48 protein-coding genes and 1 pseudogene (1 of these 49 running past the window's edge) are annotated in these 56612 nt (G+C 59.6%); 23 read left to right on the top strand and 26 right to left on the bottom strand.

All coding sequences use genetic code 11. From position 1 onward, the window contains the following. A protein-coding gene (locus tag ACVWZ1_RS08215; RefSeq protein ID WP_457503088.1) for an isochorismate synthase crosses the window boundary here: on the bottom strand, positions 1-1470 show its 5' portion. 177 nt of this gene lie to the left of the window's left edge; the window shows 1470 of its 1647 coding nt (coding positions 1-1470); its start codon is at positions 1468-1470; the stop codon falls past the left edge of the window. Positions 1471-1741: 271 nt separating this feature from the next. On the opposite strand from ACVWZ1_RS08215, the gene menA reads away from it, so the two are divergent. The 4 genes from menA to ACVWZ1_RS08195 all read left to right on the top strand — a co-directional run bounded on the left by menA (position 1742) and on the right by ACVWZ1_RS08195 (position 9382). Next, positions 1742-2683, top strand: coding sequence for a 2-carboxy-1,4-naphthoquinone phytyltransferase (gene menA / locus ACVWZ1_RS08210; RefSeq protein WP_457466845.1), 942 nt, complete (start codon positions 1742-1744; stop codon positions 2681-2683). Between the two features lie 154 nt (positions 2684-2837). Continuing rightward, positions 2838-4691 (top strand): LptA/OstA family protein, encoded by a 1854-nt coding sequence (locus ACVWZ1_RS08205; RefSeq protein ID WP_457503086.1) that lies wholly within the window; start codon positions 2838-2840, stop codon positions 4689-4691. 63 nt (positions 4692-4754) lie between these two features. Continuing rightward, the gene (locus ACVWZ1_RS08200; protein WP_457466847.1) at positions 4755-5933 is read left to right on the top strand and encodes an LptF/LptG family permease; all 1179 of its coding nucleotides are present in this window, start codon (positions 4755-4757) and stop codon (positions 5931-5933) included. After that, a complete protein-coding gene (locus ACVWZ1_RS08195; RefSeq protein WP_457503085.1) occupies positions 5915-9382 on the top strand; it encodes a hypothetical protein in 3468 nt (1155 codons plus the stop codon). The genes ACVWZ1_RS08200 and ACVWZ1_RS08195 overlap by 19 nt, the downstream gene beginning before the upstream one ends. A 44-nt stretch (positions 9383-9426) precedes the next feature. On the opposite strand, the gene ACVWZ1_RS08190 is transcribed toward ACVWZ1_RS08195, so the two are convergent. The 3 genes from ACVWZ1_RS08190 to ACVWZ1_RS08180 all read right to left on the bottom strand — a co-directional run bounded on the left by ACVWZ1_RS08190 (position 9427) and on the right by ACVWZ1_RS08180 (position 13536). Then, the gene (locus tag ACVWZ1_RS08190; protein WP_457466849.1) at positions 9427-11058 is read right to left on the bottom strand and encodes an alpha-D-glucose phosphate-specific phosphoglucomutase; all 1632 of its coding nucleotides are present in this window, start codon (positions 11056-11058) and stop codon (positions 9427-9429) included. A 155-nt stretch (positions 11059-11213) separates the two neighbouring features. Further along, positions 11214-12500, bottom strand: coding sequence for an organoarsenical effux MFS transporter ArsJ (arsJ, locus tag ACVWZ1_RS08185; RefSeq protein WP_457403268.1), 1287 nt, complete (start codon positions 12498-12500; stop codon positions 11214-11216). Between the two features lie 25 nt (positions 12501-12525). Continuing rightward, positions 12526-13536, bottom strand: a complete 1011-nt coding sequence (locus tag ACVWZ1_RS08180) for an ArsJ-associated glyceraldehyde-3-phosphate dehydrogenase (RefSeq protein WP_414355479.1) — start codon at positions 13534-13536, stop codon at positions 12526-12528. A gap of 563 nt (positions 13537-14099) precedes the next feature. Between ACVWZ1_RS08180 and ACVWZ1_RS08175 the strand changes: the two genes are divergently transcribed. Next, a complete protein-coding gene (locus ACVWZ1_RS08175) occupies positions 14100-14783 on the top strand; it encodes a DUF2232 domain-containing protein (protein ID WP_011433876.1) in 684 nt (227 codons plus the stop codon). A gap of 237 nt (positions 14784-15020) precedes the next feature. Next, the gene (locus ACVWZ1_RS08170) at positions 15021-15260 is read left to right on the top strand and encodes a DNA-directed RNA polymerase subunit omega (RefSeq protein WP_011433877.1); all 240 of its coding nucleotides are present in this window, start codon (positions 15021-15023) and stop codon (positions 15258-15260) included. A 96-nt stretch (positions 15261-15356) separates the two neighbouring features. On the opposite strand, the gene ACVWZ1_RS08165 is transcribed toward ACVWZ1_RS08170, so the two are convergent. The 4 genes from ACVWZ1_RS08165 to coaBC all read right to left on the bottom strand — a co-directional run bounded on the left by ACVWZ1_RS08165 (position 15357) and on the right by coaBC (position 20644). Further along, on the bottom strand, positions 15357-17207 hold the full coding sequence (locus tag ACVWZ1_RS08165; RefSeq protein WP_457503083.1) for a mechanosensitive ion channel family protein: 1851 nt from the start codon (positions 17205-17207) through the stop codon (positions 15357-15359). 39 nt (positions 17208-17246) lie between these two features. Continuing rightward, positions 17247-18365, bottom strand: a complete 1119-nt coding sequence (gene cax / locus ACVWZ1_RS08160; protein WP_414343365.1) for a calcium/proton exchanger — start codon at positions 18363-18365, stop codon at positions 17247-17249. A gap of 210 nt (positions 18366-18575) precedes the next feature. Next, positions 18576-19346, bottom strand: a complete 771-nt coding sequence (locus tag ACVWZ1_RS08155; protein ID WP_457466851.1) for a hypothetical protein — start codon at positions 19344-19346, stop codon at positions 18576-18578. A gap of 68 nt (positions 19347-19414) precedes the next feature. Then, the gene (coaBC, locus tag ACVWZ1_RS08150; RefSeq protein WP_457466865.1) at positions 19415-20644 is read right to left on the bottom strand and encodes a bifunctional phosphopantothenoylcysteine decarboxylase/phosphopantothenate--cysteine ligase CoaBC; all 1230 of its coding nucleotides are present in this window, start codon (positions 20642-20644) and stop codon (positions 19415-19417) included. Between the two features lie 328 nt (positions 20645-20972). Here coaBC and ACVWZ1_RS08145 point away from each other — a divergent pair, with 328 nt between their 5' ends. From ACVWZ1_RS08145 to ACVWZ1_RS08135, 3 genes are all read left to right on the top strand, one after another. Beyond that, the gene (locus ACVWZ1_RS08145) at positions 20973-21341 is read left to right on the top strand and encodes an AbrB family transcriptional regulator (RefSeq protein ID WP_011432615.1); all 369 of its coding nucleotides are present in this window, start codon (positions 20973-20975) and stop codon (positions 21339-21341) included. A gap of 256 nt (positions 21342-21597) precedes the next feature. After that, positions 21598-22401: an Ig-like domain-containing protein gene (locus ACVWZ1_RS08140; RefSeq protein WP_457466852.1), complete on the top strand. Its 804-nt coding sequence runs from the start codon at positions 21598-21600 to the stop codon at positions 22399-22401. A gap of 31 nt (positions 22402-22432) precedes the next feature. Then, complete coding sequence (locus ACVWZ1_RS08135) at positions 22433-24160, top strand: helicase HerA domain-containing protein (RefSeq protein ID WP_457503082.1); 1728 nt, start codon at positions 22433-22435, stop codon at positions 24158-24160. On the opposite strand, the gene ACVWZ1_RS08130 is transcribed toward ACVWZ1_RS08135, so the two are convergent. From ACVWZ1_RS08130 to ACVWZ1_RS08120, 3 genes are all read right to left on the bottom strand, one after another. Then, a complete protein-coding gene (locus tag ACVWZ1_RS08130) occupies positions 24130-25374 on the bottom strand; it encodes an FAD-dependent hydroxylase (RefSeq protein WP_457466853.1) in 1245 nt (414 codons plus the stop codon). The two genes, ACVWZ1_RS08135 and ACVWZ1_RS08130, sit on opposite strands and share 31 nt — an antisense overlap. 13 nt (positions 25375-25387) lie before the next feature. Then, positions 25388-26374 carry a methyltransferase domain-containing protein gene (locus ACVWZ1_RS08125; RefSeq protein WP_457395811.1) on the bottom strand — a complete coding sequence of 329 codons (987 nt, stop codon included), beginning with the start codon at positions 26372-26374 and terminating at the stop codon, positions 25388-25390. Positions 26375-26636: 262 nt separating this feature from the next. Beyond that, positions 26637-27680 carry a glucokinase gene (locus ACVWZ1_RS08120; protein ID WP_414344654.1) on the bottom strand — a complete coding sequence of 348 codons (1044 nt, stop codon included), beginning with the start codon at positions 27678-27680 and terminating at the stop codon, positions 26637-26639. Between the two features lie 152 nt (positions 27681-27832). On the opposite strand from ACVWZ1_RS08120, the gene ACVWZ1_RS08115 reads away from it, so the two are divergent. Then, on the top strand, positions 27833-28579 hold the full coding sequence (locus tag ACVWZ1_RS08115; protein WP_414329009.1) for a DUF3120 domain-containing protein: 747 nt from the start codon (positions 27833-27835) through the stop codon (positions 28577-28579). A gap of 25 nt (positions 28580-28604) precedes the next feature. On the opposite strand, the gene ACVWZ1_RS08110 is transcribed toward ACVWZ1_RS08115, so the two are convergent. The 5 genes from ACVWZ1_RS08110 to ACVWZ1_RS08090 all read right to left on the bottom strand — a co-directional run bounded on the left by ACVWZ1_RS08110 (position 28605) and on the right by ACVWZ1_RS08090 (position 34427). Continuing rightward, a complete protein-coding gene (locus tag ACVWZ1_RS08110) occupies positions 28605-29243 on the bottom strand; it encodes a hypothetical protein (protein WP_457503081.1) in 639 nt (212 codons plus the stop codon). A 17-nt stretch (positions 29244-29260) separates the two neighbouring features. Then, positions 29261-29785 carry an acetolactate synthase small subunit gene (gene ilvN / locus ACVWZ1_RS08105; RefSeq protein ID WP_414374441.1) on the bottom strand — a complete coding sequence of 175 codons (525 nt, stop codon included), beginning with the start codon at positions 29783-29785 and terminating at the stop codon, positions 29261-29263. A 164-nt stretch (positions 29786-29949) separates the two neighbouring features. Next, positions 29950-32448, bottom strand: coding sequence for a DUF3656 domain-containing U32 family peptidase (locus ACVWZ1_RS08100; protein ID WP_457503080.1), 2499 nt, complete (start codon positions 32446-32448; stop codon positions 29950-29952). A gap of 236 nt (positions 32449-32684) precedes the next feature. Further along, complete coding sequence (locus ACVWZ1_RS08095) at positions 32685-33818, bottom strand: histidine kinase (RefSeq protein WP_457503079.1); 1134 nt, start codon at positions 33816-33818, stop codon at positions 32685-32687. Between the two features lie 426 nt (positions 33819-34244). Beyond that, complete coding sequence (locus ACVWZ1_RS08090) at positions 34245-34427, bottom strand: DUF3285 domain-containing protein (protein WP_457466856.1); 183 nt, start codon at positions 34425-34427, stop codon at positions 34245-34247. 168 nt (positions 34428-34595) lie between these two features. Here ACVWZ1_RS08090 and ACVWZ1_RS08085 point away from each other — a divergent pair, with 168 nt between their 5' ends. Further along, positions 34596-35246, top strand: coding sequence for an ABC transporter ATP-binding protein (locus tag ACVWZ1_RS08085; protein ID WP_414374439.1), 651 nt, complete (start codon positions 34596-34598; stop codon positions 35244-35246). Here the strand turns inward: ACVWZ1_RS08085 and ACVWZ1_RS08080 are convergent. Beyond that, a complete protein-coding gene (locus tag ACVWZ1_RS08080; protein ID WP_457503078.1) occupies positions 35237-36415 on the bottom strand; it encodes a murein hydrolase activator EnvC family protein in 1179 nt (392 codons plus the stop codon). The two genes, ACVWZ1_RS08085 and ACVWZ1_RS08080, sit on opposite strands and share 10 nt — an antisense overlap. A 408-nt stretch (positions 36416-36823) precedes the next feature. On the opposite strand from ACVWZ1_RS08080, the gene eda reads away from it, so the two are divergent. From eda to ACVWZ1_RS08065, 3 genes are read left to right on the top strand one after another with little or no spacing between them, the layout of a single operon-like run. Further along, complete coding sequence (gene eda, locus ACVWZ1_RS08075) at positions 36824-37537, top strand: bifunctional 4-hydroxy-2-oxoglutarate aldolase/2-dehydro-3-deoxy-phosphogluconate aldolase (RefSeq protein ID WP_414409478.1); 714 nt, start codon at positions 36824-36826, stop codon at positions 37535-37537. A 25-nt stretch (positions 37538-37562) separates the two neighbouring features. Then, on the top strand, positions 37563-38054 hold the full coding sequence (gene ybeY / locus ACVWZ1_RS08070; RefSeq protein ID WP_414352127.1) for an rRNA maturation RNase YbeY: 492 nt from the start codon (positions 37563-37565) through the stop codon (positions 38052-38054). Further along, complete coding sequence (locus ACVWZ1_RS08065) at positions 38038-38595, top strand: diacylglycerol kinase family protein (protein ID WP_457503076.1); 558 nt, start codon at positions 38038-38040, stop codon at positions 38593-38595. The genes ybeY and ACVWZ1_RS08065 overlap by 17 nt, the downstream gene beginning before the upstream one ends. Before the next feature lie 24 nt (positions 38596-38619). On the opposite strand, the gene thrB is transcribed toward ACVWZ1_RS08065, so the two are convergent. Next, on the bottom strand, positions 38620-39546 hold the full coding sequence (gene thrB / locus ACVWZ1_RS08060; protein WP_011433497.1) for a homoserine kinase: 927 nt from the start codon (positions 39544-39546) through the stop codon (positions 38620-38622). A 315-nt stretch (positions 39547-39861) separates the two neighbouring features. On the opposite strand from thrB, the gene ACVWZ1_RS08055 reads away from it, so the two are divergent. Both ACVWZ1_RS08055 and ACVWZ1_RS08050 read left to right on the top strand, forming a co-directional pair. Beyond that, a complete protein-coding gene (locus tag ACVWZ1_RS08055) occupies positions 39862-41097 on the top strand; it encodes an anion transporter (protein WP_457503075.1) in 1236 nt (411 codons plus the stop codon). Positions 41098-41181: 84 nt separating this feature from the next. Beyond that, a complete protein-coding gene (locus ACVWZ1_RS08050; protein ID WP_457503074.1) occupies positions 41182-41910 on the top strand; it encodes an SDR family oxidoreductase in 729 nt (242 codons plus the stop codon). A gap of 295 nt (positions 41911-42205) precedes the next feature. Here ACVWZ1_RS08050 and pheT read toward each other — a convergent pair whose 3' ends face one another. Beyond that, positions 42206-44683 carry a phenylalanine--tRNA ligase subunit beta gene (gene pheT / locus ACVWZ1_RS08045; RefSeq protein ID WP_457503091.1) on the bottom strand — a complete coding sequence of 826 codons (2478 nt, stop codon included), beginning with the start codon at positions 44681-44683 and terminating at the stop codon, positions 42206-42208. Positions 44684-44874: 191 nt separating this feature from the next. On the opposite strand from pheT, the gene ACVWZ1_RS08040 reads away from it, so the two are divergent. From ACVWZ1_RS08040 to ACVWZ1_RS08030, 3 genes are all read left to right on the top strand, one after another. Continuing rightward, positions 44875-45411: a thioredoxin domain-containing protein gene (locus ACVWZ1_RS08040; protein ID WP_457503073.1), complete on the top strand. Its 537-nt coding sequence runs from the start codon at positions 44875-44877 to the stop codon at positions 45409-45411. A gap of 105 nt (positions 45412-45516) precedes the next feature. Beyond that, positions 45517-46443: a fatty acid desaturase family protein gene (locus ACVWZ1_RS08035; protein ID WP_414399867.1), complete on the top strand. Its 927-nt coding sequence runs from the start codon at positions 45517-45519 to the stop codon at positions 46441-46443. After that, entirely contained in the window at positions 46440-47450 is a 1011-nt protein-coding gene (locus ACVWZ1_RS08030) for an alpha/beta fold hydrolase (protein ID WP_457503072.1), read from the top strand. The genes ACVWZ1_RS08035 and ACVWZ1_RS08030 overlap by 4 nt, the downstream gene beginning before the upstream one ends. A 17-nt stretch (positions 47451-47467) precedes the next feature. Here the strand turns inward: ACVWZ1_RS08030 and aroQ are convergent, their stop codons facing one another. From aroQ to ACVWZ1_RS08010, 4 genes are all read right to left on the bottom strand, one after another. Next, the gene (gene aroQ / locus ACVWZ1_RS08025) at positions 47468-47965 is read right to left on the bottom strand and encodes a type II 3-dehydroquinate dehydratase (protein ID WP_414344089.1); all 498 of its coding nucleotides are present in this window, start codon (positions 47963-47965) and stop codon (positions 47468-47470) included. Beyond that, complete coding sequence (locus ACVWZ1_RS08020; protein ID WP_011434447.1) at positions 47943-48074, bottom strand: hypothetical protein; 132 nt, start codon at positions 48072-48074, stop codon at positions 47943-47945. Before ACVWZ1_RS08020 ends, aroQ begins: the two co-directional genes overlap by 23 nt. 169 nt (positions 48075-48243) lie before the next feature. Further along, complete coding sequence (locus tag ACVWZ1_RS08015; RefSeq protein WP_457503071.1) at positions 48244-50193, bottom strand: acetate--CoA ligase family protein; 1950 nt, start codon at positions 50191-50193, stop codon at positions 48244-48246. Positions 50194-50569: 376 nt separating this feature from the next. Further along, on the bottom strand, positions 50570-50719 hold the full coding sequence (locus ACVWZ1_RS08010; protein ID WP_011429585.1) for a hypothetical protein: 150 nt from the start codon (positions 50717-50719) through the stop codon (positions 50570-50572). Between the two features lie 135 nt (positions 50720-50854). On the opposite strand from ACVWZ1_RS08010, the gene ACVWZ1_RS08005 reads away from it, so the two are divergent. After that, positions 50855-52078 carry an Era-like GTP-binding protein gene (locus ACVWZ1_RS08005; RefSeq protein WP_457466862.1) on the top strand — a complete coding sequence of 408 codons (1224 nt, stop codon included), beginning with the start codon at positions 50855-50857 and terminating at the stop codon, positions 52076-52078. On the opposite strand, the gene lipA is transcribed toward ACVWZ1_RS08005, so the two are convergent. From lipA to ACVWZ1_RS07990, 3 genes are all read right to left on the bottom strand, one after another. Beyond that, positions 52075-52929, bottom strand: a complete 855-nt coding sequence (gene lipA / locus ACVWZ1_RS08000; protein ID WP_414355503.1) for a lipoyl synthase — start codon at positions 52927-52929, stop codon at positions 52075-52077. The genes ACVWZ1_RS08005 and lipA overlap by 4 nt on opposite strands. A 207-nt stretch (positions 52930-53136) precedes the next feature. Beyond that, positions 53137-53634: a DUF4079 domain-containing protein gene (locus ACVWZ1_RS07995; protein ID WP_414355504.1), complete on the bottom strand. Its 498-nt coding sequence runs from the start codon at positions 53632-53634 to the stop codon at positions 53137-53139. A 46-nt stretch (positions 53635-53680) separates the two neighbouring features. Then, positions 53681-54694 (bottom strand): phosphotransferase enzyme family protein, encoded by a 1014-nt coding sequence (locus ACVWZ1_RS07990; RefSeq protein WP_457503070.1) that lies wholly within the window; start codon positions 54692-54694, stop codon positions 53681-53683. 360 nt (positions 54695-55054) lie between these two features. On the opposite strand from ACVWZ1_RS07990, the gene remA reads away from it, so the two are divergent. The 3 genes and pseudogenes from remA to ACVWZ1_RS07975 form a co-directional block, all read left to right on the top strand. After that, positions 55055-55324 carry an extracellular matrix/biofilm regulator RemA gene (remA, locus tag ACVWZ1_RS07985; protein ID WP_414342982.1) on the top strand — a complete coding sequence of 90 codons (270 nt, stop codon included), beginning with the start codon at positions 55055-55057 and terminating at the stop codon, positions 55322-55324. Between the two features lie 100 nt (positions 55325-55424). Then, positions 55425-56072, top strand: a complete 648-nt coding sequence (gene gmk / locus ACVWZ1_RS07980) for a guanylate kinase (protein WP_457384671.1) — start codon at positions 55425-55427, stop codon at positions 56070-56072. Between the two features lie 209 nt (positions 56073-56281). Then, positions 56282-56612, top strand: a pseudogene (locus tag ACVWZ1_RS07975) (RNA-guided endonuclease TnpB family protein); the annotation flags it as partial.

The following is a 56612-nucleotide window of genomic DNA, read 5'->3' as shown; positions in this document are numbered from 1 at the left end:
AAACTCGCCATTGCCCTGTAAATCTACCCAGCCCAAAGGAGCAGCATAGCTAGAGCGATCAAAGGGTTCCAACCGCTCCAGCCACTGCAGCGCCGCCTGCTGGGGATACCCTCCCACTGCCGCCGTCGGGTGGAGCTGGGCCAGCAGGTCGAACAGATGCACATCGGCGGGGAGCTCGGCCTCGATCAAAGTTTGCAGATGCTGGATGTTGGCCAAACGGAGCAGCCGAGGCTGAGGGGAAATGCAGGGATCCATCCCCAACCGACCCAGAGCCTCCTGGATCGAGCGCACCACCCACTCATGTTCTCGGCGGTCTTTGGCGCTGCAAAGCAACCTCTCGGCCAGCACCTGATCCTGGTGGCTGGTGGCTCCACGGGCTGCAGAGCCGGCTAAGGCATCGATCTGCGCCCGACCTTGCCACACAGAGAGCAGGCGCTCCGGAGTGGCCCCCAAGAAAACCTGGGGAGAGATCCCCTCTTGGGTCAGAGGGAGAGGACTGGCCGGCGAACTCCCCCGCCTGTCTGCCCCCAGGGACTCCGTCCGAGTAGCGCGAGCGGCGAAGGCAAAGATGCTGCAATCGGGATGATGCTTTTCCAGATAAGCCAGCAGAGGCGGGATCGATGGCGAGGCAGGCAAGTGCAGATCCACAGCCTCTGCCAGCACCACCTTTTCTAAGAATCCCGCCCGAATCGCCTGCAGGGCTTTTTGGATGCGCCCCAAGAGGGCAGCTTCCTCCACCTCCACCGGCACGGGAGCTTGCAATTCCCACAAGGGCAAGGGGGATCGAGAAAGGCGCTCCATTTGGGCAAAAAAGGCGGTGATCTGCCCGGCCAAAGCTGCTAGGTCACTTTCGGGAGCAATTTCCAGATTGAGCCGCGCTACCGTCAGGGATCCCCAGGAGTCTGGCACCTGCAACAGTTGCCAACGTGGCAGCACCAGCGCTGCCCCCCCTTTGCTCCTGGGGCTGAAACTGAGGCGACAGAAACACAGAGGGCGTTCCTGCCGGCTGTCTGGGAATCTTCCCACTTCCGAGGGCTCCGTTCTGCCAATGCAAGCGGCATGGACATGGGGCTGCAGCTCTTCCACAAAAATCCGCGCCGCCTGCAAGCCCCCTTCTCCCGAGAGATCGACCCGCCGCAGGGATCCCCACCCCAGCACCCGCACCCTTTCCCCGCGGGCCTTGTGGGAGAAATAACAGTAGCTCGGGAATCGGTTCGTGGGGAGAGAACCCAGCTTCTGGGCCAGCACCGCCAGCGGATCCAGCTCTGGGATGGGCTGGGACAAGCTGAGGATTTGGGGCACGCCCCGCGCCCGCGCCATCTGTTGGCAGGCGGTTAGGAAGGGATCCCAGTGGCGCCGATCCCTCGCCTCGTCCGTCCAGGTAGAAGTGCGAGTCGGCGGCCATGCTCTCGGCCACTCCAGGCACTCAAGCGTACCGTGGGCATTCCAAGGGGAAAGAGAAGAGGTCATGCGCAAGAAAAAGAAGACGATCCCACCTTGGCCGAAAACAGGACACCCGTCGATGGAGACCGGCAGAAGATGACTTTAGGATAAGAGATTAGGAGAAGGGCCGGCAGCCTGAGCTTCTGGGGGCCAGATCTGAGGAGCTTCTTCACGGACTGCAAAGTTTCTTAGCATCCTGGGGGATGCTTTCTCAGGCGCTCTACCCTACAGAGCAGATGGTTGTAGACAGATCCAGAGACAGGCCCCAGAGCAGGCTTGCTTCCCAAGGAGAACTCCCATGAATCCAGATGTCGGCCAAGTGCAGCCACCAGCAGAGGTCGCATGGAGTGACCCCTCCCGCCGGCAATTGTGGATGGCTGCCCTCAAGCCCCCCATGTACAGTGTGGCGATCATGCCCATCTGGGTGGGATCCGCCATTGCCTATGCCCAGTCAGGGGTGCTGGACTTGGGGGTTTTGGGGGTGTTTTTGGGAGCCGCCATCTGCATCTTGGCCTGGGTCAACATCAGCAACGACGTGTTCGATGCCCAGACAGGGGTGGACAAAAACAAACTCCACTCGCTGGTCAACCTGACGGGCAAGCCGGGGCAGGTGTTTTGGGTGGGGAATGCCTTTTTGGCCCTGGGTCTGCTGGGGATCCTGTGGCTGAGCTGGCGGCAATGGGATCCGACGGTGCTGCTGTTGGTGCTGGTGGCCTGTGGGCTGGGCTATGCCTACCAAGGGCCGCCCCTGCGCCTGGGCTACCAGGGCCTGGGGGAGATCCTCTGCTTTTTCAGCTTTGGGCCGCTGGCGGTCTCGGCTGCCCACTACAGCCAAAGCCAGACTTGGTCGCTGCCGGGGTTAGCGGCCTCACTGGTGGTGGGAATGGCGACCAGCTTGATTTTGTTTTGTTCCCATTTCCATCAAGTGCAGGATGACTTAGCCTGTGGCAAGCGCTCGCCGGTGGCCCGCCTGGGAACCTTGCGCTCGGCCCGCCTCATCCCCTGGCTCTGCAGCAGCCTTTTTGCCTTGATGCTGCTGTTTGTGGGGCTGGGGATCTTTCCGGCTTGGACACTGCTGAGTTTGGCGGGGATCCCTTTTGCAGTGCGGCTTTCCCGCCTGCTGGGTACCTATCACGATCAGCCGCAGCGGATTAGCCACTCCAAGTTCATCGCCGTCAGTCTCCATTTTTGGCTGGGGCTGTTTCTGGGGCTAGGGTTCATCCTCAGCCGCTATGGCTGAAGGCTGAAAAGTCGGCTTAAGGCTAGGTGTGCGCGGGATCCCCCCGGTGCAGCCGGCAAAATGGGATAAGCTACAGCCTAGAGTGCTAGCTCAGAGCGTTGGCTCCAAGGGGAGTGGTCAGTTCGGGTCGAGGTGAGGCGGCAGCAAGAATAGGATGGGGCGATTCTTCAATTCCAACCTGGGGGTGGCGCTGTTGGGGAGCAGCATCTTGGCTGCTTTGGTGGGCTGGGCCTTGTCGATCGACATCGAAGAAGTGAAGGTGGAGTCTCCTTCCCCCGATCAGCCCCTCTCGGTCAGCCGCAGGGTAGATATCTTGGGTCGTCGGGGAGGCCATCAGCGGTGGCGACTGATCGCCGAGCAGGTGGATCTGGCAGCCGGGCAACAGGTATTTGAGCAGGGGGCGCACGGCTACTTCTACGGAGAAAGCGCCGACCGACAGGAAGGGGTGCCGGATCCCTTTTTTGATAGCAGCGAGCAGATGACTTGGCGGGCCAAGCGAGCCCGCTACAATGCCACCGCCGACGAGCTGTATTTGGATGGCGAGGTAGAGGTGAGGAGCGACGATGGCAGCTTGCTCTTGACCAGCGCCCTGAGAGTCACCCCCGAAGAACGCATCGAGGTGCCCGCGGAGTTCATCCTCAAAGGCCGGGAAATGGTGTTGCAGGGCCGCTCTGGCTCGTTTAACTTTCAATTTGCCCTTCTCAGCGCTCAGCAGGGCAAGCTGGTGGTGCTGCGCACCGACAGCCCGGCAGCCGCCCCCCCGACCGATCCCGCCAGCGCTTCCCAGTGGGTGGCCAGTGCTGCAGCGGATCCCGCTTCCATCACCATCACCGCCGACCAGATCACCTACGACCGCACCCAACAAGTGGCTCAGGGGAAAGGGAACCTGCGCATTCGCGAACGTGGCATCGAAATTCGCGCTCCCCAGGGCACCTACCTGCGGCAACAGGCCCAAAGCATTCTCTCCGGCGGCGTGGTGTTACAGGAGGTGGCCGGCGACAGCAGCCGGGATCCCTTGTTGGCGGATCTGCGCTTGGCCCAGGCTTCCCCCGGCCCGGAGGCAACCCCCAACCGACAGGATCAAGAAGTCACTATCATCGCCGACCGCCTCACCTACGACCGCAACACGCAAATTGCCCAAGGGGAAGGCAACCTGGAGATCCAGCAGGGGGAAACCATCATCCGGTCGGCCCAGGGCACCTACCGCCGCCGCGAATCCCAAAGTTTGTTGACCGGAGGGGTCACCCTGGAAGAGCCCGGACGGGTGCTCACCTCAGCCCGCCTAGAGGGCAACCACCGCGACAAGATCTTCTTCTTTGAAGAGAACGTCCTTTACCGGCAGATGGCTGCCTCTATCCCCACGCCCGGCGGGGGATCCCTGACGGAAGAACTGCGCCAAGCCGAAACCGAAGTTCGGGCTGCCCGCCTGGTTTACAACTCCCGCACCGGTACTTCCGAGTTTAGCGATGCCGTCGAGTTTATCCAGCGGGGACGTAGGGCCAAGGCCAACCAAGCCACCATCACCCCTGAAAAGGTGGAGCTGCGGGGAGAGGTGGTGATCGAGCAGATCGAAGGGGACTGGCTGGCGCGGCGGCTACAAAACCCGGAGACCCAGGCGGATGTGGATCAGCCGACGGTGATCTACGCCGACCGGGTGGAGATCGACCAAGCCAGCGGCGATGCCCGCTTCTTCGGCAATGTGGTTATTGTGCAGGCCAACCGCGCCATCGAAGGGGATCGCGCCGATTACTTCGACCGAGAACAAATTTTCAAAATCAGCGCCGAACAGGCTCCTGTGGTGCTCTGCGATCGGGGAGAGGTCAACCGCCTTCCCGGGGAGAGCACCCAAGCTCTGCCGGGCCGCAACGCGCTGGATCAGATGTGCCGGGGCGCCAATCGCCTCAGCGGCAAGCTGGTCACCCTGAACATGAAACGGGATGAATACACCGTCGAAGGAGACGAGCAGCAGCAGGGCATGTTTCAGTTTCGCATCACCGACGCCCTCTGATGGGCTCCATCTGGGGTTTTTTATCGTCTAGGTTTGGCTGAGAGTGTGATCCGAGGTGATGTAATGACTGCCCCACTCGCCGAGGGTAAACTGCGCAGAGCTCCTGCTCAAACGGGCAGCTTTTGGGGATCCCTGAAATTGGGGGCTGCCTTTTTGGAGTTTTATCTCTTCAAAGAGATGATTCGCCCCTTCTTTCTGGGAGTGGCCGGGGGGACGGTGCTGATGCTGGGCAACCAGCTCTTTATCTACGCCGATCTGCTGGTGAAAAAGGGCGCTCCTCCGCTAACCATTTTGCACATTCTCATCCTCAATTTGCCCGCCATTTTGGTGGTCACCTTTCCCATTGCCGGCCTCTTTGCCACCTTGCTCACCCTGGGCAAAATGGGAGCCGATAGCGAGATCATCGCCCTGCGTGCTGCTGGGATCCCTTACCGCAAGGTGTTTATTCCCGTGCTCTGTATTGGCCTGCTGATCAGCGGCTTGGCACTGTTGACCAATGAAGTCATTGTGCCGGAAACCAACCAAAAGGTGAAAACCCTGAACAAGAACCTCATCTTGGCTCAGGATGCCCTTTTGTTTAATCCAGAAGAGATCGTGCGGGTGGATGATGAGCTCTGGTTTCATGTGGGATCCCTCGACCCAGAGACCGGCTTGATGCGGGATTTGCTGATCCTGGATCGCAAAGCTGAGACCGGCCACCTGCGCTATCCGCAGGTGATCTCCGCCCAAACCGCGCAGCAGGTGGGCCAATCGTGGCAACTGCGAGATGTGGTGATCCGCCGTTATGACGAGCAGGGGCGCACCTACTACGAAGGCCAGGTAGAAGAAATGGAGTTAAACATCGTCAACAAACTGGTGGGCCTGGTGTACGCGGAAAAAGTGCCCCAAGAGCAACGGGCGGGGGAGCTGTGGGAGCAGTGCCAGCGATATCGAGCGGAGCAACGCCCTTCTGCCGATGTGGCCCGCTGCCTGACAGAATACCACCTCAAGTTCGCCATTCCTTTGGCCAGCTTCTTCGCCATCTTGGTGGCTGCCCCCTTGGGCCTGCAAACGGTGCGGCAAACTGGGCGCTACGGCGGCGTGGCGCTAGCGATCGTTCTGGTGTTTATTTACTATGTACTGATGAGCCTGGGACGAGCAATGGGTCGAGTTGAGCACATCGATCCCTGGCTGGCTGCCTGGTTGCCGAATATGATTTTCGGTGGGGTAGGCCTTTCTTTACTGTGGCGGTTTTTACGGTGAAATCCTGCAACTTCCCCCCTGACTTCAGCCCTTGGGCAAAGTGGTTGGCTCTTTGCTGGGGCGGCTCCCTGTGGTTGGGGACGGGGGAGGCCGTCTTCGCCCAGTTGGACCCCCTGCCCACTGTTGGCGTCGGCGGGACGGAGTTCTCTCTGGAGGGCTACCAGCGCTTTCGGTCAGCGCAAACACCCGCTCAGCGCCTGCAACTGGCCCGCCGGGCTTCCAGCCCAGAACCGATGGCTGCCGCCGATGAGGAGCCCATCACCTTGGCCGAGGCGCAATCTTCTCTGCCTGCTACAGCCTTGACTGCGGCAACCCCACCCCCTACGGCCCCGGTTTCAGACTTTGGATCCCCTCCCCTTGCCAACTCTCCTGAAAAGGCCCTCACGCCAGAAGAACTGAACCGACAGCGGCTACAACGGCTGTTGGCCGAAGGGGCAGCAGCCCATGCTCGGCGACAGGCGCAGCAGGCCCAGGCAACACCTTCTCCCCAACCCCCTTCACCGGCGACGCCCACCGCGGCAGTTCCCAGCCTGAACTCCCTTCGGCTTTCCCAGCCCATGACTTCTCAGGCTGAGGCCCTGCAGGTGGAAGAGCAACCCTGGCTGCGCCCCACCAACACTGTGCAGTTGCCTGCTCCCACCTCGGCACCCAATGCCGAGAACCCGGCTACGGCTCAACTGCAAGGTGAAGCTGGTTCAGAGGCAAGGTTAAATCGGATCCCAGCTTCGACGGTTCCTCCCTTGATCTCCCAAGCCGGTGGGAGCTTGGATTTGGGCGGTGTCCTGTTGGCAGAGGCCACCCCTGGGTCGGGGCTGACGGGATCCCCTCCAAGGGGAACGGAAGCCTTTATCCCCACCGCTGGCTCACCCCTGGCTCCTCAACTGCTGGAGCGGTTCCCGCTCCTACAGGATCTGGGCACTGGTGCAGATGCCGTTTCAGCGGCAGAAAATCTTGGCACCGGCAGCCAGGGATCCCAGATTCGCCAGCAACTCTCGGCCACCGCGCAGCGGCAAATCCCCCTCGACCCGGATCAAATCAACGTGAGTGGGGATGTCCTCAGCTACATCGCCGAACAGGATCTGGGCATTGCCGAGGGGAACGCCTTGATCCAACTGGCCGACGGCACCCGCATCACCGGCGACCGGCTGCTGTTTTATCGGCGGGAGCGACGCCTGCGCAGCGAGGGCCCTTTTCGCATGGAGCAGCCCCCTGGCCCCCAAGGGCGGGGGATCCGGCAAATCGAAGGGCGAAATTTGGATCTGGATATCCCCGGTCGCACCGCCCAATTTGAGAGCTCGCTGGTCATTCTGCCGGGGGAGGAGCCGGGCACCAAGGTTTTTGTGCGCAGCCAAGAGACCACCGCCATTTTGGGGGATCAGATCTTTTTCGAGAAAGCCACCGTCACCACCTCGCCAGAGCCACCCATCACCCACTACGTGCAAGGGGATCGGGTGGAGGTGTTTCCCGATGACCGGGTGATCGTCTACGACGCCCGCGTGTTTGCCGGCGGCGAGCTGACAGAAGCAGGGGATCTGCGGGCGGGCCTTCAGATCGCCTATTTCCCCCTGTTCATCTACAGCCTGCGAGATCACCAGTGGGTGCTGCCGGGGCGCAGCGAGACAGAGGGGGTGTTTGTCAAATCCAGTTGGGCCTACCGCTTCGACGAATACAACTTCGGCGGCCTGCGGCTGGATGTCATGCAGAAAAAAGGCTTGGGCATCGGCTTCCTGCACGACTACATCCTGCCCATCCCGGACAGTGTCAACTACGGGCGAGCCCAGTTTTACTTGGTGACCGAAGCCGACCAACAGCGCTTCTCCAGCCGTTTCCGCATCGACCACAACTTCGACTTTTACGCTGCCAACCTCTTTGGGCAGGAAGGCCAACTGCGGGGACAGCTCAACCTCAACCTGGACAACACCTACCGTCCTGCCGGCGGGCGCAACGACAACGCCGATCTGCGTCTCAACGCCACCTTTCAGGGGGATCTCTCCACCACCACCCTCAACATCAGCCGCACCGGATCCCAGGAGCGGGGCATCTACAGCTTCCCCCTCACCCTCAGCCACACTCAGCGCTACGGGGGCGTGCATTGGCTGCAATCGGATCTGCGCTTGGACTACAACCAGCGGGTGAGCGTCAAAGATGGCCCCGACTTTGCCGATGCGCGGTTGACGCTGGGCACTCAACTGACCCCACCCGGTTGGGGAGGTACCTATCGCCTGGCCTACCGTGCCTACAGCAGTTCCAATGGCGACAACGAGCCGCGTCGCAACTTCGAGCTGGCCTTTAACCCCGACCTCATTCGCATCACGCCCGATATTGCCCTCAGCAGCGCCCTCACCCTGACTCAAGAGCAACAGCCGGATCAAGAGGTGGGGGCAGGTCTCCACTTTTTCAATCGCTACGAGCTGCGCTCCAGCCTCCAGTTCAACGATATTCAACCGGCTCCCTGGATCACCTTCATGCCGGGTTCTATCGATTACACCCAAGTCCTCTACTCCACTCCTGACCAGGAGTCTACCGTCAGCCTCAACCCTCGCCTCAGTCTCAGACCTGCCGACTGGAATACCATCGACCTGCGCTACAGCCGCACCTTCTACGGCAACAATTCTGTGCCCTTCCAAACCCTCTCCACCAGCCCTAAAGATGTGGATCGCATCAATGCCAACATCAGCTTCTTTACGCCCCGCGATCCCCTACCCGATGTGCCCCCAGGCTACATTGCCTTTGAAGATGACCTGCCCGGCGAGCTGCCGATAGCCCTGACCTTCCCCGACGATACCCCGGAGGATTTGGCAGCGATTGCCTCCCGCAACTTGCAGGAGCTGCAGGCAGAGGTGAAAAACCTGGTGCGCCTGGACACCAGCCTTGGCTACGACTTCATCACCCAGAAGTGGGATACCCTCAACGCCAACTTCACCTGGAGCACCGTCCCTGATCTGTTCAACATTCAGTTGCAGACGGCCTACGACCTGAACCAGGGACAGCTCCAACCCGTTCGTCTGGAGTATCGGGGACGCAGCAGCACCACATTTAACCGGGATCAACGCTCTGGCCTGGATGTGTATGAGCCGGGGATCAGCTATGCGCTGCAGGCGGTTTACGATCCCCGGTTGGGCCAGATCTCTACCTATGGTCTGGAGCTGGATGCCACCCTCGGCACGCGATGGCAAAATCACTGGCGGCTGCGCTTGGGCCTGACGGAAGAAGGGATCCGCCGCGTGGAAGTCCGCCGCGACCTGCGGGATTTTGAGCTGCGCCTGGCCTACGATCCGGTAGCCGAGTCGCTGCGCCTGGAAGGGATCCTGGTGGCTTTCCCCAGTCGCCCGGTGGGCCTCACCCAAGAGCGGGGAGATTTTCAACTGACCTCTCCCATCACCTCCCCTATCGGCACCTTTCTGCTCCGCGACGCCGAAGCGACCGGCTCGGATGGCCTCAGGCCCTGATCCCCGCTTCCCTGGGAAGGCTCCCTGTCCACTGTTGCGACGGGCTAGGTGATGACGTCTGGCTGCTGCCGACCGGTGCGGGCGCGAATTTGGGCAAGGTGATCGGCCAGTTGAATCTGTTCGGCCAAGGCCGCTTGGGGCTCCAGGCCATGTCGGGCCGGATCCGGCTCCAGCCGCTCCAAGTACACCCGCAGGGTGGCTCCGTGGGTGCCGGTTCCCGAAAGCCGGTAGATGATGCGGGATCCATCCTCAAAGCCAATGCGGATCCCTTGGTGGCTGGTGGTGCTGCCGTCCACGGGATCGGTGTAGCTGAAGTCGTCAGCGTAGGCCACCAGCTGGGATCCCAGGCGCTGGCCCACCCACCCGGGCAGGGAGCGTCGCAAGTCTTCCATCAGCGCCTCGGCCACCTCCACCGGCAGTCCCTCGTAGTCGTGACGGGAGTAGACGTTGCGCCCATAGGTGCGCCAGTGCTCTTCCACGATCTGCCGCACCGGCTGCCGTCGAACGGCCAAAATGTTCAGCCAAAACAGGACGGCCCAGAGCCCGTCTTTTTCTCGGATGTGGTGAGATCCGGTGCCGAAGCTCTCTTCCCCGCAGAGGGTGACCTTGCCGGCATCCAGCAGGTTGCCGAAGAATTTCCAGCCGGTGGGGGTCTCGTAGCAAGGGATCCCCAGCTTGGCCGCCACCCGATCCGCTGCCTGGCTGGTGGGCATGGAGCGGGCAATTCCCGCCAGACCTTCTCGGTAGCCGGGTACCAGGTGGGCATTGGCAGCCAAGACTGCCAAGCTGTCGCTGGGGGTCACGTAAAATTGGCGGCCCAGGATCAGATTGCGATCCCCATCCCCATCGGAAGCGGCCCCAAAGTCCGGCCCATCTTCCCGAAACAACAGTTCCACCAATGGGCGGGCATGCACCAGGTTAGGATCCGGGTGTCCGCCGCCAAAATCCGGCAGGGGCTGCCCGTTGAGCACACTGCCCTCTGGTGCTCCCAGGGATCCCTGGAAAATGGCGTGGGCATAGGGGCCGGTGACGGCGTGCATGGCGTCGAAGGCAATGCGGATCCCAGAGGCCAGGTAGTCGCGGATGGCCTCGAAATCAAACAGGCGCTGCATCAGGCCCAAGTAATCGGCCACCGGGTCGATGACGGACACCGTCAGGGACCCCAGCCGTTGCTCGCCCAAGCGATCCAGATCGACATCGGGAGCTTCCAGGATGCGGTACTCCCGGATCTGCTGGGTGCGGGCGTAAATGGCCTCGGTCACCTTCTCCGGGGCAGGGCCACCGTTGCCGATGTTGTACTTGATGCCGAAATCCCCCTGGGGGCCGCCGGGGTTGTGGCTGGCAGAGAAGATGATCCCCCCGTAGGCGCCGTACTTGCGGATGAGACAGGAAACCGCCGGCGTGGAGAGGATCCCTCCTTGGCCCACCAGGACTCGCCCGATGCCGTTGGCCGCCGCCATCTTGAGCAGGATCTGAATGGCCTCGCGGTTGTAGTAGCGGCCATCTCCCCCCACCACCAGGGTTTGGCCGGCGGATCCCTCCAGGACATCAAAAATGGATTGGACGAAGTTTTCCAGGTAGTGGGGCTGCTGAAACACCGATACCGGCTTGCGCAGGCCAGAAGTGCCGGGTCTTTGGCCGGGAAAGGGCGTCGTGGGAACGATGCGCAGGCTCATAGTCTGCCGGAAAAGCTGCTTGCTCCTCTACTATCTCATCGTTGGGCCTCTTGTTTGGGCTGAGTTGCATCGGCAGCGCAGACTTCTTTCCCTGCCCATCCATGTGTGGATTGGGTTGAGCGGACTGCATCATCTCCGCTGGTAGCCCTCCATCCTCAATCCCCTGGCTTAACCACCCACTCCACCGGGGTTTTGCTGGGATCCGGCAATTTCAACGAGAACAGCCCCGCCGCCAAGATTAAGAGGGTGGAAAACCAAAGACAGCCCTCCAATCCGTAGAACTGGAAGAGGATCCCAGAAGTTACCGTCCCCAACAGCCGCCCGCCGGAATTAGCCATGTAATAAAAGCCCACATTGAGGGCTACATCGTCATCCTCCGTGTAGGCCAGCACTAGGTAGGAATGCACTGCCGAATTGAAGGCAAAGACGATCCCGAACAGGATCAAGCCGCCGGTGATCACCAGCTCCGGTGCCAGCCCGGCCATGAAGGCTGTGGCAATGATCGCCGGCACCGCCGTCAGCACGAAGGTCCAAATCTGGATGGTGCGGGCCTTGGGAGCACGGCCAGGGCGACCCCCACCCAGCAGTTGCGGCGCTACAAACTGAATGAACCCATAGCCAATCACCCAGATGGCCATGTAACTGCCCACCTGCATAAAAGTCCAGCCCAGCTCGTCGTAGAGAAACACCGGCAGGGCCACCACAAACCACACATCCCGCGACCCAAACAGGAAAAAGCGAGCTGCCGAGAGGATGTTGATCTCTCTGCTCTTGGAAAACAGCCGCTTGAAGGGGATCTTGGCCTTGATTTTGCCCATGTCTGCAGGCAGCAGCGCCCCCGAACAGAAGATCAAAGCCAACGCCCCCGCCTGCACAAAGTTGGCCATGCGGAAGCCCATGGGATCCCCGTAGATTTCGGTGAAGATCTGCAGCAGGGCCGCTCCCACAAAGAACCCCACCCCCTTGAGGGCGTTTTTGGATCCCGTGAGCATAGCCACCCAACGAAACAGGCGGGATTCCGCTTCTTTGGGCACCACCAGGCGGATGGCGCTTTTGGAGCTCATCTTGGTGAGGTCTTTGGCGATCCCGGCCAGAGCTTGGGCCGTCATCACGTAGGCCACCTGGCCCCAGACCGGCCACTGCATGTTCAACACGCCCAGCATCACCAATCCCAAGATCTGGATGGCAATGCCGCCATAGAGGGTCAGCCGCAGGCCAAACAGGGATCCAATCCAGCCGCCCAGGAAGTTGGTAATCACCCCGAAGATCTCGTAGAAGAGAAACAGCATGGCAATTTGGATCGGGGTAAAGCCCAACTTGTGGAAGTGCAGCAGCACCAACATGCGGATGGCGCCATCGGTGATGGTGAACCCCCAATAGGCCGCTGTAACCAGGGCGTAGTTGCGAACCGCAGAGGCTTGAGCCGTCGAAACAGAAGTCATGGGCAGGTCTCCAAGGGAGATGTTTCTATAGACTGCGGGCCACTTTGCGGGCCAGTTCCGCCATGCGGTTGGCGTAGCCCCATTCGTTGTCGTACCAGGCCAGGATCTTCACCTGGGTACCATCCACCACCATCGTCGAGGGCGCATCCACAATGCTGGAACGGGGATCCCCTTTGAAATCCACCGAGACCAGGGGCAGCTCCTCGTAGCCGAGGATCCCCTTGAGTTCGCCCTCGGCTGCCGTTTTTAAAAGGTGATTAACCTCCTCCACAGTGGTGGGCCGCCTGACCTCAAACACGGCATCGGTTAGGGAAGCATTCAAGAGGGGCACGCGCACGGCAATGCCGTTCAACTTGCCGTTGAGTTCGGGGTAAATCAGACCAATGGCCGTGGCCGAGCCGGTGGTGGTGGGCACCAAAGACAGCAGAGCGGAGCGGGCCCGCCGCAGGTCTTTGTGGGGGGCATCCACCATGGTTTGGGTATTGGTGACGTCATGGATGGTGGTGATCACCCCGTGAACAATGCCGATTCCCTCGTGGATGACCTTCACCAAAGGAGCCAGGCAGTTGGTGGTGCAGGAAGCCGCCGTGAGCAAATGGTGCCGGGCCGGGTCGTACAGGTGATCGTTGACGCCCATAACAATGTTGAGGGCCTCTTCGTCCTTGACAGGGGCAGCCACAATCACCTTGCGCACCCCCGCTTTGAAGTAGGCATCCAGCTCCGCTGCCTTGACAAATTTGCCCGAGCATTCCAGCACTAGCTCGATCCCCAACTCTGCCCAGGGCACTTCACCAGGAGACTTGTGTTCGCTAAAGGTGAGGGTTTTCTCTTGGATGCGCAGCCGGTTATCGGATCCCTCAATGTCGATAGCCCAGCGGCCCTGCACCGAGTCAAACTTCAACAGGTGGGCCGCCGTCGCCGCTCCCCCTTTGATCTCGTTGATGTGGGCGAATTCCAGCTCTTCCCAGCCCCAAGCAGCCCGCAACACCAGCCGTCCGATGCGGCCAAAACCGTTGATGCCCACCCGCACTGCCATAGCATTAACCCTAGACTTGTCCAGAAGGGATCCGCCTTTTTCGGGGCAAATCCCGCCTCGACTCTATCAGAACGCCCCACTCATTTCAAGACAAGTTGATGGGTAGGGGCGGAGGAGACTGGCCGATTGAGGTCGGTTCACGGTTGGCCTTGGGAAATGTTGCCGAATGTCCTGAAATCCAAAAGGGATCCGCTGAGGCAGCCCCAATCGACAACAGGGCCTATCCTGTAGCCGATTTGCAGTCCAGATCCACACCTCTGGGCAACAATTCGCCCAACCCGGCAACCGGTGGCGTGACATACTCCCATCGCTGACCCTACGGGTACAGCGTGGGCTTCTCGCTTCATCGGGGAGCCTACGCAAGAACCCTCCACGAGCAGACACGGAATGCCCTACCGCGTAGTTGCACCAGATTCCGGCAAAAGCCGTTTTGTGCAAGTACTCCCACCATACACCATGTGGGGGTATCTGTATCCCGACACTGACTCTACGAGTACAGTGCGGGGCTTAGCTACCCCCACACCCCGACAAGCTAAGCTGGGAAAAGTTGTGCTTTTCTGGATGTGCCCCCGCCGCCTCAGCCTTCTGTGCAGGATGACTTTCCTCCCTTACCCCCCCCACCTCCCCGTTCTCCGGCTTTGAGGGTGGTGGAAACGGCTTTTTTGGCCAGTACCGCGGCCTTGATCTGGATCCTGAGCTACACGCCGCTGGCCCCCTTTATACGTCTGTTTTTCCCCATTCCGGTGGCGCTGGCGGTGATGCGCTGGGATCCCCGCACAGGGGCAATGGCCCTGGTGGTCTCCGGCCTGTTGCTGACGGTGCTGATAGGGCCCACGCGCAGCATTCTCTATGTCATTCCCTATGGTCTGCTGGGCTATTGGTGTGCCCGCCTGTGGCAGCAGCGTCTTTCCTGGTACGTCTCGGTGGTGAGCGGGGCTGTGCTCAGCGCCCTGGGCTTGATCTTTCAGTTGGTGCTTTCCTCCCTACTGGTGGGGGAAAACCTCTGGATCTACGTAACCATTCAACTTACCGGCCTAACCAACTGGCTCCTGGATGTGTCCCTCAGCCGATGGGGCGTCTACTGGGTGGCAGAACCCTGGATGGTTCAGGTGGTGGTGGTGGGCTTCATTGCCTTTAATTCCCTCATCTATGTGTTCACAGTGCATTTGGTGGCCGCCCTGGTGATGGAGCATTTTCGTTGTCCACTGCCACCTCCGCCGAAGTGGGTGCAATTTCTGCTGGATTAGCAGCCGCCCCAAGTTGTACGAGAGAAGCTACAGATGGGTTATTTGCCAAAAATCCCACCCTCTGGGTCTTGGCCCACCTTATTGATGCAGAATTGATGCAGAGCACTTTGCAAATGCGAGAACTGGAAGGTTCTCTGCTACGATCGCGGTAGCGGGACGGAGTCCTTTCGCGTTAGCGGGACGGAGTCTCGTTGGGATCCTGGTGGCAACAAGATATCAAGATTTAAGACTGCGATTATGGCTTCCCGCAAGAATCAACTGGCTATTGACAATGACGAGCTGATGCGTCGGGTAGAGGCTCTGATCAACGCTTCCAAAAATCGCTATCGCATCACGGTACAGGTGGCCAACCGCGCCAAGCGCCGCCGCTACGAGGATCCGGATGATATAGAAGATGGCTGGATGAAGCCAATCCGCCGCGCTGTCATCGAAATGTCGGATGAACTGACTGAGCCGGAAATCATCGGCGATGAGTAGTCACTAGACTTGCGGCCTGCTGGCGCGACCGCCCTGTTGAAACTGCTAGCCGGCTGAGCGGCTAAGGGTAGAAGCTTTCGGCAGCCGCCTATTTTGTCAATTTGTCAAGTCGTTTGCAACGGGATCCCTTTCCCGCAGGCGAGCCTCGAGCCGCGATTCCATCAGGTGCAGCAAGCGGTGGGTCTCCTCTGGGCTGAGACCCTGGATGCGCATCTCCAAGGGGCTGTGGAACCAGAGGGTCTGCTGCGGGAAAGGAATCTGGATCCCTGCTTGGTCGAAGGCGTGCTTGAGGCGACGGCGGTATTCCCGCGCCACCCTCCACTGCTGCAGAGGCTGCACCTTGATCCAAATGCGCAGCGTGATCCCCCGCTCCCCCAGATCATCGACACCGTGCATTTCGGGAGGCTCGAGGATTTTTTCCCGCCAAGCCGGCTCCCGGTACATCTGCAGAGCCACCTGCTCGGTGATGCGTATCGCCTGTTCCAGGTCATTTTCATAGGCAATCATGATCCCCAGATCCACCCGTGACCAGCCGTTGGAGAGGTTCTCCACCACCCGGATGGCACTGTTGGGGATAGAGATCAAGCTGCCTTCGGTGTTGCGCAACTGGGTTAGCCGCAGATCCATGTGTTCCACGAGGCCGCCCCGCCCGTCCACCACGATCACATCCCCTTCGGCAAATTGATCTTCGATCAAAATCAACAGCCCATTGATCACGTCCTTAATCAGATCCTGAGCAGCCAGGGAAATCCCCAGCCCAATAAAGCCTAGGCTGGCCACTAAGGGGCCAATATTGACCCCCACCGAGGCCAGGCCAGCCAGGGATCCAAGCAAAACCAGGGTAGTGGCTGCAACTCCTTTAGAGACGCTGGCAAAGGTGCTGAGGCGTTTGCTGAGGCGATAGGTGGGGGCATTTTGCTCTTGGCGCAGGGCAGCAAAGAGGTTATCCAGTACCAGTCCACTCAGCCAAACACTGCCATAGGTGGCCAGGCCCACCCCTGTCAACCGCAACAGAGGGCCGCGCAGCGAAACCAGGAAAAACGTTTGCAGGGGTCGCGTTTGTGGGAAAAGGCCCAAGCTCACCCCAACTCCGCCCACCCACAGGCCAATTTGCACCAGGCGCAGCAGGCGAATTTGCAGCTCTAAATAGGATTCCTGCCGTTTGCGTCCGGCCTGTTGTTCGACCAAGACGGGATCCACGCCCGGCTGCTCTTCCCCCGCTAGGCGCTCCTGAATCTCTGCTTGGATGGCCTGGTATTCCGTCTGCAGGGCATCGCGTTTTTGCTGCAGCCGTCGCCGTTTTCGCTGGCAGAGCTGGCTCAGGCTCCCTACCACAGCCAGGATGCCGAGGGCAATCACCGCTTGGCGGCGCAAAAATTGAGGCTGCCGCTCCCGTTGCGAAGTGCGCAGCGCTTCCTCAACAATGCCGGCTACCTGCTCAGCCCAGTCCATGGGTTGGGCGCCCTGGAATTGAGCATCGAGGGAGGTGATGGTTAGCAAATGTCGCCCATTCACCCGGATAACAGGCTGGTTGGTCTGGCCGTCCAGGGTGACTTCAACCTGCAGCGCCTCTGGATCGAATCCGGCGCTGGCCAACTGGTGCAGGGTTTGTTCAATGGAGCGCACCCGCTGCGACACCGGAGGCAGGCTGCCGGGATCCCCCTGCGGTGCGGTAACCACGAACAAACGCCGCCCATCCAGCGTCACGGCCTCCGCCTGGATAGAAGAGGTGGGGAGGCTAAGCGCTTGCCGCAGCTCTTCTAGGGCATCCAAACGGTTGAGCAAAGGCAGGTTGGGGGCGGTGCCGTTGTTTTCAGCAGTTTCCTGCCCCCATGCGGGCCCGCTTATGGGGGATAGGGCAAGAGATGCACTGAAAAGGAGAGGCCAAAACAGGGATCCCGTTTTCCCCGGCTCCGGCTTGTCTACCGATCGCAGTTTGTGCAGCATGAGCCGTTCGCGTCAGCGGTGCGAAGCACTTGAACAACCTCACTCCAGAAAGAAGAAGGCAATCCCAAGGATGGCGTAGGTGGCCAAGAGCAGTAGCCCTTCCAGCCAGTTGGATCGCCCATCGCTGCTAACGGAATTGATCAGCAGCACCGAGACTGCAATGGCCACCAACTCCACCATGCCGAAGTTAAAGTTCATGGGCTGATGCAGCACATCCCCGGCCAGCACCAGCAGGGGTGCCACAAACAGGGCAATCTGCATCGTCGAGCCCAGCGCCACCGAGAAGGAGAGATCCATCTTGTCTTTCATGGCCACCGTGATCGCCGTCGCATGCTCTGCCGCGTTGCCGATGATCGGCAACAAAATCACCCCCATAAACAGCGGCGTCATGTGAAAGTGTTCCAGCGTATCCTCTAGAGTGCTCACCAACAGTTCCGACTCCAGCGCCACCAACACCGTCAACCCCAAGAGGGCCAGCACCCAAAACCCCAAACCGGCTCCCTCGGGCGGAGCCGTCAACACCTGGGGAATGGATCCCTCCGCCTGCAAAACCGGATTGAGGGCCAGGCGACTGGCCGCCTCATCTTCTGCGGCTTCCGCTTCGTGAAGGGTGTAGAGGTAGCTGTGGGTTTTGAGGGAAAACAGCAAAGTAAGACCGTAAACCCCGATCAGCACCAGGGCTACCGCCGTGGATAGCTCTTGGATGGAGATCTCCCCCAAGTTGGCATCGGCATAGGTGACCACGCTGGGCAAGATCAAGGCCACCACCGCCAGGTTCATCACCGAGGCATTCATGCGGGCCACCTCGGGTCGAAAGCTCTGCTCCCGAAACTTGATCCCGCCCAAAAACATGGCCAAGCCGGCCACCAGGAGTAGGTTACTGATGATCGCGCCGGTGATGGAGGCTTTTACCACATCCACCAGCCCCGCCCGCAGTGCCACCAAGCCGATGATTAACTCCGCCGCATTGCCAAAGGTGGCGTTGATCAGCCCCCCGACTGTCGGCCCTGTCAAGGCTGCAATCTCTTCCGTGGCCTGACCCATAAACTTTGCCAAGGCCACCACCGCCAAAGCCGCACAGAGGAAGACCAGGTTGGGATCCCAGCCCCGGAAGTGCCCCACCCAAGATAGGGGAACCCCCAACAGCAGCAGGAACATTATGCTGTTCAGACCTCTCTGCCAACCTGATGCAGAGCGATCCGGCGAAACCAAAGGATTTGCGTTAGCCAGGGTCATGGTTCACAAGGGGAGAAAAGGTAGCGACGATGGAGGCTGTTTGGGTTTCGGGGAGCCAGATCCCCCATGGCCAGGAGTGACCATCTCCAAGAGTCTAACGGCTGCGAGGGGAGGTTGGATAGGTGCTGCTGGCTAGAGGGAGATAACCCGGTTGCGCTGCAACTGCCGGGCGATCTCGGCTCCCAGGTGATCGACCAGACGCTGGGGATCGGTGATTTTCAAAAAACTGCTGTCTTCCACCTCAAAGGGGAAGGATCCCTCGATGCCGTCGCGGGGGAGTTGTACCAGCAGCAATTGTTCGGGGCGCTTCGATTGCAGGGCATAGCCCAACTCCAGACAGACCTGAGGGCTGGGTAGGGGACGCCCCCGGCCATTCACCTGCACAGGGGTTACATCGGCCACCACCAGCAGCGCGTGCTTGAGCTTGCGAATCAAGGCCGCATCGATGAGCGGGGTCTCAGCCTCAGCGGGAAGGGATCCCTGCAGCTGCAGGGGCACGACCGGTCTGTGGTCGCGATTGAGAGCCTCCACCACGGCTTGCAATGCCCGGTACAGAGTGGCGCTGGAGTTGGGGTAATCCGATTGGCCGCAGAAGTAGATGACGGGCTCGGTCATGTTCAGAGTGGCCCGCTTATTAAAGTAGATCTCGCGGCTAATTAAATCGAGGTTGGAGATGCTGTAGGCACCGCTGCCCTCGATGTAAAACTCCACCAGCTCTCCTTCCAGGTAGCGCTGCCACCACAGGGAAGCCTTCACCTGCTCCACATCGTCGAGAAAGTCGGCCCGCATCGCCGTCTTCAAGAGGCCGGTACGGCTCAGGCGCAGGTCGGGGGCCCTCTGTTGGACTTGGGAAGCAGACAACACCGAATCCAAATACCAGGCTTTCAGGACGATGATCGCCATGGGATCCCTCTGCGCTTAGCCTCAAAGGTACCTGATCTTTGGCAAGATCGTTAGTCTTGGTGTCGAAGTCAGCCCAACTCCAAGTGCCGGGCCAGATCCAGCAGCCGGTGGGCCAGGGTTGACTTGGTCGCCAATGGGATCCGTTCTGGGTTTCCCTGCTGGGGGATCCAATAGCCTTGGTTGTGGCTGCTGCCAAAGCCGCTATCCGGTTGGTCGATGGGGTTGGCCACAATAGCATCCAGGCCCTTCTGGCGGAGCTTCTCTCTGGCCGGTGGCAAGGGATCCCCACTTTGGGCGGCAAAGCCGATGAGGCGTTGGCCAGGGCGTTTGTGGCGGGCCAGAGCTGCCAGCAGGTCAGGGATCGGCTCCAACGGCAACATCTGGGGTAGATCGGCTTTGGGCAGCTTCCCCGCGTAAACCTGAGAGGGGCGCACATCCCCCACAGCAGCAGCCATCCACAAGAGATCCGCCTGGGGAAATTCCGCCTGCAAAGCCGCCTCCAGTTGGGCTGCCGTTTCCACCGGAATGGCCCGAATGGCGAAGGGCGCTGGATCAAAAGGGATCCCCAACGGCCCATGAACCAGCGTCACCGTCGCTCCTCGGCAGGCCGCCGCCACCGCCAATGCCACGCCCATCCGACCACTGGCCGGATTGCCGATAAAACGCACCGCGTCGATGGGCTCCCGTGTCCCCCCCGCCGTCACCAACACCCGCTTGCCTTGCCAATCTTTTTTCCCCGCTGTCCAGAGCAAAGCCCGCACATACTCCTGCAGGGCCTCCGGCTCCAACATGCGCCCTTCCCCCACCGCATCACAGGCCAAGCGGCCACTGGCCGTCGGTAAGGCCCAAAAACGGGGATCCTGCTGCAGCCGCTGCCAATTCTCGGCTACCTTCTCTGCCTTCCACATCTGCGTATTCATAGCCGGTGCCACCGCCACCGGACACTGGGAAGCCAGGATCACATTGGTGAGCAAATTATCCGCCAGCCCATGAGCCAACTTGCCCAAGGTGTTGGCCGACAAGGGCGCAATGAGGAGAGTCTCCGCCCATTCCCCCAACTCGATGTGCAGCGGTCGTCCTCGTGTTGCCTGCCAAAAGGCGGCATCGGTGAAAGCCGGTTGGCGAGACAAGGTGGCAAAAGCCAAAGGAGAAATAAAATGTTCCGCAGCTTTTGTCAAAACCACCTTGAGCTCTGCTCCCTGCTGCGCCAGAGCAGACACCAAAGCTGCCGTTTTGTAGGCAGCAATCCCCCCACTCACCCCAATGAGGAGACGCCGCCCTGACCAAAAGGGATCCATATCGAGTGACACGCAAACAGCCTTGTTTCCAGTTTCGCTGGTTTTGCTCAATTCCGGCGGCGAAGCGGGGATCCCTCGCCCAAAGATACTTTTGACCCTGTCGAGAATAGGGCCTGAGGATCTGTCATTACCCAATTTCAGCCAAAGTCTCCCCCACAGGTTCTGGCCTTTAGAGGGAATTCCCCACTGCTGTTTTGCGCAACCACCCCTCAGATCCCATTGCGGTCGCTGACTTATTCCCTGTAATAAGAAGGAATTGGATCAAACTCTGTTGCAATCCCTGTTTGTTTCTGGCTACACTAACAGTTGTCCCTAAAACCATCTCGATATGGCTACAACCAGTAAACCAAAACCACTCACTGGCCAAGAGCTCCTCGACAAGGTAACTTCAATGGGAAATGCGGATCGCAAGGAAAAAGCTCGCGCCTGTGGTTATGTCACCTATACCAAGAATGGTCAGGAGCGAGTGAATCTGATGCAGTTTAACAACGCCCTGTTGAAGGCCGTTGGCGTGGATCTCGGCGCTAGTGACGAAAATGGATCCCGTGGCCGCGCTCCTACCTTCCGGGTTTCGGTTCATAAGAATGGCAACCTCCTGATTGGAGCTGCCTACACCAAGAAGATGGGCCTCAAGCCCGGAGATGAGTTCGAGATCAAGCTGGGCCACCATAACATCAAGCTGGAGCGGGTCAACTGATTTGCTGTCTCCCTGGATGCTTTTCCCTGCTGGTGAGTTCATCTCAGCTTGGGTAAAGCCTTTGGTATTCCTTTCGGCCTCTAGGGGCTTGGGAGCAGCGACCTCTTCCCTTCGCTCCGGTGCTCATTGTCTTTCTACTTTTCAGAACAAGGGATCCTCATGATCCGCTGGGGATCCCTGGCAGTTTGTACCTCATCAATGGCTGAAGTGTGGGTAAGTTCGCTATTCTGACAACAGTTAAATTGGGTCTGCGGCAATGAACACTCCGACCGTACAAAATGTCTTTCGCCATTGGCGGCGGTGGCGAACTTGGGCGGGGCTGTTGTTGTTGGCAGCAGCGTTCTTTGTCATCGAGTCTCATCGGCAAGTTTGGCCTCAGTCGAATGCTTCTCAAAGTCAGGCATTTTTGGAGTGGGTGTCTTCCCAGCCTACCCCCGAACAGCAGGATGTTTTTGTGGATGGAGTCATTCGGCTGCAATTCAATCGGCCACTGGATCCCAATCTACAACGTCTGGCGGTTCAGTTGGATCCGCCGGCAGCGGTTATTTTTGATGTGCAGGGAGACGAGTTGTTGCTTAAGCCTCGGGATCCTTTGCGCTTTAGCACCCGTTACACCCTCACGCTTTCTCCCCAAGAGGGGCTGCCCCTCGAGCAGGCCATTCAGCTGAGTTTTCGCACCGAACCGCAATTTATCTACGAACGGGATGTCAAACCGCTGCTAGAAGCCAGTTGTGTGGGTTGCCATCAGCCGGCAGGACGGCAGCGCACCCAGTTGCTGGACAGTTATGAGGCCACGATGGCCTATGTCAGGCCCGGGGATCCCAATAGCGAGTTGATCAATCCCCGGTGGACGAGCCGCCACGCCTACATCCTCAACGCCGTTAACCCCAACCGCCCCCAAGCTCGCGGCGGATCCCCTGAGATTGCTTACATTCAGGCCCGCGGGCTGCCCCTGTCCCGTCTGGGCTTTTGGACGCCGGAGGAAGTGGAGATCGTCCGCACCTGGATTGTGCAGGATGGCGCCCCCCGCACCAGCGCCCGCTTACAGATGGGCAACTGAATAAGGCATCTGGAACCCAACCCTCACTGCCATGACCCCTCCTCAACCTTTGGCCACCGTGATTCAGGGATCCCTGAGTCGAGGGCTGGAAGCTCGCCTCAATCCCGGTGTCTCGGTAGAAGACTTGCGGGTGGGCAAATTCGTGGTGATCCAGGGGCAGCGCAACCGCTTCTTTGGCCTGCTTACTGACGTTACCCTAGAAACCAGCAACCCCCAAATTCTGGTCAATCCCCCCCGCCCGGAAGAGACCTTGCTGCAGGAGGTGCTGGCAGGTACCGGCACCTACGGCATTATTGCCCTCACCCCGATGCTGATGTTGGTGCCGCGGCAAACGGAAGGGGAAAGGCTGTATCCCCTGGTCAATCCCGAACGGCCAGAAGCGTTGGCAGCTCCCCTCGGCCAAGAACCCCCTTCCGCTGGCGCCATGGAGCTGCTGCCCGTGAAAACAGTGCCCGCCCATTTTTCGCAAGTGTATGAGGCACGGGAACTGGACTTTCGCACCGTCTTCGGCTGGGAAGACGACCCGGAGCGGCGCAACTTTGCTATCGGCCAGCCCCTCGACATGGCTGTGCCCATCTGTTTGGACTTGGATCGCTGGGTGGAGCGCAGCAACGGCATTTTCGGCAAATCGGGCACCGGCAAGTCCTTTCTAGCCCGCCTGATCCTGGCCGGCATCATCCGCAAACGGGCAGCGGTGAACTTGATCTTTGACATGCACTCCGAGTACGGCTGGGAGGCGGCCAGCGAAGACAAACACGCCAGCACCGTCAAGGGCTTGCGGCAGCTCTTTCCCGGTCAGGTACAGATCTATACCCTGGATCCCGATTCCACCCGGCGGCGAGGGGTGCGGGATGCGCAGGAGCTCTTCATCGCCTACAACCAGATCGAGGTGGAGGATCTGGCCCTGTTGGCAGAGGAGCTGAACCTATCGGAAGCCAGCCTGGAAAACGCCATTATCCTGCGCAACGAGTTTGGCCGCGACTGGATCAGCCGCCTCTTGAGCCTTTCCAACACCGAGATTCAAGAGTTTTGCGAACAGAAAATGGGCAACAAAGCCTCGATGATGGCCCTGCAGCGCAAGCTCACCCGCCTTGACAACCTCAAGTACATCCGCAGCACCCTGCCCCACAACTACATCGGCCAGATTTTGGATGCCCTCAGCCGCGGCATTCACGTGGTTATCGAGTTTGGATCCCAGTCCAACCTGCTCTCCTACATGTTGGCGGCCAACGTCATCACCCGCCGCATTCACCAGGCCTACGTGCACCAGACGGAGCGGTACTTGCAATCCAAAAATCCCCTCGACCGGCCCCGTCAACTGTGCATCACCATTGAGGAGGCCCATCGCTTTTTGAATCCGCGGGCGGCCAAGCAGACCATCTTCGGCACCATTGCCCGCGAGATGCGCAAGTACTTTGTCACGCTGCTGGTGGTGGATCAACGCCCTTCCCGCATCGATAGCGAAGTGATGTCGCAGTTGGGCACTCGCATTACGGCACTCCTCAACGACGACCAAGATATCGAGGCGGTGTTCACAGGGGTGGCGGGCAGCCAGAACTTGAAAACGGTGCTGGCCAAGTTGGACTCCAAACAGCAAGCCCTAATTCTGGGCCATGCCGTGCCCATGCCGGTGGTGGTGCAAACCCGCCCCTACGACCAGCGGTTCTACGCCGAAATTGCCGATCCTGACTGGTCTCAGGCTGAGGATGCGGAGGTGCTCCTGGCCGCTCAGAAGGCCAAGGAGGAGCTGGGACTGTAGGGAGAGCTCCCCCAAAGTCCCGTCATCAAGCACAGCAGCAAGCACCGCAGGGGGGGGAAGGCCATCATCCCTCTCAGGATCCACCGCCGCATAACCACTACGGGCCAGTAGGAGTTGGAGAAAGTGCGGGTGAGCAGATCCGTGAAGAGCAGCACCACCCAGTTTTCCCAGCGGCGACGGCGACCGTAGCGGCGCAGGACTTTGACATCTCCCAGATCCTCATGCCGTCTCCAGGCGTCTAGGAGCACCTGGGCCAGGGCAGCGGCGTCGCGGATGCCGAGGTTGAGCCCTTGGCCAGCCACCGGATGGCAGTGGTGGGCGGCATCTCCCACCAAGGCAAGACGATGCTGATAGTAGCGGCGGCTTTGCCGTAGGCGAGCCGGGAAAACCTGGGGCCGGTTCAGCAAAGTGAGCTGGCCGCTCTGACCGCCGTAGTAGCGCTGCATCTCGGCCAAGAAGTCGGCCTGAGGAAGGGCCAGGGTGGCTTTGGCCTGCTCGTGGGGCATGATCCAGACCACCTGACAGCGGTTGCCGGGCAGGGGCAAGATGGCGAAGGGGCCGGCAGGCCAGAAGCGCTCGTAGGCAATGTTTTGGTGGTCTTGGGAAGGGGCCACCAAGGCGGTGATGCAGGACTGCCAATAGTCCCAGCCGTCGCTAGGGATCCCTGCCCACTGCCGCACCTGGGAGCGCAGGCCGTCGGCGGCGACCACCAGGGAGGCCCGCAGTTGGCGACGCCCCTGGGCCGTTTCCAGCTCTACCTCGGCTGCAGCCTTCCCATAGGTTACGCTCTCCACCTTGGCTTCGTAGTAGCAGCTAATTTTGGGATCGGCAGCCACCTGCTCCTGGAGCGCCTGCTGCAGCCAGGCATGCTCGCCACAGTAGAAAACTGCCGCTTCCCCCACATCCTCCGGTCTAAACGTCACCCGCTGGGGAGCATTGGCGTCGGTTAAAATCACCTGAGCAAAGGGCGTAATGTGGGGAGCCAGCGCCTCCCACACCCCGACGGCCCGGAAGATGCGGATTGACAGCGGCGAAAGGGCATAGGCCAGGGGGCGCTGTTTGACTGCCTCAGCCGACTGGGCCTCAATGAGGGCCAACCGCAGGCCGGATCCCCGCAGGGCACAAGCTAGGGTTAAGCCCGCGATGCCTCCGCCGACGATAATCACGTCGTAGAGGGCTGCCAAAGTATCCGGAGTGGGAGCAAGAGTTGTCATCTCTCTTATTCTCCTATTGGCTGCTGTGGGCAACCACTTCTGTGCGGGTGGAGTCTGCCGACGTGGCGGCTCGCACGGCCCTGAACATGCCAAAGCGGCAGAGGCCGGTGCCGAAGGCCAGGCGCATGAGCAAGAAAGTGGGCACCTCCCGTAGCGACTTAATCAGGCCCACCAAGCCAAACTTCAGCAACCCTTCGGGACGGACAATGCCCTGCCAGATGGAATCCAGCCAAGAGGGAAGGGTCTCCTGAGTCCAATCGGCGGTTTCCACTCGTCCTGCCACCAGGCCAGTAGCCTCCAACTGCTCGGCAAAGCCTTCGATGCTGGAGAAGGAAGGGTGCGACCATTGATCCAACAGTTGCCGCATCACCAGCCGCTCCCAAAAGTTCAGGGGCTTTTGCCGGTCGTCCCGCTGGTTCCAGTCCGCCACCACCAGGATTCCCCCTGGCTTCAACACCCGCAGCATCTCTTGGGCATAGCGGGCCTTGTCCGGCATGTGAGGCCCTGCCTCAATGGACCACACCACATCGAAGCTGGCATCGGGGAAGGGCAGATCAAGGGCGTCGGCCACCCGAAATTCAACTTTGAGATCGGGGGGGGTCAGCTCCTGTGCCCGCTTCACCTGCTGAGGGCTGATGGTGATGCCGGTAACGACAAAGCCGTAGTCACGGGCCAAGATGCGGCAGCTCCCACCAATGCCGCAGCCCACATCCAACACGGTCGTCCCTGCAGGCAGCCGATCCAACCCGCCCCAGCGCACCATCTCGTGGACAAAGTCGTGCTTGGCCTGCAGAAAATTTTTTCGTTGGGGAGGAGAGCCGTAGTGGCCTAGGTGAATGTGTTCGCCCCAGTAAAACTCTAGGATCCCATCCCGAGTCCACTCGTCGTAAGACTTGGCCACAGAGGCGGGAGACTCGTATTTGCGAGCAGTCAACAGATAGGCTGCCAAGCCCACGGCCAGCAGCACAGCTATGCCCAAAGCCCAAAAGATTGGATTCATCGGATCAACCATGAAGTTTCTATGAAGTCCCTCTGCGTGGTGGCAATCATTGTCGGTTGGATAGTGCAGCCCCAGGCGGAGTGCTTTCCGGTATGGAGCCAGCCAAGCAAAGGCGCAATCCCATCTTGACCCATCTGCTGGCTCAAGGAAGAAGTCTGGGATCCCGGCAAAGGGCAGCTGGGCGAGATTTTCCAGCACCCATTGGGATTGCTGCGATCGCCTGCTGGGCCGGGGCGGCAACCTCAGTAGCAGCGGCTGCTCCCTACCAAAGGTTGGCGGCGTAGCGAGCAGCTCCCCTCAGCCCCACCTGCGCATTCACCACCACCTGCACCGACAGTTGCTCCAGAAGAGGACGCATCCGCCCCTTATCCAAAAACGAGGACAAAAACTCCCCTTGATGCAGTAGGCGCAAGAGCTTGGGCGCGATCCCCCCAGCGATGAACAGGCCCCCGCGCGGCAATAGGTGTAGGGCAAAGTTCCCGACTGCAGCCCCGTACAGGCTGATGAAAAGCCGCAGACACTCCACCGCCAGGGGATCCCGTGCTTCCATGGCAGCATTGGCAATTTGGGCTGCCGGGTCAATATGCTTAGCTCCCTTTTCCCAAGCCTCAATTTGGGCCAGCAGCTGTTCTTCTCCTGAGCCCCACTGGCTATCCCGCAAAAATTGATAAATGGCAACGATCCCCTGCCCTGAGACCACCCGCTCGGTGGAGACACGTCCGTGCCGTTTTTGCAAATACCTCAAGAGCTCCCACTCCAGAGGGGTGCGCGGGGAAAAGTCCACGTGACCGCCCTCGCTGGCATGAACTTGGTAACCCCCTTCTCCCCAGGTAAGGTAAGCCTGCCCCAAACCCGTGCCTGCTCCCATCACGCCAATCGGAGCCCGCGGTTGACGCTCACCCACTTGCAAGGTGTCCAGATCCTGGTCGCCGAGGGCAAGCACGCCATACCCCACAGCGCTGAAGTCGTTGATCAAGGCTACGCGCGGGATCCCCAGCTCTGCGGCCAATTGGCTCGACTGCAGATCCCAGGGCAAGTTGGTCACTTTGGCAGTCTGTCCCTCAGACCCTGAGCCCCTTGTTTCCATGACGGGGCCGGCCACTGCAAAACAGGCGGCAGCAGGCTGTGGATCTCGCCCCAGCTCCCGCCGAGCCTGGGCCAGAAACTCTCCCACCATCGGGGCAAGGTTGGCGTAATCTTGGCTGGCATAGCGGCAGTGGTAAAGGCTGTGCTCGGGATCCTCGGCATTGACAAGGCTGAGGCTGGTTTTGGTGCCCCCGATGTCTCCTGCCAACAACAAGTCCATACAGTTTCCTCCGGCCAGCACCTCCTTCCCACCCTGACATCTCTGGAGAGAGAATGCCAGGCCCCCAAGGCTTCCCCGCTCCTGCTGGGGAGAAGAGGGAAGGGCAAAGAAGGTGCTATGTTAACTGATGTAAAGGTTTTTAATATTGCATTTTGTCTTCTACACCTTTTTTACCCCCTCTCCAAGATGAGCCTCTGCTGTCCTCTGAGCGTTTGGCCGGGCTGGATCCCCGCCCTCTCTCGGCTCAAAGGCGTTTTCGATCCCACCATGCCATTGGGGGAGTGGCAGCTCTGCTCGTGAGTCTGCCCGTTTTTGTGCAAGCGCCCCTGGTGCGGTATGCCCCTTGGGTCAGCTTGGTGATGTCTTTGGGCTGGCTGGGCCTTAGCTTGCATCTCTACTCCCAGCCCCGTACCCGCCTGTGGGGAGATTTGCTGTACGGCTTTACCCTGACTTGGCTGGCAGGATCCCTGTATTGGGGATGGCTGCGCTTTGAGCCTCTTTGGCACATGCCCATGGAAGCCTTGGGGATCCCGATTGTCTGGTGGGGGACACGGCGACGGTTTGCCCGCATCGGTACCTGGTTTTATCTCGGCTCCCTGTGGGGTACGGCGGTTACAGATCTCTACATTCACTCGGTGGGGCTGCTGCCTGAGTGGCGGCAGGCGATGCAGTTTGACCGGTTGGAGCAGGCGGTTGTCCCTTTTAGGGCGGCCCTCGACAAAATGGCTACCCCCTGGGGCCTGGGTTGGGGCATCGGCTTGGGCCTTCTGTTGCTGGGTGTTGGATTGTGGAGAGTCCAGGGATCCCGCCGCCTGCACCATTGGGCGTTTGCGGGAGCGGTGCTGAATACCCTGTTGGTGGATGGGCTATTCGGCTGGGGGGCAGCTCTGCTGCGGTGAGCTGGGACATCCCCATACCTCTGCTTCAGGTGGGAGTAGAAGTATTGGTAGGGCTGGGAGCTTCATCGGACTCCGTCCTGCCAACGTCAACGGCAGCAGGCGCGGTTGCCGGCAGTGTAGGTTCTGGCTCGGCAGGAGACCACTCCGGTGCCGGTGCGGGCTGAGGCAGAAAGTCGATGACTGTCCAGGTCTTGGAATCCGGTGAGCTGTAGGCCAGCAGCCACCGTTCGGGCACGGTTTTGACGCGGTCGGGCGAGCGTTGTGTAGCAACAGTTTGTGCCTTTTGGTGGGCCAGGGTGAGCTGGAAGGGATCCCCTTTGCGGCGATAGGGGCGGCGGGATCCCGGCGGCTGCACGCTCAGGGTGTAGGTGCCGCTGAGGTGATGGCCTTCCAGGGTTTCTCCTGAGGCCAACAGCAAGGGTTCACGGCGATCCTGGCGGATTTTCACATCCTGCAATTGCAGGCGGGCTGCTAGCTGGTCACTGCCCACCAAGGATCCCACCGGCCCGGACACATGAGCGATCTGATAGGCGAGGGCCTGCTGCACAATCGGCTTTGGCGGTCTAGGGCCGCAGCCGGCCAGCAGCCCCACCAGCACAATAGCCACAAGGCTAATCGTGCCCCGCAGAACCGATCCCTGGCCCCTCCACCCCGACTTCGGCATCGCTTCTCCTGGGGCCATCAGATGGTGACTAGGGTGGGGTGTTGCTTCAAGTATTCCGTATTCACACCGGACTCGCGGGTGAGAGCCACAAGGCCGGTACGGGCGATCTCACGGATGCCAAAGCTGGTCAACATCTTGATGATGGCCACCATTTTGCCGGGATCCCCGGTTACCTCGAGAGTCAAAGACTCCTCCGCCACATCCACAATCCGGGCGCGAAACATTTGGGCCACATCCATAATGGCGGAGCGGGTATCGGGGCTGGCATTGACCTTGACCAGCATCAGCTCCCGTTCCACGCAGGGAACATGGGTGATATCGGTAACTTTCAGCACGTCGATGAGCTTGTAGAGCTGCTTCGTCATCTGCTCCACATCGTGTTCATCTCCCTGCACCACCATGGTGATGCGAGAGATCCCCGGTCGTTCGGTGGGGCCAACGGTGAGGCTGTCGATGTTGAAGCCGCGACGGGCAAACATCCCCGCAATGCGGGTTAAAACGCCAGGCTGATCCTGCACGAGGGCGCTGAGGGTGTGTTTCACGGCAACCAGAGGATAGAGAAAAAGCTGAGAAGAGGTTGGGGAAGCACCTGGGAATAACAATACCCTGAGGAAATTTTACGCCAACTTTGCCGGAATGTTTTTCGCATTGCTCCGGTCGGAGCACAGCTGCAGAGCCGGCGCCCTAGAGAAAGACAGCGCAGCCGTTAACTCTCCAAAGACCCGCGCGTAACCCCCAATTGGCTGTGTAGCTTCAGCTCCTGCCACAGTTGGGATCCGCTGAGTTGACCTTGTAGGAGTTGCTGATAGCGGTGCAGGGTTTGTTGGATCTCGGCGGGGGATTCATGCAAAAATTCGATGCGCAGATAGCGCAGGCCCAAGGCCAATAATTTCGGCACATATTCTGCCCCCGTTTGGGCCTTGCCGTTGTAGAGGGTATTCCGACAGCCGGCATCGGCCTTCAAAATGTGCTCGACATTGGCCCTGTCCCTCAGCTTCACTTCATGTTTTTCGCAAGGGCGACCACAATTGGTGTAATCCGTTCCGCTGGATAAAAAGGCGCAGAAGACACAGTGCTCCATGTGGAACAGGGGCATGTGTTGATGAAGGGTAACCTCATACCTATGGGCGGGGCCGGCTTGCAGCAGGGATCCCAGTTGCTCGTGGTTGAGGTCATAGGAAGCCGTCAGGCGCTCCAGGTTGTAACGGGTTTTGAGATAGTGGGCCGTGATGGGATTGGCCACATTCAAGGAAAAATCCCCAATGCAGCGCTGCCCGGCAAAAAAACGGAGATGGTCGTAATTTCTCACCAAGTAGCCATCGGCTCCGCCGACCAACACTTGCTTTAGGATCCAGGTTTCTCCTGGCTTGGTGATGCGGGGCGGAGCGACCCACAGTTCCACCTCGGGATGGGCGGCTTTGGTTGTGCGGATCACCTCCCGATAGCGGCGGGGATCCTCAAACTCCAGATAGATCTGCCTAATACCGCTGGCTATCGCCGCCGGCAGTTGCGCCGGATCCCGCACCAACACCACCAACTGCGGGGATCCCCTTGCGGGCTCCTCCTGAGAAGGCACCAGATCTTGCCAGCGAGCTTCAGGGTTGAGTTGCCAGCGCGGGGGCTGAGCTCGCAGAGCTTGTAGGCGTTCCACCGCTTGTCGGCGCATCTGGTTGAGCAGGCTCACCGGCAGCATTACCTCCCCCTGCAAGGCATTGTGCAGGGATCCCAACTTGAAGGGAGTGGAGCCCAAACGGCCCAGTTGCTGTCGCAGTTTTTCGGTGGTGAGGGGTTGGCGGTGGGCAGCTTCCAGGGGCAGCGGCGAATCCACCTGCACCGTATGGCCTTGCTCATCCCGCAGGATCAGCGTCAGCGGGGATCCCACTTGGCCGTGAACCTCCATGTGGACAGGCCGCTGAAAGCGGGGGTGATCCCCGGCGTAGCTTTGGCGCAGGCGCTTTTCCAGTTCCGGGTCGCTGGTCTTCCAGAGGCGATCCCCCACCCGCAGACGTTTGAGATCAATGACCCCCTCTCCGAAGCTGAGCCAGGCCAGCCCCTGCTTCTCTTGCACGCGGTAAACCCGTCCCCCCTGCTCCGGTAACTCCGGCTGCCCCTGATCAAACACCACGCCATCCCCGGCTTTGAGGGGTGCCTCCAGCCGGATCACCACCTGATCCTGTTGGATCCCCACCACCTGCCCCAGGTAAACCCCCCGTTTCTTGCCAAACCGCGCGTGCACCAGCTCCTGGTTGTTGATGCCCCGCAGCCAGCCTGTGTAGAGCCCACGAGAAAAGCTCATCTCCAGCTCGTAGCGTTCCTGTTGCGAGGGCTGCCACGGCTGTCCCACCCCCAGCGCATCCAAGGCCTGCCGATACACCCGCGTTACATTGGCTACATATTCTGGGGATTTCAGTCGGCCCTCAATTTTCAGACAGCGGATCCCCAGCTTCACCAGCTCCGGCAGCACCTCCAGCCCGGCCAAATCTTGAGGGCTGAGCAGATACCGCTTTTCGCCTAAGTCGCGGCGGATCCCATCTACCACCAGCTCATAGGGCATGCGGCAGGCTTGGGCACATTCCCCCCGATTGGCCGAACGCCCCCCCAGCGCCTCGCTGGTCAGACATTGCCCCGAGTAGGCCACGCACAACGCCCCATGCACAAAGACCTCCAGAGATAGAGGGGATCCCTTCTCTTGCAGATAGGCCTGGATCTGGGCGATTTCCTGGAGGGAACATTCCCGCGCCAGCACCACCACCTCACAGCCCAGCTCAGCGGCAAACTCCGCTCCCACTCCACTGGTGATGGTCATTTGCGTGGAAGCATGGATGGGGAAATCGGGGGAAAGATGCCGGATCAGGCGGGCGATGCCAATATCCTGCACAATCACCGCATCCACCCCCGCCGCGATCATCGAGCGGATGTATCCCTCGGCTTCCGTCAGCTCCCTTGGAAAAACCAGAGTATTCAAAGTAACATAGCCCCGTACCCCCCGCCGGTGCAGCCAGGCCATCAGTTCCGGCAAATCCGCTTCCGTAAAGTTGCGGGCGCGCATCCGGGCGTTGAAGCGCTCCAGCCCAAAATAGATGGCATCGGCCCCGTTTTCCACCGCCGCCTTGGCACACTCCCAATCCCCTGCCGGAGCCAGCAGTAGGGGCAGCTCAGCGGCACAACGACTCGTCTCTACGGGGCTCATCCCAGAAGCACTCATCGAGAAGCACTTTACTGTAGATGAAGAAGATGAAGAGGAAAAAGCCAAGGGATCCTTAACCCATTCAAACGCAAAAGACCTGAAAGACGGAACCGCTCCAACGCGGAAGCGTCACGCAGCGCGAGCAGTAAACCCAGGACTCCGTACGTGCCTATTCTGGCGGCTGTTGGCAACTCCTTGATGCTGGAAAACCGTCAGTCTCTGAGGGCTTGCACCACTGGGGAGCCAGCTCTCGGCTAGCGCTTGCAGAGCCGATATACAGGCAAAGTGAAATGAAAGCTGCTGCCTTTGCCCAAGGAAGACTCCACCCAAATCTGGCCGTAGTGGGCACGCACAATCCGTCGGCAGAGGGAAAGGCCGATGCCATAGCCCTCCTGCTGCTGATCCCGGGACAGGCGGACGGAATCGGAGAAGATGCTCTCTTGGTCGGCTTCCGGGATCCCAGGGCCAGTATCGCTGACGGTCACCTGCACCTTTTGGCTGGTGCGATGGAGGACATCGAGGCGGATGGATCCCCCGGCGGGGGTGTACTTGATGGCGTTGTCCAGCAGGTTGAACAGAACTTGGCGGATCTTGTCGGGATCCACGTGAACGGAGGGCAGATCCACAGGAATATCCGCTTGAAACTGCAGCCGCTTGCCTTGAATGCGCGGCCACAGCTCCTCGATCACCGACTGACACAGAGTGGGCAACTGGGTTTCTACGGCTCGAATTCTCAGCTCCGAGGCAGCGCCGCGGGCCGACTCCAGGATATCGGTGATCATGCTGTCCATCTTGCGCAGTTGCTGGCGGGCGTGATCGAACAACTGCCGCTCCAGGGCTTTGTCCAGGGATCCCTCCCGCCCCTGCTGCAGGGTTTCGACCGCCAGAGCCGTGGCCGTCAGGGGGCTGCGCAAATCATGCACCAGCATGGCCAGAACGCGATCTTTGAAGTCCAACTGCTCCCGCAATTGGGCCCGCTCCTGCCGCAGCAAAAACACCTCTTCCGACATTTGCAACAGCGCCTCGGTGGTCGGAGGGGAGGCGGGATCCCGTCCTGCTCCTTCTTGATGGGCGGCCAAAGCCGCTTGGCCTTGCCAACGGGGCCACCACACTTCCAACTGCGTCGCCAAGTCTCCGCCCGCCAAAACCTGAGCAGGCAAGGGCTCAGCCTTGACCAGAGCCGGAGTCGCCACCAGCTTGTAATGCTCTGCTAGGTAGGGGTGCTCCTCCAGTGGCACCACTTCCAGTTGGGCAGGGTATTGACCGGGCAACCCCTGGATGTGCTGGCGCAGATGTTCCTCAAGTTCGGCAACGACAGCTCGACTCTTGGCAAACAACAGCAGGCGAATGACAGAACGAGCGGAGGTGAGATCTGGCGAAGTCTGCATAGGCCAAAATCCAGTCGCGTTAGCGATGCGTAGCATTAAAGCCAAAGGTTGGCGTTTCAGCAGCCGGGATTGCCGTGCGCTCGTTCGCGGAAGCGGACCGTAGGTCCAACCGTAGGAGCCATTGCTGCTTGTTCCTTCCTAACACCTAATCTTGGGAAAAACTTAAGGAGAGACATTGAACGTAATGAAAGACTTCCCAAGGTGTGCCTCTTCCGCCCCAGGAACAACCGCGGGAGGGTATTGCCAGGACATTCTCGCGGAACCCAGGTTATAACTATACTGCGGACACCAGAAACGGTTGTTTAAGGCACTGGTAACGGTCGATTGGGGGTGTTGTAAACCACCCCAGAGGCCCGTGGTTGGCTTGCTAACTGCAGGGCTACCGAAAGCCCGCCCTGTACTGCGAAGCAGTTAGGGTCGGGTAGTTTACTGAAACAGGTAGGCCAGCCCCACCAGCAAGGCCACTAACCCCACTGCCGTCAGGGTGAAGTGCAGCAGGGAGGTTCTGCCTTTGCGCACCATGTTGCGCATAGCCAGGCGGGTATAGCTCACCTGCGGGGAGGATCCCGCCCCAACCGAAGGAGAATCTGCAGAAGAAGGCTGCGCCATCAGGATAACCAGAGCGATAATTTACCCTACCTTTAGGCTAGCTTAATCTGCTCCTCCGGATAGAGGTGTTTCCCAAGCTTCGACCTTCCTGCTGAAGAAGGGCCATAGCTGTCGCGCGGGGATCTTCCGGTGCCAAAATAACGACAGCATCCCCCTCTTTTGCCCCTCATGTTGCAAGTTCAGCATCTTTCCTACCATCCGGCAGGCGTTTCCCAGCCCATTCTCAACGATCTCTCCTTTGAGTTGGGCCTGAACCAGTTGGGGCTGATCGTGGGCAAAAGTGGGGCGGGCAAGAGCACCCTGCTGGAGATTTTGGCTGGCTTGGCGCGGCCCACTCAAGGACGGATTACCTGGGGAGGGGCAGAACTTTCCCCCAACCGCTTGCGCAGCATGGCGGGGTTGGTGTTTCAGTTTCCAGAGCGCCACTTTTGCGGCTTGACGGTGCTGGAGGAAATGCGCTTTGGTTATCCAGAGCTACAGAGAAAAGAGATCGAAAACGCCCTCAGACAGGTGGGATTGGAAGGGATCCCTCTACATACCTCCCCAAACCGCCTCAGCGGCGGGCAACAGCGGCGCTTGGCCCTGGCCGTCCAGTTGATCCGTGGCCCGTTTTTGCTGTTGCTGGATGAGCCGACGGCAGGATTGGATTGGTCGGTGCGACGGCAGTTGATCGAGCTGTTGGCTCGGCTAAAGTCCACCTGGACGGTGCTGGTGGTTTCCCACGACCCGGAGGAGCTGTCCTCCATTGCCGATGTGCGGTGGACATTGCAGGCGGGATCCCTGAGGCCGGTGGCGGCGGAGGCTTTGCTTCAGAGGTAGCGGCGGGGATCGACCGGTTGGCCGTTGACGCGCACTTCAAAGTGAACATGGGGCCCGGTGGAGAGGCCGGTGGAGCCGGAAGCAGCAATTGCTTGCCCCCGCTGTACCTGCTGGCCTACCCCAACGGCAACGCGGCTGTTGTGGGCGTACAGGGTGGTGATGCCGCCCCCGTGATTCACAATCACCGTGTAGCCATAGCCGCCGTACCAACCGGCGTAGATGACGGTGCCCCGGTCTGAAGCTCTGACTGCGGTGCCGGTGGGCACACCAAAATCGATCCCCGCATGAAAGCGGCGACTGCGGTAGAGGGGGTGAACCCGCCAGCCAAAGCCGCTGGTGATCGGCCCGCGCACCGGAGCAATGAATCGGCCTGTCCCTTGAACGGGATCCCTGCCCCCCTGCTGTTGGGCCTGCTGGGCGATCAGTTGCTGGATGAGGAGAGTCAACTGTTGGGAATCGGCTTCCAGCCGCCGTTGGGCTGCTTCATAGGCCGCGCGTTCGTTGGCCAAGCGGCCCACCAGTTGCTCTTGGGCGGCAGCCTGCTGCTGCAGTTGATTCTTCTGGGCGGCCAGCTCCTGCAAAATCAAGGAAATCTCGTTGCGCTGCATCTCCAGGGCAATGCGCTGTTGATCCACCTCTTTGGCCATTGCTTGCAGCTCTTGGATCAACTGCCGATCCGCCTCGATCAACAGTTGCAGTTGGTGGCGGCGGTCGAAAAACTCGTTCAAGTCACGGCTGGTGAGCAGCAAAGCCCACCAATGTTCGGCCCCCTGTCGCTGCATGTAGCGCAAACGGGCAGCCGTGCCCTGTTGCTGCCGTCTCAGGCGGTCTTCCAGCTCCTGTAGCTCCTTTTGAGCTTGCTCCAGGGCTTTCTGGGCTTGTTCCAGACGATACTGATTGTCGCGAAGGCTGGATTCGGTCTGTCGAATGTTTTGCTGCAGGGATCCCATGCGGCGGCGGGCTTCTTCTTCTGCTTGGCGCAGTTCTCCCAAGCGGCGCTGAGTGCTCTGGATTTGTTGCTGGATCTGCTGCTGCCGCTGTTGCAATTGGTTGACATTCTGCGCCTGAGACGGGGCAACCCCCCCCAGTCCCCCCAACAGCAAGAGGGTGAGCAATCCAAGCATCACCCACACTTTCAGTCTGCGTGCCCCACGACTCAGACTCGTCACTCCTCACACCCTCTGCAACCGACCCATCGACCCTAAGGATACAAAGATCCCCACGGATCTGATCGAGCCTGAGCTGGCTATTGCCGGTTATGGCTGCTTGACAAGAAATAGAAAGAAGCGACAGGACATAAGAAAAAGACCCTAGCGACACAGCGGCGTCACTCTCAGGAGCAGTGAAACTATTCGTTTCTTTGTTTTGACTTTCCTCTCCCAGGGAAAGAAGGGTTAGGGGCGAGGGGCAACCGGGAACTGTCTCAAACCTGTTTGAAATAACCACACCGCTGTTAGGCTCGTACTAACCTTTGGATCTCATGGGTCTGATGGTGGGCAGCCCAACCCACCGGCGAGCGACAGCGACCTCAACATCTGGCAAAGATGAGAAACCGATGAGAGGGTATTTCCCCACAGATGGTATTCGAGGATTTTGAGTGCGGTTTCGGGAAAGGGTCACAGCACCCCTGGCTACTCCATCTGTGGCAGCAGCCGCTGATCGCGGTGATCCGCCTCTGTGCCAGCCCAGCCCAGGCCCTAGAGGGATCCATGCTGGCCATCCGGGCCGGGATCCGCCACATTGAAATCACCACGCAAGTTCCCCAATACCTGGAGTTGATTGCCCAACTGCGGCAAGACCACCCGCAGTGTTGGATAGGGGTGGGCACTGTTCTCAATCGACAGATGGCGGAGCAGGCTTGGCAGGCAGGAGCCCAGTTTTGCGTTTGCCCCTTCACCGATGAGCAAGTCATCCGTTGGGGTCGGGAAGTAGGGCTGCCCATCGTGCCCGGTGCCCTCACCCCCGGCGAGATCTGGAGGGCGTGGCAGGCGGGGGCAACGGCAGTGAAGGTGTTTCCGGTGGAGAGCATGGGGGGATCCCGCTACCTGCGCCATCTACAATCGGTGCTGGGATCCCTGCCGTTGATCCCCACAGGGGGAGTCACCTTGGCCGGGGCAGCGGAATACCTGCAAGCAGGGGCCTGGGCGGTCGGCGTTGCCGGAGATCTGTTCCCGCCAGAGGATTTGCATTCGGGCTGCCATGAGCTGGAGAATCGACTACGACAGGCGCTGAAACAGCTGGCAGAGCAAAGAAGCAAAACCTGGCCCAATCTGGGCAAACCAGTAGAATAAGGGGCGTGGTGTGAGTGAGGCCCGCATGGATGGATTTTTAGATCTCTATCTGCAATTCAACATCCCCAGCCCGGTTGAAGAAGCCACTTGGCGTCATTGGTTCGAGATCTGGCTGAAAGAGCTGGGAGTACAGGAGCCATGCGAGCTCAGCCTTTGCCTCACTTCCGATGAACACATCCGCCAGCTCAACCGCGAGTTTCGCCATCTCGACGAGCCCACCGATGTGTTGGCCTTTGCCGCGCAGGAGATGTTTGCCCCCTTTGAGATCCAAGACGTAACGGGGGTACGCCTGCTGGGGGATATTGTGATTTCGGTGCCCACCGCCCGCGCACAAGCCAAGGCGCAGGGGCATCGTCTTTCGCAAGAGTTGGCCTGGTTGGCCAGCCACGGGTTGCTCCATCTGCTGGGGTGGGATCACCCGGATGAACTGTCCCTGCAGCGCATGTTGCAGCAACAGCGACAGTTGCTCGCAGCCATCCAACTGGATGGGGAGGTGGCCCATGGCCAACAGCCCTAGTCGGTTGCCGGAGCGTTCTCGCCTGGCGGTGTTCCGGCGGCGCGTCCATTCCGGGCCCATCGGTGTAGACCCAGCGCCTATCTCTGAGGCCGATCCCGCAGCAACTGCCGAGCCTTCGGGGATGGATCCCTGGCGACGCCCCCCCTCTTGGCAAGTGGCTGACAACTTGGGCAAAAGTTTCTACTACGCGGGCAAGGGCTTGGTCTATGCCATCCGCACCCAGCGCAACTTGCGCATTCACATGGTGATGGCGGTGATGGCCTTTGGCCTTGGGCTGGGCCTACAGCTGAGCGCCCTGGAAATGGCCGTGATTAGCCTAACCAGCGGTTTGGTGATGGCGCTGGAGCTGGTGAATACCGCTCTGGAAGCAGTGGTGGATCTCACCCTGGGCAGCAAGTACCATCTCCTGGCCGAGATCGCCAAAGATTGCGCGGCAGCAGCCGTGTTGATGGCGGCAGCGGCATCCTTGATGGTGGCGGCTTGGCTATTTCTTCCGCCTTTGGTGTTGCTGCTGCAAGACGGCTTCCCGGCAGCAGGGTAGCTCCCCGATTGGAGAGGGAGTTTCCTATCCAGACGGCTGGGAGTGGATCACCACCCGTCCTCCCTGCCGGTCCAGGTTGAGCAGTTTGGCCTCCGCTTCAATATCCAACTGCGCCCAAGCGCTGACCATCGCGGATCCCACCCGTTCCCGATTCTCGGGAGCACAGAGGGCCAAAAGGGTAGGCCCGGCTCCGCTGATCACCACTCCATAGGCTCCGGCAGCCATGGCTGCAGCTTGAACCGTTTTGAACCCGGTGATCAGCTCCATACGCGCCGGCTGGTGCAGCCGATCCTGCAGGGCCACCTTCAGCCAGTCCACCCGCCCCGACTGCAGGCTGCGGATGAGTAGGCCCAGATGGCTGCTGGAAAAAACTGCATCCGCCAAGCTGACGGATTTGGGCAGGATCTCGCGGGCCGCTTGGGTGGAAAGCTTAAAGTTGGGCACCACAGCCAGGATGCCAATGCTCTCATGCCACTCCACCGGACAGAACACCCACTGCCCCTGCTGTCCCTGCACACAAAGCTGACAACTGCCCTGCAAGGCGGGCACCACATTGTCTGGATGGCCTTCTAGGGCAATGGCCAGTTGTAGGAGGGTTTCGGGAGCTAAGTTAAGCGCCCCAATGGCATTGGCCCCCAGCAAGCCGCCGACAATGGCGGTAGCAGAACTGCCCAACCCCCGCGCCAGCGGCACGTTGAGGGTGATTTCGATTTCTACCCCCGGCACAGGCTTACTCAGCAGCTCAAAGGCGCGGCAAAAAGCCCGGTACACCAGGTTGTCCTTGCTCTGGCTAATGTGGTCGCTGCCGCGGTAGTGGATGCTGAGGCCAGAAGGGATCTCGCGAAAATAGAAGTGATTGTAGAGCTCTAGGGCTGCACCGATGCAGTCGAACCCTGGCCCCAAATTGGCGGTGGTGGCCGGGACGATCACCTCTACGCGTTCTTTGACCAAGGGGACAACTCCTCAGTGAACGGCGGGTAACTCAATGTTTGCGGGTTAGTGCCTACGGGCTCCCATTATCCTACGAACGATGGCCGAACCTTGGATATTCTCCCCACCTCTGCTCAGCCTGCAGCTTGCCGAGGCGAACGCGCTGATCCAGCGGAGCTTTTGGACTATCCCGAAAGGTTTCTGACCATGATTGGTTCTTGTGACTTATTTGTGACTTCATTGAGTATCGGGAATGTTGGGCCTGTTTCAACTCCAGCCTTTGCCATTGGCTGAACCCATCAGGGATCCTGAAAGAAGTGCGGGAGGGATCGGGGGGTGCAGGGGCTGTCTTGGTTGGTGTTGGGTTTGAGCTATGTCGGGCTGGGACTGGGATCCCTGCCCAGGCTGCGTATGAACCGGGCCACCATCGCCCTGGTGGGATCCGCCCTGTTGATTGGCTTGGGGGCCTTGTCGCTACGGCAGGCTTGGGAAGCCATTGACCCAACCACGATTGTGTTTCTCCTGAGCATGATGGTGGTGAACGCCAGCTTGTCTTATGGGGGGGCTTTTCAGTTGGCTTTGCTGGGCTTGATTCGGGTGAGCCGCAGCCCCTTTGGCCTGTTGATCATGCTGGTGTTCGGCAGCGGGCTGCTCTCGGCTTTTTTGCTCAACGACACGCTGGCGCTGGTATTCACCCCCCTAACTTTGCAAGTCACAACGGTGTTGGGGTTAAACCCGATTCCCTATCTGCTGGGCTTGGCGGCAGCCACCAACCTGGGATCCGTCGCCACCCTGAGCGGCAACCCGCAGAATATCCTGATCGGCTCCTTCTCTGGGATCGGCTATCTGGAGTTTGCTGCCCAGATGACCCCCATTGCTGTGGTGGGGCTGCTGCTGGAAGTGGGGTTGCTGTGGCTGTACTACCCTGAGGTGCGCTCGTTGAAACCCTTTGCTCGGGTGCCTTGGCTGCCGCTGCGGCTCTATCCGCCCCTGTTGCGCAAGAGCGTGGTGATTACGGGGGGGCTGTTTGTGGCCTTTGTAGCCGGACTTCCCTTGGCAGAATCGGCCTTGGTGGCGGCAGCCCTGTTGTTGATTACCCGCAGGCTGAAGCCGGAGCGATTTTTGGGGCAGGTGGACTGGAATCTGCTGGTGATGTTTTCCGGGCTGTTCATCCTAACGCGGGCAACGCGAGAGCTGGTCACTGTTTGGGGGATGGGCTTGGGATCCTTGGCAGAGAGTCTGGCGGGATCCCCTCTTGCCCTGCTGAGCAGTGTGGCCGTTTTGTCCAACATCATCTCCAATGTGCCGGCGGTGCTGTTGCTGCAATCGTTGCTCCCTCGGCAGGAGACTACCGCTTGGTTGTTGCTGGCTGCCGGCTCCACTTTGGCGGGCAATTTGACTCTATTTGGGGCGGTGGCCAATCTGATCACGGTTGAGGCAGCGGCCAAAAAAGGCTATGTGCTTTCGTTTGGGGAACATCTGCGCTTTGGCCTGCCCCTCACTCTCCTAACCCTGGGGTTCAGTGGGTTGTGGCTGTACCAGCCTTTCCTGTCTTCTCCACCGCTCAGATGACCTCTGTCGAGGGATCCAGTGGGGCTGTGACTGGCTTGTCGGGATCCCTGTGTATGATGGGAAAGAGAGTTTAAGAAACGTAACGTGTCTTCTCCACTATCGCAGGCGGTCATTCTCATCACAGGGGCAACAGGGGGTATCGGCAGTGCCCTTGTGCCCATGCTGGCTCAGGCTGGATCCCATCTGGTCTTGGCCGCTCGGCGAGAGGAGCCTCTGCGAACTCTGGTGGAGAAATCAGCCTCTTTGGGGGCTGCCTCTGGAGTGGGGATCCCTACCGATGTGACGGACTATGCCCAGGTAGAGGCCCTGGTCAACCAAACGGTGCAAACGCATGGGCGCATTGACGTGCTGATTAACCTGGCCGGGGCCGGGATCCTGAAGCCTGCTCCCCAGCTAACCCCCGCAGACCTGGAGCGGATGATAGCGGTCAACCTGAAGGGCAGCTTCTACACCAGCCAACTGGCTGCCAACCCCATGCGGGAGCAAAAATCCGGCCACATCCTCAATTTCCCCGGCGTCCTTGGACGTTATCCCATGGCGATGGCCTCTGCTTACTGTGCGGCCAAGTTTGGGGTGGTCGGGTTTAGCAAGTGCATGGCCGATGAGCTGAAGCGCTTTGGAGTCAGATTTACGCTGTTTTACTTCGGGGGCATCGACTCACCCTTCTGGGATCCCATCAGCCTGAAGGTGCAACGAGACAAGATGCTCAGCCCTGCCACGGCTGCGGAAGCCATCTGCTTTGCCCTTACAGCGCCCGCTGGTGCTGTACCGAGCGAGATAGTGTTGCAGCCGGAAAGCCACCAATTCCTTTGACCAAGTGTTTTGCCGTCCTTTTGCTGGGGTTGAGGCGGCAGCAGCTTGTCTTTTGGTGAAACAAGCGCTCGAGTTTCTCTCTTGGGCTCCCCCCGTCTCAATCTTGCTCTCTGCAGCCCAAAGCGCCAGCGGGGATCCTCATTTCTCGACGGCAACGTTGGATCAGATCTCCCGACACCCCCACCAACCGTCCTAGCCATTCGTCCGGCACAGAAGCAAGCAACGCCGGGCCAAACTGCTGATGAAGATGCTGCCAGAGAAGCGCAGCCCGCCGCGGCTGGGGTAAAGTGGTCGGCTAGCTGCGCAAGGTAACCGGAAATTGTGTTGTCAACTGCACCCTCACCTGGTTTTGCAGAGCTTCTACCTCCGCATCCGTGAGGGTGCGATCGGGAGCACGGTACACCAGGCGGAAGGCAAGGCTGCGCTGCCCTGCAGGTACGCCTTGACCACGGTACTCGTCGAAAAGCTGCACCGATTGGAGAAGTGCTCCGCCCGCTTGACGGATAACCTTCTCGATCTCGCCAACGGAGAGGTCGAGCGGCGCAAAGAAGGCGATATCCCGATCGGCAGCGGGAAAAGGCGAAAAGGGGACAAATTGCACAATGCCCCGTCTCTCCAGGCTTTCCAGCAAGGGATCCAACTGCAACTCAAAGCCATACACCTGATCTGGCAGCCCCTTTTCCTGACAGAGGCGGGGGTGCAGTTGCCCGAACAAACCGATGCGGGATCCCTCGAGCCACAGGCCGGCCTGGCGACCGGGGTGCAGCAGCGGCGATTGCTCTTCAGGGGGATCCAGACGAAACTCCGGGCCAAATCCCAGCCGCTCCAGGGCAGAGACCAGCAGTCCCTTGGCCTCGAACCAGTCCATGGGTCGGTTGCGGTGCTGCCAATCGTGGGGATTGGGATCCCCGCCCAAGATACCGCCGATATGCTCAGCTTCCCGGTAAGGGTGGGGGTTGGGGGGAAGGGCATGGGCAAAAACACGACCGATTTCAAAGGCTTGGAGCGGGCCGTTGCCTTGATCCCAGTTGAAGCGGAAGGCCTCCACCAGGCCGGGAAGTAGCGCATTGCGCACGGCTGAATATTCAGGCGAAAGTGGATTGGCAATCCTCACCAAAGATCCATCCTCCTCCGCTGGGCAGAGGGAGATGTGATACACCTCCGTCAGGCCAATGCCCCGCAGCACTTCTCGGATCTGGCGGGTGAATGTTTCCCGCGCCGAAAGGGATCCCACCTGCGGCTCGGTGGGTAGGGTTTCTGAGAAGCGGTCATAGCCGTAGAGACGGGCAAACTCCTCGATGAGGTCGATCTCCCGCTCAATGTCCCGCAGGCGATAGGGGGGAACGACGACCTGCCAAACGCAGCTGGCCACGGTTGCCGTCTCGGTAGCGGGGGAGAGGGCACTCTGGGAATTGGCCCCTTCGCAACGGGAGAGCTGAAAGCCCAAGGCAGATAGGATCTCCTCCACATCCGCCGCCTGCACCTCGTCCCCCAACACATCGATCAGCCGCGACAGCCGCAATTTCAGGGTGCGTTCCAGGGGGGGCCGCCGGTCAAAGGTGGTAAGGCCGGTTACTGCTCCCCCTGCCAGTTCCAGGATCAACTGCACCGCCCGATCTCGGGCCTGATCGAGGGTGGCAAAGTTAACCCCTCGCTCATAGCGAGTCGAAGCCTCGGTACGCAGACCTTGAGACCGGGCCGAGCGCCGCGTCACCGCCGGATCGAATACGGCTGCTTCCAAGAAAATGCGGGTGGTGGTCGAGCTGACTTCGGTTTCTTCCCCTCCCATGACCCCGGCCAGGGCTACCGGTTGGCTGCCGGCCACAATGAGATGGCTATCGGCTTGCAAGGTGCGGGTTTGGCCGTCCAAGGTCTTTAAGGTTTCTCCCGGCTGGGCAAAGCGCACCTCGATGGTGGGTTTCTTCTTGCCCATGACCTGGAGCAGGCGATCCCAGTCGAAGGCGTGCAAGGGCTGGCCCCATTCCAGCAGGATCAGGTTGGTAACATCCACTACGTTGTTGATGGAGCGCATCCCGGCGGCGGCCAGTCGGTGTTTTAGCCAGTCGGGGGAAGGGCCGACTTTCACCCCCTCGATCAACACGCCACTGTAGGCGGGGCAGGCTTTGGCGTCGGCAATGCGCAACTGAAAGTTGGGGATGGGCTTGGTTTGGAGAGGCTGGACGAGGGGCAGGCGCAGCGGGTTGCGGGTGAGGGCAGCCACTTCGCGGGCGATCCCCACCATGCTCAGGGCATCGGCCCGGTTGGCGGTGGAAGTGAGATCCAGCACCACATCGTCCAAGCCTAGAAGGGGGCGCACATCAGAGCCAAGCGGATGAACCTCCAGATCCAAGTCGGGCGGGAATTCGTGGATCCCTTCGGAAGATTTCTCCAGCCCCAGCTCTGCCAGAGAGCAGATCATGCCCTCCGAGATCACCCCCCGCTTGTCGGCTTTGGCAATGGTGAGGGAGAGGGCGGGCAAATGGGTGCCGGGCGTGGCCACTGCTACCAGGATCCCAGGGCGGGCGTTGGCAGCTCCACAGACAATGGTGGCAGGCCGATTGGATCCCAAGTCCACCTGGCAAACCTGCAGCTTGTCGGCGTTGGGGTGAGGCTCGGCAGCCAGGATCCTGCCCAAAACCACCCCATCTGCCCAGGTGCGGCGGTCTTCGATCTCTTCCACTTCAAACCCCGCCAGGGTGAGGGCCTCTCCCAGTTCTTCGGGTGAAAGTTGGAAATCCACCAGTTCTCGCAGCCACTTCAAGGAGATGCGCATCGCTGAGCCATCGGTGCAAACGCCGCACCCATTATCGCTCACCTGGCCCTCTTCTCCAGCCGGGATCCCGGCCCAAGATCGTGGGATGGCATAGACCCGGTTCTGGCCGGAACCGGTGGGACAGGGTGGGATGCTAAAACAGTGAAGGCGAGGGCTGAGGTCAGATCCAGCGCCTAGCAAGGTGAGGAAAGATGAAGGAAGACTGGGCAAAACGGTTGCGCAACGGGTTGATTGCCGCAGTAGCTGTGCTCTTGGCAGCAGGACTGTTTTTGGCTAACCAAGGGCGTCAGGCGGGCAGCAACTTAGAGGCTCTAGCCCAAGAGGCCATACCTTGGGAGCAAGCTCAGGCCAATGGCAAACCTTCTTTGGTGGAGTTTTATGCCGATTGGTGCAGCACCTGTCGTGCCATGGCACCCCTCCTGGCCAGCCTGAAACAGGAATTTGCCGATCAAGTCAACTTTGTCATGCTCAATGTGGATAATCCCAAGTGGCTGCCAGAACTGAGCCGCTACCGGGTGAACGGCATCCCCCATTTTCTGTTTTTGGATCGGCAGGGAGAAGTGCTGGGATCGGCGATTGGCGAACAGCCGCCGCCGATTTTGCGGGCCAATGTGTTGGCTCTGGCAACCGGACAGCCCCTGCAGTTGACCAATGCCGGGCCAGTGTCTGCGCTGGAGCGGAGCGGGCCTATCCTCCCCAATCAGCCGGATCCCCGCAGTCATGGTTAGGAGTTTGGTCCAGGGTTTTGTTGTCTTGGACACAGGCGGAAAGGTCTGGCCTCGGTTTGATATTGGATAACTTCTATCCATTTTCGTAGCTCACAAGAACAGGCTATGGCTGTCGAGACAACACCGATTTTGCCGGATCCGCAACGGTTGATCCCGAGCGAGCGCCTCAGACAACTGAATGTCCGCTCCAATTCAGCCGGGCTCCGGCAGCTTTTGGGACATTTGGCGGTGATGGCGGTGAGTGGCAGCCTGTGGGTGACCCAGAAAGGTGTCAATGGCTGGATTGCCCTGCCGGCGCTGGTGGTTTACGGGGCCAGTTTGGCGACGATGTTTGCTGCTTTGCACGAATGTGTACACCGCACCGCTTTTGCCAGCCCAAAACTGAATGACGGGGTAGCCTGGGTGGCGGGCTTGCTCTCATTTTACAACAGCACTTTTTATCGCCGATACCACAAATGGCACCACCGCTATACCCAGATTCCGGGCAAGGATCCGGAGCTGGAGGATCCCAAACCCCAGAGCTGGCCGGAGTATTTGCTCGAGCTGAGCGGCTTGACTTGGTGGATCGGCAAGGTGAAGACCTACATCCGCATAGCCAGCGGCCAGTTGCAAGGCTATCCCTACATTCCTGAATCGGCCCGCCAAGAGGTCATTCGTTCGGTGCGGTTGCAGCTAGGGGTCTACGGCCTTGGGAGCTTGCTCTCCCTTCTGCTGGGGGATCCCTGGATAGTGTGGCTGTGGCTGTTGCCTTTGGCGGTAGGGCAGCCGATCTTGCGCTTCATTTTGCTGGCAGAGCACACAGGCTGTAGCCAAACCGAGGATCCCTTCTCCAATACCCGTACCACCCTTACCCTTTGGCCAATCCGCTTTTTGATGTGGAATATGCCTTACCATGCTGAGCATCACCTTTACCCCTCCATTCCATTTCATGCTTTGGCCGATGCCCATCAATACCTCAAGCCCCATCTGGCTCATCTAGGGCAGGGGTATGTGCGGGTTCATCGTCAGGTGATTGAACAATTTCAGGCATGACTCACTACACCTGGAGCCTGAACGATTTTCAGCTACAGTGTGGGATCCAACTGCCCCAAATCACGCTCGCCTACGCCACCTACGGGACTCTTTCCCCCCGAAAAGACAACCTGATCCTCTACCCCACCTCCTATGGGGCTCAGCATCCCGACCTGGAGTGGCTGATTCGTCCCGACGGCATCCTCAACCCGCAGCGGTGGTTTATCCTCATTCCCAATATGCTGGGCAATGGCCTTTCCACTTCCCCCAGCAACGATCCAGCCTGTGGCTTGCGGGAAGATGGCTTCTGGTTTAGCCACTGGGACAATGTGCGCCTGCAGGAGAGCCTGATTCGCCAACACTTTGGGATCGAACGCATCCGCCTGATCTACGGCTGGTCGATGGGGGCTCAGCAAGCCTATCACTGGGGATCCCTGTTTCCTGAGCGGGTGGAACGGATCGTAGCCCTCTGTGGCACCGCCAAGACCACAGTTCACAATCGGGTTTTTCTGGAGAGTTTGCGCTCAGCCCTAACTGCCGATCCCGCCTGGAACGGTCGTCGATTTACGGGTGTCCCAGAGCGGGGTCTGCGAGCTTTTGCCCACATCTACGCCAGTTGGGCTGTTTCCCAGCCTTTTTTCAACCAAAAATGCTATGAATCCTTGGGGTATACCTCCCTCGAAGATTATCTAGAGCGAGGTTGGGAGGCCAATTACCGCCGCCGGGATCCCCAGAATCTGCTATCGATGATCGAAACCTGGATTCGCTGCGATATCAGCGACAACCCCATTCACCGGGGAGATTATCGGGCAGCTTTAAGGGCAATCCAGGCCCAAACATTGGTGATGCCCGCCCAGACGGATTTGTATTTCACCCCAGAAGATTGTCGGGCTGAGGCAGAATGGATCCCGAACGCGGTTTACAAGATCATCCCCTCCATTTGGGGGCACCGGGCCGGTAATCCTCATCAAAACCCCAAGGATGAAGCTTTTATTCGCACAGCCGTGCAGGAGTTCCTGGAGAGCTGAGGGCACCTACACAGATCCTACACAGATTGCAGGCGCAGGTGTTGCACCAGAGCCTGTAGCCCCAACAGGTAGCTTTGCGCCCCAAAACCACTGATTTGCCCAATCGCTACGGCGGCGATGTAAGAGTGCTGGCGGAAGGGCTCGCGGCGATGGATGTTGCTTAGGTGTACTTCCACAGTGGGCAATCCTACGGCTGCAATGGCATCCCGAAGGGCGATGCTGGTGTGGGTATAGGCGCCGGGGTTGATCAGAATGCCGACATGCTGCTGGCGGGCGCGGTGAATGGCATCGATGAGCACCCCCTCGTGGTTGGACTGGAGAATCTCCAGCTTCGCCCCTAGCATTTCTGCCTGCCGATGCAGAGCCTGATCGATCTGCTCTAGGGATACTGAGCCGTAGATGCCCACCTCTCGCACCCCCAGCAGGTTGAGGTTGGGGCCATGCAGTACCAAGAGGCTGAGAGGCTCGCCGCCGGGGGCAATGGCAGTCGGATTAACGACGACGATGGGATCCATCTTCTACCGGAATGGGAGCAGGTTGAGGCTGGGGGTTCCCCAGCAGGGTGTCGATCACACGTTCCACCCATTCCCGGATCTTTTCCAGCACCTTTTCTACCCAATCCATCCGATCTGCCTCGCGAGGTTTTACGAAGGGAGTTTATTCGACGGACTTCTATGATAGCGCTTCTTTACCGAGGGGTGTAGAGCTGACTGGCTGGCCGGCCTTTTTCCCCAGCAGGGATCCCTTGTTTTGCCTACCCTTTTACAAGAATCTGAAGAAAATCCAAAACCCCTCAGCCAGACCAGTTCTTCAGCATCTGGCTAATGGTTCTGCAGATGATCCGCAGGGTCATGGAGCGCAGCAGGATCCCCATCTGAAGGTCTGTCCCCGGCAATTCAAATCGCTCCGCCTGGCCCGCCACCGTCAAAGTTAGGGTGGATCCCCGCTGCAGGAAGAGGGCGCCGCCGGGGTTGAGATCCCGTTTCAGGGTTTGCAGCTCTTGATCGGAGGGATCCCGCAGCACCACCAGATCGCTGCCTTCGTAGGCCAAGCCCTCCCGCTCCAGGGTCTCTTCGTCGGCTTCCGCCAAAAGCAGATCCAGTTGGGGATGGCGCAGCAGGGTTTTCACCTGGCGAAAGAGGCTGCCCTGCAGGGGTCTAAAGCTGTGGTTCAGCAGCACACCCTCCCGACAGACGGATCCCACACATGCGTTGGGGCGGTGGGACAAAATATGCTCCACCAAGGTGTGCGCCTCCGCCAAGGTAAGGCGGTTAAAGGTCAAAATCGGGATGCGGGCCGTCTTGGGAAACAGATGGTCGAGGATCGCCCCCGGCACATCCACTCCCGCGCCAATGGCAGGCTTTTGGTGCATGAGCACACCCGGCGCCGCATTGATCTCGATAATCCCCAGGGATCCCTCCTTCCAGGAGCGCTCCAGGCTGGGGGCAATGACATCGATGCCCAAGCACACCAGCGAGAACTGCTGGGCAATGGTTTGGGCCAAAACCACGTTGTCGGGATGGACGGTGGCCGTGACATCGCGGCTCACTCCTCCCGCCGAGAGATTGGATACCTTGCGCAGATAGACCGTCCGCCCCGGTTCCAGCACACTGTCCACTGTCAAGCCTTGCTCTGCCAGAAAGCGCTCCATTGCCTCATCCCATTGGATCGGCCCCAGGGGAGAAGTGGGGGTATCCCAACGGACGGGATCCCGGTTGGCCTGCTCGATGAGCTGCCCGATGGTGCTTTGGCCATCTCCCGTCACTGAGGCGGGGCGTCGTTCCGTGGCCGCCACAAAGCGGCCTCCCACACACAACAGGCGAAAATCGGTGCCCTGCAGATGCTTTTCCAGGATCAGCTGGATGGGCTCCTCAGGGGGAAGGGCTGCCACGGCTACCTCGTAGGCAAAGGCCAGTTCTTCTGGGGTTTGAATGCCTGCTGTTACCCCTATCCCCTTGTGGCCGGCCACCGGCTTGAGCACCACCGGATAGCCGATTTCTTGCGCTTGCTGCAAAGCTTCTGCCAAAGAGGCGACCACCTCTCCCTGGGGCACGGGGAACCCTTGCGCCGCCAGAAAGGCTTTGCAATCGTCTTTGCGGGTGGTGAAGTCAGAGTCGAGATGGCTGTCGCAGTGAAAGGTGGTGGCCACCCCTCGCACCTGGTTGCGACCATAGCCATACTGCATCACCCCTTCATCCCATAGGTAGTAGGTAGGGATCCCGCGTTCGTGAGCAGCCCGCAGGAGGGCATAGACCGTCGGCCCGCCGTACACCGAGTTGCGAAACAATTGCTGCAGGCGGCGCATCTCCCCTTCAACGTCGAAGGGCTCCCCTTGGGCGATGGCTTCCAGCCAATCCCAAGCAAAATAAACCGCGGCACGAGTGGTACGGCCATGCAAGGTCTGCACCGCGATGCGCACATACTCTGGAAACAGGTGACAGCTCCACTTCTGCAAGTGGAGATCCATCTGCAACCGGTTCACCTCCGTCACCAGCCGGGCAAACAAGTGGGCGTAGGAAGGATAAGATCCCTCCTGCAACTGGGGGAAATGGAAGCAGACCTTGGACAGGTAGACATCAATGGGCAGCGGCTGTGGGCACTGGGTAAGGGCAAAGTCGAAGGTGAAAGCGGCTGTATTGAGATAGGGGTTAGGGCCGAGATAATGCTTCAGGTTGAAAATGTCGAAAACATCCGACTCGCGCGCGTTGATGCGGGGCACGCCCGCCGCCTCCTGCAAAACCATAGCCGGCCTCAAGAGAAGGGAAACAACGACCTCAGCGCGGGGAAAACCCAGCTCTCCCGGCTGGGGCCGCTTCCATTATTCCCGATCCGGCCCCCATCCCCGGCGGCTTGCCCTCGCAGCACAAGGGATCCCAGCTAGCCTTTTGCTGGTCAATTAACAGTTGCCTGACAGGCAACTTGGTAACTTGGAAAACCCTTCCCACCCTCTGATCGGGTTGGGGTTATTTCGAGTTGCAGTGCAACTGTTTGCCAATTCTGGGATCCCCTCTCCTCATAATGGGCAAGGGGCTGGGAGTGCTTGCCTGTAGCAGTGCTAGAGGAATGCCTCAGACTTAGACTTGTTCGGAATCACCTAACGATGGGCTTGCCAAGTTGGACTAGCGAAGGGCGCTCAGAAGCACAACATCCATAACCAGCAGCGCCCCAGCAAAGGCCAGCAGGCTGCGCACGATCTGGCGCTCTTGCTTAGAACGATGGGATCCACCCACACGAAGCCATTTCAGAGATTGGGGAAGGCGGTACAGCATAGGAGATTCGGCGGAACCCTAGGGTGATCATGCCCTATTTTGTGGGGTTTGGATTCCCCACGCTGGGGGGGGAGAAACGGCTAGCCCTGAGGGGCAATTCCCTCTAGAGTGAGGGTTAGTCCATTGCCCCTGTCTATGACCACTCCCTTGACCCAAGCCGAAACCGTTTTGCAAAGGTGCTGGGATCATTGGCAATCTCTGGCCAGCCGTCGGGATTTACAACCGGAGTTCAGGGCTCTATCCACTTTGCGCAAGCGCCTCACCGCGCGGCTGTTTTCCATTGCGGTGTTTGGGCTGGTCAACCGTGGCAAGTCGGCCGTCCTGAACGCCCTAACCGGCGAGGAGCGATTGAAGGTGGGCCCCCTCAATGGGGTCACTCAGCAGCCCCAATCCCTGCTGTGGCAGCCGGAGCCAGGGATCCCTTGGCGAGTGAAGCTGGTGGATACTCCGGGTTTGAACGAAGTGGAAGGAGAAGCCCGCGAACAGTTGGCCTGGGACGTGGCCCGCTCGGCAGATTTGATCGTGTTTGTCATCGCCACCGACCTGACCCAGTTGGAATACCAAGCTCTCTCGGAGCTGCGCACCCTGCACAAACCCATCCTGCTGGTGTTGAACAAGTGCGATCTCTACTCCGAAGCGGAGTTGCAGGCCATTTGTGCCCAGATCAGCCGCCACCTAGGCTGGGTATCGCCACAGGAGATTTTGACCGTGGCCGCCTGCCCAAAACCCCTGAAAGTCCGCACCCACTGGCCGGATGGCCGCATTACTTTGGAATGGGAACGGCCTGCACCCCAAATTGAAGCCTTGCGGGGGCGAATTCTGCAGATTTTGCAAACCGAGGCGGGATCCCTCCTGGCTTTGAATGTGTTGAAGCGGCTGGACCGGGTTCAGGCCCAGATTCTGGAAAAACAGTGGCAGCACCATGCCCCCTTTGTGGAGCAATGGGGCAGGATTTTCGCCCTTGGCAAGGGGATGGGGGTGGGCTTAGCTCCGCTGGGGTTGGATTTGCTGTTGGCCCCGCTGCTGGATGGTCTTTGGCTGCTGGGCTTGGAGATCCGGCTGCACCTGCCCCGGAGGGTCTTGTGGAAGGGGCTGTGGCGACCGCTGCTGCTCAATGGGGCTTTGCTGCTGCTAGCAGAAGGAGTAAGTTCCTGGCTGTGGGGAGGCTGGGGCAACGGCCTCTTGCCGGGTCTGGTAGCGGGGATCAGCTTGTACCGCCTGGGATCCCTGGCGCCACAGGTGCTCAGCCGGTTTGCAGCCCGAGCGTTCGGCCTGGAAGCGGGCTTGCGTGCCTTGATTGAACAGGGAAGACCGGCTGTATCAGACCGCACAACCTCCCTGCCAGGTTTTCTCGCCTAGTTCTCAACCATTTCAGCAGCGTGGTAGGAGCTGCGCACCAATGGCCCCGAGCGCACCTGGCGAAACCCCATCCGACGGGCTATCTGGCCCAGCTCGGCAAACTCCTCCGGAGTCCAGTAGCGTTCCACAGGGCGATGCGCCAAAGAAGGCTGCAGGTATTGCCCCAGGGTCAGACGGTCGCATCCCACCGCCAGCAGATCCCGGAAGGTTTCCAGCACTTCTGCGCGGGTCTCCCCATGCCCCAGCATCAGCCCAGACTTGGTGGGTAATCCAGGATTCAGCTCCTTGACCGTTCGCAAAACCCGCAAGGACAGGTCATAGCCGGAGCTGCGCCGTACTGCCTGGGAGAGGCGTCGCACCGTTTCGATGTTGTGGTTGTAGCAAACAGGCTGGGCAGCCACCACACGGGCAATGCACTCGCGATCCCCGCGAAAGTCGGGGGTGAGCACCTCGATCTGGGTGCCGGGGCAGCGCCGCCGAATTGCCTCGATGACCTCCACAAAGCGACCGGATCCCTGGTCGGGCAGATCGTCGCGGGCCACCGAGGTGAGTACCACATAGCTGAGCCCCAGCAGCTCAACCGCCTCGGCCACTTTCTCCGGCTCTGCGGGATCCAACGGTGCGGGCCGTCCACTGGCCACCTGGCAAAAAGAGCAGGCGCGGGTGCAGATCCCTCCCATCAACAGAAATGTAGCGGTTTTTTGGCTGTAGCACTCGGCTCGGTTTGGGCAGCGCCCCTCTTCGCAAATGGTGTGCAGGCCCCGCTGCTTGATCACCTGCTGCACCGCTGAAGTCTCGCTGGCTTTGCCGATGGAACGCTTGACCCAATTGGGAAGAGGGCTAACCGACATGGGAAGAACCATTGCGTTGAAGCTGGGTAGCAGCAGCAAGATAGCGCCCTTCTACAGTCGAAGGATGCAGCGCCTGCTTTGCCATTCTGACATGACGAAGCCCCGAATTTAGAAAAGGGCAGGACTGAGTCTGTGAGCTTCTCGGTTTGCACCCGCGAATCAAAGTCCTCACAGCGCTCAGCCCTGTTCAGTGGGTTTTCAGGGAGGCTAGGCCACCTGGGGAGGTGTGGTCAGCATTTGGTCGACGATGCGCTGCACAATCTGGAAGCCGGTCACCGCCTGCCAACCCAAGATCGCCAGGATCACCACGTTCAATAGAATATGCACGTTGCGCGCCCAGACTTTTTGCCCGTCTTTCATCAGCGGTGCCAGAGCCGCAGAGCTGGCCACCAAGGCCACAATGCCCAACCCGGCCAGCAAGTGAGGCCCAACAAACAGCTTGCCGTTGTTCAGGTAGGTAACCCCCATGCCGCCCAGGGCTCCGAACACCATCAACAACAAGAACAGGGATCCGGCAAGGAAATGCCGCTGACCAAACTTCCCTTTGATCAGCTCCTTGCGTTCTTCTGCCGAGGCAGTGCGCACCCGTCGCGCTTGCAGACCCAGGTAAAGGGCATACAAGGCCAGCGCAAACGCCAAAATCATCAGCACAGGATGAAAGAAGGGCAAGGCCAGCTCTAGCCAGCGGGGAAGTTGAATGCTCATAGAGACCGCGGGAAGAAAGAGGAAGATGCCCCTAAATTAACATAAGTTAATCTCTCTTTTGCGGCTCATGAGACCAAAGGGCGCGCATGGACTCCAACAGTTGAGGCACCCTCTGGGTGAGGTCTTGATATAGGCAAATTTGCTGTTGGCAGCGGGCCAGGTTATGGGCCTTGCGGCTGGGGTAGCGTTGGGGATCCCAATTCCAGTAAGCGTCTTCAAACCAATCCTGCAAAAAGCGCATCCCCAATTCCAGGGTAATCAGTTGGATCCCTTGGAGAAGGAGTTCCGGTTGTAGGGCGTGCAAGTTCCCGGTTTGGGCATAGCCCCGCAACCCGGCCAGGATCGCCTCTGGCTGAAGGGTATTTCCTCGTTTGCCCCAGGAGCGCAGGGCATCCCCCAATTCAACATAGAGATTGTGATACATAAAGGTGTCCAGATCCACCAGGCCCACAAATTGCCCCTGCTCATCGAACAAAAAGTTGTTGAACTTGAGATCGGCATGGATGATTTGAGTTGGGATCCCCGAGGGCAGCAGAAGATTGGGCACAGTTTCGATTAAAAACTGCCATTCTGCCTGCACTTCTGGGGCCGGCTCATACTGGCGTAGCTGTTGCCAAAGGTGAGCCGTATCGTGAAAATGCGGGATCTGGAAGCGAAAACGATAGTCCATCTGGGCCAAGAGTCGATGCAGGTGTCCAACGGCTGCCCCCGCCTCTTCCAGATAGCCCCAATTGGGAGGGGCTGAGTGACAGGATCCCGGCAGACAATCCATGACCCGCCACAGTCCTTCTGCCCAGGCCAAGTGCAGGGATCCATCGCGAGCGCGACGGAATTGGGGGACGGGGAAGCCGTGTTGTCTCAACCATTGGCCGATGGCTTGACCATCTTCGGTGACAGCAGGATCAAATCGGGGATGAAGGCGCTGGGCGATGAAGGATCCCTCAGAGGTGATGAGTTTCCAGGTTTGGTGAATGAGGCCCACTCGGATGGCTTCGGGTGGCTTTGGATCCCCCAGTTGAAAGTGTTGGACAAGGGGATCCAGCCAAGTCAGGTCAAGCATAGGCGAGGAACCATTCAAGCTTGGGGTGCTGGGTCGATCTTTACTGTTTTCCGAGCCCACTCAAACTGCCTATCACACTTACCGCCTTTGAGGCTTAAAGTTCTCTTAAAGTTCTGTTGAAGTTGCTTGGCGTTGGCGATTTTACCATCCTCGATAAACAGGGCAGGCTGTTTGGGAGGGTGCAGCTTTTTATGGGACCACAGCCTTTTTGCGGCTCACCCGAACGGGACTTGTCGCCGAAACCCACTGCCCCATTGGCCGAGAACTCAGGTGTCGTTGTGGCAAACCCGCGAAAGAGCCCCATTTGCTACCTTAATGAAGGTCGCTGGCCGGACAGCCGTTAGGTTCGCTCATCACCCCATGGATACCCGCCTAATCAACATTGGCTTTGGCAACATCGTCGCCGCTGGGCGTGTGGTCGCCATTGTCAGTCCCGAGTCAGCTCCCATCAAACGCATCATCAGCGATGCCCGCGAGAGGGGCCAGTTGGTGGATGCTACCTATGGTCGTCGTACCCGCGCTGTCATTATCACCGATTCCGGGCACGTCATCCTCTCCGCCATCCAACCCGAAACCGTTGCCAACCGCTTCCTGACGGCCAAGCCCGGTTTGTCAGAGGAGACCGAGTGAAAGCCCATCGCTGTAAGCCGTTTGAGAAACCAGAAGTGAGATATCCTAAAACAAACCCAAACAAGTCAATTGCCCAGCCGTCTTGCGTCGGTCTCTGTCTATGCCAACCTCTCCTACCCCGGTTTCCTCTGAGTGTACGCAGCAGCAGGGATCCCTTCCGGCTCCCACCCCGCGCGGTCGCTTGGTGGTTTTGACAGGGCCCAGTGGAGTGGGCAAAGGTACGTTGGTCAGCCAGTTGCGCCAGCGCCACCCCGAGTTGTATCTCTCGGTTTCGGTCACCACCCGCCCCCCCCGCCCCAGCGAACAGGAAGGCGTCAACTACTACTTTCGCAGTCGGGAGGAATTTCTCAACTTGATTGAAGCCAACGAGCTGTTGGAATGGGCACAGTATGCGGGCAACTTTTACGGCACTCCCCGCGAGATCGTGTTCCAAAAACTCAATCAGGGTCAGGATGTGCTGCTGGAAATTGAGCTGGCGGGGGCCCGTCAGGTGAGGCAACAGTACCCAGATGCCATTCGCATCTTTCTCTGTCCCCCTTCTCTGGAAGAGCTGGAACGTCGCATCCGCGAGCGCGGACAAGACTCAGAGGCCAGCATCGAGCGCCGCCTGGAACAGGCCCGCAAGGAATTGGATGCCCAAGACGAATTTGACTACGTGATTGTCAACGACAACCTGGAGCAGGCGCTGCAGGAGCTGGAAGCCCTGCTCTATCCCCCCTCTCCCTCTTCAAAGGAGCAGCAGCCCTAGCTTCTACAGCCCCTTCCCGGAACGCTGGTGTCGGTGGTGCAGTGGCTCCAGATTGGGCCTAGGGTTAACTTTCGGTTAAGAAAAAAGCTGCTGGGGAGGGTAGTTTGGCTTTACCAAAAAACTGGGTCTAAAGCCCCGCCCTAAGGCCTACGGCCCGCTGACGCGACCAGGGCGGCTTTTATCTTGCTAACCTGCGCTAGAGTGGGCCCATGCGCGTCCTCGAAGCCAAGCTCCTCAACGGCACAGCCCAGCAGTACCAAGCCCTGGATGAGGCCATTCGGACTGCCCAGTTCGTGCGCAACAAGTGCCTGCGCCACTGGATGGATCATCAGGGGGTGAACAGGGCCACGTTGTACTCCCTCTGCAAAGACTTGGCCAGAGAGTTCCCCTTCGCTCAGAAGCTCAACTCTCAAGCCCGACAAGCCAGTGCCGAGCGAGCTTGGTCTGCTATTTCCAACTTTTACCGCCGCTGCCAGAACCAGGCAGCCCAAAAAGGCTATCCCCAGTTCCAGAAACACTGTCGCTCCGTGGAGTACAAAG

The organism is Thermostichus sp. MS-CIW-25, assembly GCF_054060015.1.
Note: the sequence above shows the minus strand (reverse complement) of the source record. Positions and strands in the feature narration are given on the sequence as shown.

What these genes read in the sequence shown, in the direction of transcription:
- menA (WP_457466845.1), top strand. Translation starts at nt 1,742, where the DNA reads ATGAATCCAGATGTCGGCCAAGTGCAGCCACCAGCAGAGGTCGCATGG.
- ACVWZ1_RS08205 (WP_457503086.1), top strand. Translation starts at nt 2,838, where the DNA reads ATGGGGCGATTCTTCAATTCCAACCTGGGGGTGGCGCTGTTGGGGAGC.
- ACVWZ1_RS08200 (WP_457466847.1), top strand. Translation starts at nt 4,755, where the DNA reads ATGACTGCCCCACTCGCCGAGGGTAAACTGCGCAGAGCTCCTGCTCAA.
- ACVWZ1_RS08190 (WP_457466849.1), bottom strand. Translation starts at nt 11,058, where the DNA reads ATGAGCCTGCGCATCGTTCCCACGACGCCCTTTCCCGGCCAAAGACCC.
- arsJ (WP_457403268.1), bottom strand. Translation starts at nt 12,500, where the DNA reads ATGACTTCTGTTTCGACGGCTCAAGCCTCTGCGGTTCGCAACTACGCC.
- ACVWZ1_RS08180 (WP_414355479.1), bottom strand. Translation starts at nt 13,536, where the DNA reads ATGGCAGTGCGGGTGGGCATCAACGGTTTTGGCCGCATCGGACGGCTG.
- ACVWZ1_RS08170 (WP_011433877.1), top strand. Translation starts at nt 15,021, where the DNA reads ATGGCTTCCCGCAAGAATCAACTGGCTATTGACAATGACGAGCTGATG.
- ACVWZ1_RS08165 (WP_457503083.1), bottom strand. Translation starts at nt 17,207, where the DNA reads ATGCTGCACAAACTGCGATCGGTAGACAAGCCGGAGCCGGGGAAAACG.
- cax (WP_414343365.1), bottom strand. Translation starts at nt 18,365, where the DNA reads ATGTTCCTGCTGCTGTTGGGGGTTCCCCTATCTTGGGTGGGGCACTTC.
- ACVWZ1_RS08155 (WP_457466851.1), bottom strand. Translation starts at nt 19,346, where the DNA reads ATGGCGATCATCGTCCTGAAAGCCTGGTATTTGGATTCGGTGTTGTCT.
- coaBC (WP_457466865.1), bottom strand. Translation starts at nt 20,644, where the DNA reads ATGGATCCCTTTTGGTCAGGGCGGCGTCTCCTCATTGGGGTGAGTGGG.
- ACVWZ1_RS08145 (WP_011432615.1), top strand. Translation starts at nt 20,973, where the DNA reads ATGGCTACAACCAGTAAACCAAAACCACTCACTGGCCAAGAGCTCCTC.
- ACVWZ1_RS08140 (WP_457466852.1), top strand. Translation starts at nt 21,598, where the DNA reads ATGAACACTCCGACCGTACAAAATGTCTTTCGCCATTGGCGGCGGTGG.
- ACVWZ1_RS08135 (WP_457503082.1), top strand. Translation starts at nt 22,433, where the DNA reads ATGACCCCTCCTCAACCTTTGGCCACCGTGATTCAGGGATCCCTGAGT.
- ACVWZ1_RS08130 (WP_457466853.1), bottom strand. Translation starts at nt 25,374, where the DNA reads ATGACAACTCTTGCTCCCACTCCGGATACTTTGGCAGCCCTCTACGAC.
- ACVWZ1_RS08125 (WP_457395811.1), bottom strand. Translation starts at nt 26,374, where the DNA reads ATGAATCCAATCTTTTGGGCTTTGGGCATAGCTGTGCTGCTGGCCGTG.
- ACVWZ1_RS08120 (WP_414344654.1), bottom strand. Translation starts at nt 27,680, where the DNA reads ATGGACTTGTTGTTGGCAGGAGACATCGGGGGCACCAAAACCAGCCTC.
- ACVWZ1_RS08110 (WP_457503081.1), bottom strand. Translation starts at nt 29,243, where the DNA reads ATGCCGAAGTCGGGGTGGAGGGGCCAGGGATCGGTTCTGCGGGGCACG.
- ACVWZ1_RS08100 (WP_457503080.1), bottom strand. Translation starts at nt 32,448, where the DNA reads ATGAGTGCTTCTGGGATGAGCCCCGTAGAGACGAGTCGTTGTGCCGCT.
- ACVWZ1_RS08095 (WP_457503079.1), bottom strand. Translation starts at nt 33,818, where the DNA reads ATGCAGACTTCGCCAGATCTCACCTCCGCTCGTTCTGTCATTCGCCTG.
- ACVWZ1_RS08090 (WP_457466856.1), bottom strand. Translation starts at nt 34,427, where the DNA reads ATGGCGCAGCCTTCTTCTGCAGATTCTCCTTCGGTTGGGGCGGGATCC.
- ACVWZ1_RS08085 (WP_414374439.1), top strand. Translation starts at nt 34,596, where the DNA reads ATGTTGCAAGTTCAGCATCTTTCCTACCATCCGGCAGGCGTTTCCCAG.
- eda (WP_414409478.1), top strand. Translation starts at nt 36,824, where the DNA reads ATGGTATTCGAGGATTTTGAGTGCGGTTTCGGGAAAGGGTCACAGCAC.
- ybeY (WP_414352127.1), top strand. Translation starts at nt 37,563, where the DNA reads ATGGATGGATTTTTAGATCTCTATCTGCAATTCAACATCCCCAGCCCG.
- ACVWZ1_RS08065 (WP_457503076.1), top strand. Translation starts at nt 38,038, where the DNA reads ATGGCCAACAGCCCTAGTCGGTTGCCGGAGCGTTCTCGCCTGGCGGTG.
- pheT (WP_457503091.1), bottom strand. Translation starts at nt 44,683, where the DNA reads ATGCGCATCTCCTTGAAGTGGCTGCGAGAACTGGTGGATTTCCAACTT.
- ACVWZ1_RS08040 (WP_457503073.1), top strand. Translation starts at nt 44,875, where the DNA reads ATGAAGGAAGACTGGGCAAAACGGTTGCGCAACGGGTTGATTGCCGCA.
- ACVWZ1_RS08035 (WP_414399867.1), top strand. Translation starts at nt 45,517, where the DNA reads ATGGCTGTCGAGACAACACCGATTTTGCCGGATCCGCAACGGTTGATC.
- ACVWZ1_RS08030 (WP_457503072.1), top strand. Translation starts at nt 46,440, where the DNA reads ATGACTCACTACACCTGGAGCCTGAACGATTTTCAGCTACAGTGTGGG.
- aroQ (WP_414344089.1), bottom strand. Translation starts at nt 47,965, where the DNA reads ATGGATCCCATCGTCGTCGTTAATCCGACTGCCATTGCCCCCGGCGGC.
- ACVWZ1_RS08020 (WP_011434447.1), bottom strand. Translation starts at nt 48,074, where the DNA reads ATGGATTGGGTAGAAAAGGTGCTGGAAAAGATCCGGGAATGGGTGGAA.
- ACVWZ1_RS08015 (WP_457503071.1), bottom strand. Translation starts at nt 50,193, where the DNA reads ATGGTTTTGCAGGAGGCGGCGGGCGTGCCCCGCATCAACGCGCGCGAG.
- ACVWZ1_RS08010 (WP_011429585.1), bottom strand. Translation starts at nt 50,719, where the DNA reads ATGCTGTACCGCCTTCCCCAATCTCTGAAATGGCTTCGTGTGGGTGGA.
- ACVWZ1_RS08005 (WP_457466862.1), top strand. Translation starts at nt 50,855, where the DNA reads ATGACCACTCCCTTGACCCAAGCCGAAACCGTTTTGCAAAGGTGCTGG.
- lipA (WP_414355503.1), bottom strand. Translation starts at nt 52,929, where the DNA reads ATGTCGGTTAGCCCTCTTCCCAATTGGGTCAAGCGTTCCATCGGCAAA.
- ACVWZ1_RS07995 (WP_414355504.1), bottom strand. Translation starts at nt 53,634, where the DNA reads ATGAGCATTCAACTTCCCCGCTGGCTAGAGCTGGCCTTGCCCTTCTTT.
- ACVWZ1_RS07990 (WP_457503070.1), bottom strand. Translation starts at nt 54,694, where the DNA reads ATGCTTGACCTGACTTGGCTGGATCCCCTTGTCCAACACTTTCAACTG.
- remA (WP_414342982.1), top strand. Translation starts at nt 55,055, where the DNA reads ATGGATACCCGCCTAATCAACATTGGCTTTGGCAACATCGTCGCCGCT.
- gmk (WP_457384671.1), top strand. Translation starts at nt 55,425, where the DNA reads ATGCCAACCTCTCCTACCCCGGTTTCCTCTGAGTGTACGCAGCAGCAG.